This window comes from Gordonia sp. 852002-51296_SCH5728562-b (genome assembly GCF_001665475.1).
In the GTDB taxonomy this organism is placed as follows: domain Bacteria; phylum Actinomycetota; class Actinomycetes; order Mycobacteriales; family Mycobacteriaceae; genus Gordonia; species Gordonia sputi.
The window spans coordinates 1-57445 of the sequence record NZ_LZMI01000041.1 but is presented as its reverse complement, the minus strand read 5'-3'; the positions used below and the strand labels follow the sequence as shown (position 1 = coordinate 57445).

At 65.5% G+C, this 57445-nt stretch carries 53 protein-coding genes (1 of these 53 cut by a window edge); 27 read left to right on the top strand and 26 right to left on the bottom strand.

Annotated elements, in window-relative coordinates:
- The 3 genes in view from A5766_RS07720 to A5766_RS07715 are tightly spaced (each overlapping or abutting the next) and all read right to left on the bottom strand, a layout consistent with a single transcriptional unit that may run on beyond the window.
- On the bottom strand, positions 1–225 hold the start of the coding sequence (locus tag A5766_RS07720) for a TetR/AcrR family transcriptional regulator (protein ID WP_082965474.1). It extends 417 nt beyond the left edge of the window; 225 of the gene's 642 nt are visible here — the first part of the coding sequence; its start codon is at positions 223–225; its stop codon lies beyond the left edge, outside the window.
- The gene (locus tag A5766_RS25295; protein WP_267626316.1) at positions 222–467 is read right to left on the bottom strand and encodes an SDR family oxidoreductase; all 246 of its coding nucleotides are present in this window, start codon (positions 465–467) and stop codon (positions 222–224) included. The genes A5766_RS07720 and A5766_RS25295 overlap by 4 nt, the downstream gene beginning before the upstream one ends.
- Positions 386–1066 (bottom strand): SDR family NAD(P)-dependent oxidoreductase, encoded by a 681-nt coding sequence (locus tag A5766_RS07715; protein WP_267626315.1) that lies wholly within the window; start codon positions 1064–1066, stop codon positions 386–388. Before A5766_RS07715 ends, A5766_RS25295 begins: the two co-directional genes overlap by 82 nt.
- A gap of 210 nt (positions 1067–1276) precedes the next feature.
- Here A5766_RS07715 and A5766_RS07710 point away from each other — a divergent pair, with 210 nt between their 5' ends.
- Positions 1277–2716: a flavin-containing monooxygenase gene (locus tag A5766_RS07710; RefSeq protein WP_005206566.1), complete on the top strand. Its 1440-nt coding sequence runs from the start codon at positions 1277–1279 to the stop codon at positions 2714–2716.
- A complete protein-coding gene (locus A5766_RS07705) occupies positions 2713–3672 on the top strand; it encodes an alpha/beta hydrolase (protein WP_005206567.1) in 960 nt (319 codons plus the stop codon). The genes A5766_RS07710 and A5766_RS07705 overlap by 4 nt, the downstream gene beginning before the upstream one ends.
- Here A5766_RS07705 and A5766_RS07700 read toward each other — a convergent pair.
- Together A5766_RS07700 and A5766_RS07695 are read right to left on the bottom strand one after the other, a co-directional pair.
- Positions 3669–5195 (bottom strand): acetyl-CoA acetyltransferase, encoded by a 1527-nt coding sequence (locus A5766_RS07700; protein ID WP_064904167.1) that lies wholly within the window; start codon positions 5193–5195, stop codon positions 3669–3671. The two genes, A5766_RS07705 and A5766_RS07700, sit on opposite strands and share 4 nt — an antisense overlap.
- Positions 5195–5890 carry a class I SAM-dependent methyltransferase gene (locus tag A5766_RS07695; RefSeq protein ID WP_064904165.1) on the bottom strand — a complete coding sequence of 232 codons (696 nt, stop codon included), beginning with the start codon at positions 5888–5890 and terminating at the stop codon, positions 5195–5197. Before A5766_RS07695 ends, A5766_RS07700 begins: the two co-directional genes overlap by 1 nt.
- A gap of 49 nt (positions 5891–5939) precedes the next feature.
- Between A5766_RS07695 and A5766_RS07690 the strand changes: the two genes are divergently transcribed.
- Together A5766_RS07690 and A5766_RS07685 are read left to right on the top strand one after the other, a co-directional pair.
- A complete protein-coding gene (locus tag A5766_RS07690; protein WP_039855869.1) occupies positions 5940–6908 on the top strand; it encodes an NADPH:quinone oxidoreductase family protein in 969 nt (322 codons plus the stop codon).
- A gap of 407 nt (positions 6909–7315) precedes the next feature.
- Positions 7316–7591 (top strand): DUF2277 domain-containing protein, encoded by a 276-nt coding sequence (locus A5766_RS07685; RefSeq protein ID WP_064904187.1) that lies wholly within the window; start codon positions 7316–7318, stop codon positions 7589–7591.
- A gap of 14 nt (positions 7592–7605) precedes the next feature.
- Here the strand turns inward: A5766_RS07685 and A5766_RS07680 are convergent, their stop codons facing one another.
- The 7 genes from A5766_RS07680 to A5766_RS07650 form a co-directional block, all read right to left on the bottom strand.
- Positions 7606–8556: an amidohydrolase family protein gene (locus A5766_RS07680; RefSeq protein WP_064904163.1), complete on the bottom strand. Its 951-nt coding sequence runs from the start codon at positions 8554–8556 to the stop codon at positions 7606–7608.
- Between the two features lie 33 nt (positions 8557–8589).
- Positions 8590–9210 carry a PaaI family thioesterase gene (locus A5766_RS07675; RefSeq protein WP_064904161.1) on the bottom strand — a complete coding sequence of 207 codons (621 nt, stop codon included), beginning with the start codon at positions 9208–9210 and terminating at the stop codon, positions 8590–8592.
- 63 nt (positions 9211–9273) lie between these two features.
- Positions 9274–10647 (bottom strand): alpha/beta hydrolase domain-containing protein, encoded by a 1374-nt coding sequence (locus A5766_RS07670; RefSeq protein WP_064904158.1) that lies wholly within the window; start codon positions 10645–10647, stop codon positions 9274–9276.
- Between the two features lie 9 nt (positions 10648–10656).
- On the bottom strand, positions 10657–11061 hold the full coding sequence (locus tag A5766_RS07665) for a carboxymuconolactone decarboxylase family protein (protein ID WP_064904156.1): 405 nt from the start codon (positions 11059–11061) through the stop codon (positions 10657–10659).
- Positions 11058–11927 (bottom strand): NAD(P)-dependent oxidoreductase, encoded by an 870-nt coding sequence (locus A5766_RS07660; RefSeq protein ID WP_064904154.1) that lies wholly within the window; start codon positions 11925–11927, stop codon positions 11058–11060. Before A5766_RS07660 ends, A5766_RS07665 begins: the two co-directional genes overlap by 4 nt.
- On the bottom strand, positions 11924–12661 hold the full coding sequence (locus tag A5766_RS07655) for an SDR family oxidoreductase (protein ID WP_064904152.1): 738 nt from the start codon (positions 12659–12661) through the stop codon (positions 11924–11926). Before A5766_RS07655 ends, A5766_RS07660 begins: the two co-directional genes overlap by 4 nt.
- A gap of 180 nt (positions 12662–12841) precedes the next feature.
- A complete protein-coding gene (locus tag A5766_RS07650) occupies positions 12842–14308 on the bottom strand; it encodes an aldehyde dehydrogenase (protein WP_064904150.1) in 1467 nt (488 codons plus the stop codon).
- Between the two features lie 81 nt (positions 14309–14389).
- On the opposite strand from A5766_RS07650, the gene A5766_RS07645 reads away from it, so the two are divergent.
- The 9 genes from A5766_RS07645 to A5766_RS24955 all read left to right on the top strand — a co-directional run bounded on the left by A5766_RS07645 (position 14390) and on the right by A5766_RS24955 (position 21770).
- A complete protein-coding gene (locus A5766_RS07645) occupies positions 14390–14977 on the top strand; it encodes a TetR/AcrR family transcriptional regulator (protein ID WP_005206579.1) in 588 nt (195 codons plus the stop codon).
- Positions 14978–15054: 77 nt separating this feature from the next.
- Positions 15055–16293, top strand: coding sequence for a cytochrome P450 (locus A5766_RS07640; protein WP_064904148.1), 1239 nt, complete (start codon positions 15055–15057; stop codon positions 16291–16293).
- Positions 16293–17123: an SDR family oxidoreductase gene (locus tag A5766_RS07635; protein ID WP_064904146.1), complete on the top strand. Its 831-nt coding sequence runs from the start codon at positions 16293–16295 to the stop codon at positions 17121–17123. Before A5766_RS07640 ends, A5766_RS07635 begins: the two co-directional genes overlap by 1 nt.
- Positions 17120–18481 (top strand): cytochrome P450, encoded by a 1362-nt coding sequence (locus A5766_RS07630; RefSeq protein WP_064864841.1) that lies wholly within the window; start codon positions 17120–17122, stop codon positions 18479–18481. The genes A5766_RS07635 and A5766_RS07630 overlap by 4 nt, the downstream gene beginning before the upstream one ends.
- A gap of 9 nt (positions 18482–18490) precedes the next feature.
- The gene (locus A5766_RS07625) at positions 18491–18691 is read left to right on the top strand and encodes a ferredoxin (protein ID WP_064864838.1); all 201 of its coding nucleotides are present in this window, start codon (positions 18491–18493) and stop codon (positions 18689–18691) included.
- 98 nt (positions 18692–18789) lie between these two features.
- Positions 18790–19332, top strand: coding sequence for a hypothetical protein (locus A5766_RS07620; protein WP_064904144.1), 543 nt, complete (start codon positions 18790–18792; stop codon positions 19330–19332).
- A gap of 8 nt (positions 19333–19340) precedes the next feature.
- The gene (locus A5766_RS07615; RefSeq protein ID WP_064904185.1) at positions 19341–20606 is read left to right on the top strand and encodes a hypothetical protein; all 1266 of its coding nucleotides are present in this window, start codon (positions 19341–19343) and stop codon (positions 20604–20606) included.
- 28 nt (positions 20607–20634) lie between these two features.
- Positions 20635–21522, top strand: a complete 888-nt coding sequence (locus A5766_RS07610) for an SDR family NAD(P)-dependent oxidoreductase (RefSeq protein ID WP_005206586.1) — start codon at positions 20635–20637, stop codon at positions 21520–21522.
- Between the two features lie 68 nt (positions 21523–21590).
- A complete protein-coding gene (locus A5766_RS24955; RefSeq protein WP_156527408.1) occupies positions 21591–21770 on the top strand; it encodes a hypothetical protein in 180 nt (59 codons plus the stop codon).
- A gap of 20 nt (positions 21771–21790) precedes the next feature.
- On the opposite strand, the gene A5766_RS07605 is transcribed toward A5766_RS24955, so the two are convergent.
- From A5766_RS07605 to A5766_RS07585, 5 genes are all read right to left on the bottom strand, one after another.
- Positions 21791–22816: an NAD-dependent epimerase/dehydratase family protein gene (locus tag A5766_RS07605; protein ID WP_064904142.1), complete on the bottom strand. Its 1026-nt coding sequence runs from the start codon at positions 22814–22816 to the stop codon at positions 21791–21793.
- Positions 22813–23904, bottom strand: coding sequence for a phosphotransferase family protein (locus A5766_RS07600; protein ID WP_064904140.1), 1092 nt, complete (start codon positions 23902–23904; stop codon positions 22813–22815). The genes A5766_RS07605 and A5766_RS07600 overlap by 4 nt, the downstream gene beginning before the upstream one ends.
- Entirely contained in the window at positions 23901–25049 is a 1149-nt protein-coding gene (locus A5766_RS07595) for a TIGR03857 family LLM class F420-dependent oxidoreductase (RefSeq protein ID WP_231894580.1), read from the bottom strand. The genes A5766_RS07600 and A5766_RS07595 overlap by 4 nt, the downstream gene beginning before the upstream one ends.
- Before the next feature lie 37 nt (positions 25050–25086).
- On the bottom strand, positions 25087–26676 hold the full coding sequence (fadD1, locus tag A5766_RS07590; protein ID WP_064904138.1) for a fatty-acid--CoA ligase FadD1: 1590 nt from the start codon (positions 26674–26676) through the stop codon (positions 25087–25089).
- A gap of 88 nt (positions 26677–26764) precedes the next feature.
- Positions 26765–27250 (bottom strand): hypothetical protein, encoded by a 486-nt coding sequence (locus A5766_RS07585; RefSeq protein WP_231894579.1) that lies wholly within the window; start codon positions 27248–27250, stop codon positions 26765–26767.
- A 630-nt stretch (positions 27251–27880) separates the two neighbouring features.
- Between A5766_RS07585 and car the strand changes: the two genes are divergently transcribed.
- Positions 27881–31327 (top strand): carboxylic acid reductase, encoded by a 3447-nt coding sequence (gene car, locus A5766_RS07580; protein ID WP_064864559.1) that lies wholly within the window; start codon positions 27881–27883, stop codon positions 31325–31327.
- Positions 31328–31396: 69 nt separating this feature from the next.
- Positions 31397–32326, top strand: coding sequence for a PaaI family thioesterase (locus A5766_RS07575; RefSeq protein WP_064904134.1), 930 nt, complete (start codon positions 31397–31399; stop codon positions 32324–32326).
- A gap of 8 nt (positions 32327–32334) precedes the next feature.
- Here the strand turns inward: A5766_RS07575 and A5766_RS07570 are convergent, their stop codons facing one another.
- Positions 32335–32982: a pentapeptide repeat-containing protein gene (locus tag A5766_RS07570; RefSeq protein ID WP_064904132.1), complete on the bottom strand. Its 648-nt coding sequence runs from the start codon at positions 32980–32982 to the stop codon at positions 32335–32337.
- A 106-nt stretch (positions 32983–33088) separates the two neighbouring features.
- On the opposite strand from A5766_RS07570, the gene A5766_RS07565 reads away from it, so the two are divergent.
- The 8 genes from A5766_RS07565 (at position 33089) to A5766_RS07530 (ending at position 43266) form a co-directional block, all read left to right on the top strand.
- Positions 33089–33895 (top strand): TIGR03084 family metal-binding protein, encoded by an 807-nt coding sequence (locus A5766_RS07565; protein ID WP_064904130.1) that lies wholly within the window; start codon positions 33089–33091, stop codon positions 33893–33895.
- A 53-nt stretch (positions 33896–33948) separates the two neighbouring features.
- Entirely contained in the window at positions 33949–35733 is a 1785-nt protein-coding gene (locus tag A5766_RS07560; RefSeq protein ID WP_064904127.1) for an acyclic terpene utilization AtuA family protein, read from the top strand.
- A gap of 3 nt (positions 35734–35736) precedes the next feature.
- On the top strand, positions 35737–36912 hold the full coding sequence (locus tag A5766_RS07555; RefSeq protein WP_064904120.1) for an acyl-CoA dehydrogenase family protein: 1176 nt from the start codon (positions 35737–35739) through the stop codon (positions 36910–36912).
- A complete protein-coding gene (locus tag A5766_RS07550) occupies positions 36909–38507 on the top strand; it encodes an acyl-CoA carboxylase subunit beta (protein ID WP_005206601.1) in 1599 nt (532 codons plus the stop codon). The genes A5766_RS07555 and A5766_RS07550 overlap by 4 nt, the downstream gene beginning before the upstream one ends.
- An 8-nt stretch (positions 38508–38515) precedes the next feature.
- Complete coding sequence (locus tag A5766_RS07545; RefSeq protein WP_064904118.1) at positions 38516–40561, top strand: acetyl/propionyl/methylcrotonyl-CoA carboxylase subunit alpha; 2046 nt, start codon at positions 38516–38518, stop codon at positions 40559–40561.
- Positions 40558–41715 carry an acyl-CoA dehydrogenase family protein gene (locus A5766_RS07540; protein ID WP_005206603.1) on the top strand — a complete coding sequence of 386 codons (1158 nt, stop codon included), beginning with the start codon at positions 40558–40560 and terminating at the stop codon, positions 41713–41715. The genes A5766_RS07545 and A5766_RS07540 overlap by 4 nt, the downstream gene beginning before the upstream one ends.
- Positions 41716–41809: 94 nt before the next feature.
- Entirely contained in the window at positions 41810–42640 is an 831-nt protein-coding gene (locus tag A5766_RS07535) for an enoyl-CoA hydratase family protein (protein ID WP_064904116.1), read from the top strand.
- Positions 42637–43266 carry a TetR/AcrR family transcriptional regulator gene (locus tag A5766_RS07530; RefSeq protein WP_005206616.1) on the top strand — a complete coding sequence of 210 codons (630 nt, stop codon included), beginning with the start codon at positions 42637–42639 and terminating at the stop codon, positions 43264–43266. Before A5766_RS07535 ends, A5766_RS07530 begins: the two co-directional genes overlap by 4 nt.
- A gap of 2 nt (positions 43267–43268) precedes the next feature.
- Here the strand turns inward: A5766_RS07530 and A5766_RS07525 are convergent, their stop codons facing one another.
- Positions 43269–43898, bottom strand: coding sequence for a Pr6Pr family membrane protein (locus tag A5766_RS07525; protein ID WP_231894578.1), 630 nt, complete (start codon positions 43896–43898; stop codon positions 43269–43271).
- An 84-nt stretch (positions 43899–43982) separates the two neighbouring features.
- A complete protein-coding gene (locus A5766_RS07520; protein WP_064904112.1) occupies positions 43983–44642 on the bottom strand; it encodes a TetR/AcrR family transcriptional regulator in 660 nt (219 codons plus the stop codon).
- A 120-nt stretch (positions 44643–44762) separates the two neighbouring features.
- On the opposite strand from A5766_RS07520, the gene A5766_RS07515 reads away from it, so the two are divergent.
- Positions 44763–46172 carry an MFS transporter gene (locus A5766_RS07515; RefSeq protein ID WP_064863511.1) on the top strand — a complete coding sequence of 470 codons (1410 nt, stop codon included), beginning with the start codon at positions 44763–44765 and terminating at the stop codon, positions 46170–46172.
- A gap of 62 nt (positions 46173–46234) precedes the next feature.
- Here the strand turns inward: A5766_RS07515 and A5766_RS07510 are convergent, their stop codons facing one another.
- From A5766_RS07510 to A5766_RS07495, 4 genes are all read right to left on the bottom strand, one after another.
- Positions 46235–47011 carry an alpha/beta fold hydrolase gene (locus tag A5766_RS07510; RefSeq protein ID WP_064863512.1) on the bottom strand — a complete coding sequence of 259 codons (777 nt, stop codon included), beginning with the start codon at positions 47009–47011 and terminating at the stop codon, positions 46235–46237.
- Between the two features lie 18 nt (positions 47012–47029).
- Positions 47030–47827, bottom strand: coding sequence for a hypothetical protein (locus A5766_RS07505; protein ID WP_064863513.1), 798 nt, complete (start codon positions 47825–47827; stop codon positions 47030–47032).
- A gap of 343 nt (positions 47828–48170) precedes the next feature.
- Entirely contained in the window at positions 48171–49283 is a 1113-nt protein-coding gene (locus tag A5766_RS07500; RefSeq protein WP_064904110.1) for an NDMA-dependent alcohol dehydrogenase, read from the bottom strand.
- Between the two features lie 46 nt (positions 49284–49329).
- Positions 49330–50826: an aldehyde dehydrogenase family protein gene (locus tag A5766_RS07495; RefSeq protein WP_064863515.1), complete on the bottom strand. Its 1497-nt coding sequence runs from the start codon at positions 50824–50826 to the stop codon at positions 49330–49332.
- A gap of 293 nt (positions 50827–51119) precedes the next feature.
- On the opposite strand from A5766_RS07495, the gene A5766_RS07490 reads away from it, so the two are divergent.
- The gene (locus tag A5766_RS07490; protein ID WP_064863516.1) at positions 51120–52028 is read left to right on the top strand and encodes an oxygenase MpaB family protein; all 909 of its coding nucleotides are present in this window, start codon (positions 51120–51122) and stop codon (positions 52026–52028) included.
- Positions 52029–52038: 10 nt separating this feature from the next.
- On the opposite strand, the gene A5766_RS07485 is transcribed toward A5766_RS07490, so the two are convergent.
- Positions 52039–52686 carry a TetR/AcrR family transcriptional regulator gene (locus A5766_RS07485; RefSeq protein WP_064863517.1) on the bottom strand — a complete coding sequence of 216 codons (648 nt, stop codon included), beginning with the start codon at positions 52684–52686 and terminating at the stop codon, positions 52039–52041.
- 57 nt (positions 52687–52743) lie between these two features.
- Positions 52744–54399 carry a sigma-54-dependent Fis family transcriptional regulator gene (locus A5766_RS07480; RefSeq protein WP_064863518.1) on the bottom strand — a complete coding sequence of 552 codons (1656 nt, stop codon included), beginning with the start codon at positions 54397–54399 and terminating at the stop codon, positions 52744–52746.
- A gap of 103 nt (positions 54400–54502) precedes the next feature.
- Between A5766_RS07480 and A5766_RS07475 the strand changes: the two genes are divergently transcribed.
- Together A5766_RS07475 and A5766_RS07470 are read left to right on the top strand one after the other, a co-directional pair.
- On the top strand, positions 54503–55906 hold the full coding sequence (locus A5766_RS07475; RefSeq protein WP_064904108.1) for a carboxylesterase family protein: 1404 nt from the start codon (positions 54503–54505) through the stop codon (positions 55904–55906).
- 43 nt (positions 55907–55949) lie between these two features.
- Positions 55950–56840, top strand: a complete 891-nt coding sequence (locus A5766_RS07470) for an exodeoxyribonuclease III (protein ID WP_039855905.1) — start codon at positions 55950–55952, stop codon at positions 56838–56840.
- The last annotated feature ends 605 nt before the right edge of the window (positions 56841–57445 follow it).

Below are 57445 nucleotides of genomic sequence, written 5' to 3'. Positions count from 1 at the left end.
TCGGACGATGGTTGCGCCGACCATGGTCTGCTTGTCGGGGAAGTGCCGGTACAGCCAGGCGCGGGACACGCCCGCGACATCGGCGACCTGCTGCATGGTGGTGGCGCGGATTCCCTTGTCCGCCAACAAGCTTTCTGCGGCGTCGAGCATGCGGTCGGTGGCGGACGCCTCGACGGCGCGGGGCGCTCCGGTGGTCTCTGCCTGCACGATGCCTCCCTGACTCATGTCAATTGGATGCGGCCGCTGCGTACGCCGGCGACGACACCGCCATCGACCAGGATATCGGTCCCGGTGATGAAGCCGGAGCGCACCGGGTCGAGGAGAAACTCGACGGCCGACGCGATGTCTTCGGCCGTGCCGAACCGGCCCGCGGCGCACTTGTCGATCATGGCCTCGTAACTCGAATGCGCGAACTCGGCGTTGAACTCACGCCATCCCATCTCCGTCGCGGTGACGCCGGGGCACACCGAGTTGATGCGCGCCCCGCGGTCACCCCAGATCGGCGCAGCGGACTGTACTCGAAAACGTTGCCGCGCTTGCTGTATCCGTAGGCTAGACCGCAGGCGAACTCAGGTTGCATGTCGGGAAAAGCGAACATCGGCAACCCGGCCAACTCGCTGGCCGGAAGCGTCGAGAGTGCCGCGCCCTGTTCGGGGGTGACCGCGTCGGCGAAGATGTGTGCTGCGACGCTGGCGATGACGACGCCTGCGCCGCCGTCGGCGATGACCCGCCCGAACTCCTCTATGACGTATGCGGTGCCGACCAGATTGACCTCGACGATCCGCTCCGGAGTGGCCTGTGCCGGTGACACGCCCGCGGTGTGCACCAGAGAGGTGACCTCGCCGAGCGAGGCTGCTCGATCGGCGAGTGCGGCGACCTGATCGCGGTCGGCGACGTCGATCGCCTGCGCGGTGACGTCGAAGCCGCTGCGACGCAGCGCGGACTCGACCTCCGTCAGGTGCTCGGTGTCGTAGTCGGCGATCAGCAGCGGCCGACCCGAGCCGAGGCGACGCGCCACGGCCTCACCCATTCCGCCGACGCCGATGACCGTCAGCACTGATGTCATGGTTTCTCCGCTCGATCGTCGGAACGCGCCGAGGCGCGGGCTCTGCGCCGAACTCTATCAACGAAAGTAGACATTTTTGCCAAAGTGTTCACCGAGTGCGGGCGTGAGGAGTAGACACAATTGTGAATCTGTCAACCAGACCACCTTGTCGACGCGATTTCCGTCGCTTCGTCATCATCGTCGCTTCGTCACCACTACCGAGAGGCAAATATGAGCGCACGTCCACCGCAGACGGCTGTGATCGGCGCGGGCATCAGCGGACTGACCGCGAGCAAGATGCTGGCCGACTACGGCGTGCCGTTCGCCACGTTCGAGTCGTCGGATCGAGTCGGGGGCAACTGGGCCTTCGGCAACCCGAACGGCCACAGCAGCGCGTATCGGTCACTGCACATCGATACGTCCAAGCACCAGTTGTCTTTTCGTGATTTCCCGATGCCCGACGACTACCCGGACTTCCCGCACCACACCCTGATCAAGCAGTACCTCGACGACTACACCGACGCCTTCGGCCTTCGCGAGAAGATCGAATTCGGCAACGGAATCACCCACGCGCAACGCCTCGACGGCGGAGGCTGGGAACTCTCGACGCAGCGGGGCGAGACGCGCTACGCAGACCTTCTCGTCGTCGCCAATGGACACCACTGGGATCCACGACTGCCCGACTTCCCCGGCGACTTCGCGGGTGTCGAGATGCACGCCCACTCCTACATCGATCCGCGTACGCCGCTCGACCTCTACGGCAAGCGCATCCTCGTCGTCGGGCTGGGCAACAGCGCTGCCGACATCGCGGTCGAACTATCCTCGCGCACACTTGAGAACACGGTCACCATCTCGACCCGCTCGAGTGCGTGGATCGTCCCGAAGTACCTGGGCGGCAAGCCTGCCGACAAGTACTACCGCACCTCGCCACACATCCCGTTCGCCTGGCAACGCAAGATCGCCCAGGTCTTCCAACCACTCACCGCGGGCCGTCCCGAGAACTACGGACTCCCCGCGCCCAATCACAAGTTCTTCGAGGCGCATCCGACGCAATCGGTCGAGCTGCCGTTCCGTCTCGGCGCGGGCGACGTCACGGCGAAGGGCGACATATCGCGTCTCGACGGCGACACCGTGCATTTCGTCGACGGGACGTCGGCCGACTTCGACGTGATCATCTACGCGACCGGCTACAACATCACGTTCCCGTTCTTCGATCCCGATTTCATCAGTGCCCCGGGCAATCAGATCGATCTCTACAAGCGAATGATCTACCCGGGTGTCGACGACGCGTTGTTCGTCGGCTTCGCGCAGGCCACACCGACGCTCTTCCCATTCGTCGAATGTCAGGCGCGGCTCGTCGGCGCGTACGCCGTGGGCCAGTATCAGCCACCGCCCGTCGACGAGATGCGCAGGGTCATCGCAGAAGATCAAGAGTTCTACACCGGCCACATGGTGCACAGCGCGCGGCACACCCAGCAGCTCGACTACTTCCTGTACGAACACGACATGCGCACCAAGGAATTACCCGCAGGCCGACGACGCGCCGCCGAGATCGGTGCACCGGGTTGGGCGGGTGTTGCGGAGCGTCTTGCGCACAGTGGTGAGCCCTTGGCGGAATCGGCGCACACCGCAACAGAATTGGTGACCGCAAGCGACGGGGGAGCACGATGAGTCAGAACATCGGAGAAGACGTCACCTTCGACAGCGACGGAACCGACTGCCACGCCTGGTTCTTCCCGCCCGCGGCACCTTCGCCCTTCGCGATGGCCGACGGTGTTCCCGTCGTGGTGATGGCGCACGGTTTCGGCGGCACCAAGGATTCGGGACTCGAACCCTTCGCTCGACGCCTCGCCGACGCAGGGCTCGCGGTGTTCGCCTTCGACTACCGGGGCTTCGGTCTGTCGGGAGGCTCACCCCGCCAACGGGTCTCGATGGCGGGTCAGATCGCCGACTACCACGCCGCGGCCGACGCCGCGGCACGTCAAACCGGTGTGGACGCAGGTCGCGTGGTGCTGTGGGGGCTGTCGCAGTCGGGTGGACACGTCCTCTTGGCCGCCGCGGACCGCACCGACGTGGCCGCGGTGATCTCGGCGGTACCCATGGTCAGTGGCCTGGCCGCCGGGCGTCACCACCTCCCGCATGTCGGCGTGTTCTCGATGCTGCGACAGAGCATCGACGGCATCGCGAGCGCGGCGTCGTCGAAAGTCGGTGGCGCGCCACATATGTTGCCGATCGTTGGTCGGCCGGGTCAGCAGGCGGCTCTCACCAGCTCCGGCTTCTACGAGAGCTACAAGGCTATTGCCGGACCGTCGTGGCTCAACGAGGTCGATGCGTCGGTGTCGCTCGAACTCGGGTCCTACCGGGCGGACAAGTACGTCGATCGGATCGACGCGCCCAAGCTCGTGCAGATCGCCGACTTCGATCGGGGGGCACCTCCGCACGCCGCCGCCAAGGCCGCGTTCAAGGCGCGTGCGGAGGTACGGCACTACCCGTGCGATCATTTCGGCATCTTCGCCGAGGTCGACCCGGCAACCTTCGAACGCGTCGTCGAGCATCAGATTGCCTTCCTGACAAGGCATTTGGCTACTCCGGTCGATCTCCGCGAGCTCGACGCCGCGGTGAGCTAGGCCAGGCGGGCGCTGTTCGCACCCTCGGTCGCCTCGATCGTCAGCTCGGCGCCGAACGGATCACCCGTCTCGAGTAGCTCGAGAAGTGCGTCGTCGGAGGTCAGTGCGGCCACTCGGGTGTGGTCGTCGTGCGTTGTCGCGACGACCACGCCCACCGGCCCGCGCTTGCCGTGATCGACGGTGTAGGTGTCGAGAGTTGCTGAGCCCGTGAAGAACTCGGCGACGGGTAGCGGGGCCGTATCGTCGATACGGGCCTGCAACGCGCGATCTGACCGAGGTGTCCAGGTGGTCGGCGTCGTCGAATAGACGCCGACCGACGTCTTGCTCATGATGCCGCCGTTGGCGACGACGAGGCCGAACGCGTCAGGTTGGCGTCGCAGTCGCTCGACGGTCTCGACGATCGCGTGGCTCGAGTAGTTGTGTCCCGGTCCGCCGAAGAAGGGCAGTCCACCGGTCACCGTCAGGCCGATCGGGGTGTCGACGTCGAATCTCAGTGCGTCGCAAACGTTGAAGACGGGGATGGGAAAGCAACTGTAGAGGTCGACGGTGGCAAGATCGGCGACGCCGACCCCCGCCATCTCGAGCGCTCCGGACGTCGCGATGGCGGCCGCGGGGCTCGTGCCGATATCGGGTCTGGCGAGCAGTGCGTGTTCACGAAGGCCGGTATGCCCGTGGAGAAACACCCATTTTTCGCGTGGTACTCCCATCTCCGTGGCCTTGGCTGCCGAGGTGAGAATGATGGCGGAGCCGACGTTCACCAGATCGCGTGCCACGACGAGGCGCGGATACGGCTGTGCGATAACGCGATTGGCGTCGGTGATCGTCGCCAACTCGTCCGCGCTGCGGATCACGGGCGATGCCGCAAAGGGGTTGGCCGCCGCCACCTCGGTGAACGGAGCAAACAGGCGGCCCATCGCGCGTCGATGATCGTCGACGCCCACACCGAGCCTGTTGCGTCGTGCATTCTCGGCGAGCGCATACGCCACCGGCATCGACGTCAGCCGGTGCCGGACCATCGTCATGTCGATGAAGTCTTCGAAATGTGGTCCGCGATCGTCGAGTTGACCGTCGATCTCTTCGCCGAAGTCGGGTTTGTCGTCGCGGTCGGCGAAGTGCCGAGCCGTCGATGTGGCTTCAGCGCCGACGATGAGCACGCAGTCGGCGCTGCCCTTTGCGATCGCCTCCGCATGTTCGGTGACCAGCGACTGCGGCGACTGCCCGCCGACGACCTCGACGAGAACTCGCTCGGGCGTTAAGCCGACGCGCCGCGCGACCGACCGCGGATAGTTGTTCGAGCGCCCCAGCGGGCTGGGCACATGCGGCATGTTCTCCATCTCGCGAACCGCGGCGATCACGTCGATCGATCCGGCCACGCCTGCGGCAACGCCGGTGTCGGCCAGGGCATTTCGAGTCGCGGCGGCACCGAGATCGATGCTCGACCACGCCTGGTAGTCGGGAGTGTCGATGCGGTCGCCGGACTGCCCGACGCCGATGATGACCGGCGTGGTAGGGTCGATGCGCATCAGCGCGGCAGCATTTTCCCGACGATGCCGGTGTCGCGACGCAGCACGCGCAGCGAGCCCTCTACGCGCACCTCGGTGAACTGGCCCGTCGCGAGTGCCTGACAGTAGATTTCGTACGGCGGCCTTCCACCGTCGGCGGGGTCGGGGAACACGTCGTGGATCAGCAACGCGCCACCGATCCGAACCCACGGCGCCCAACCGTCGAGGTCGTTCTGCGCGGCCTCCATCGAATGACCGCCGTCGATGAACACGAAGTCGGCGGGCGAACCCCAGATGCGTGAGGCGACGGTCGACGGTGCGAGCACACCGATCACCGTCTTCTCCAGATCGGCGTCGAACATTGTGCGACGGAAGCGTGCCGAGGTGTCGAGGGTGCCGGTGTGCGGGTCGACGAGCGTCGTGTCGTGGTACTCCCAGCCGGGTTGGTGTTCTTCGGAACCGCGGTGGTGGTCGACGGTGACGATGGTCGCGCCGAGGGGTTCGGCTGCGGCGCCGAGGAACACCGTCGACTTTCCGCAGTAGGTGCCGATCTCGATGCCGAGTTTTGTCGAATCCGGTTGGGAGAGATACTCTCCGGCGATCTCGAAGAGTGTCTGCGCCTCGTCGAGCGGCATGAAGCCGGGCGCGTCATCTGCGACCTTGCGTCGGATGGCCGAGGGGGCTGACTTCGGCTGCGAGGCCGAGGGTGCACTCATGTCCCAGATCCTAACCGTGCGAGCGTTCGCTCCGCGTAGGGTTGGCTGCATGAAAGCACAGGTGCTCACCGCAGAGTCCGGACCAGACGGTTTGCAGTTGACCGAGGTCGACGATCCGACACCCGGCGCGGGCCAGGTACTCGTCGACATCAAGTCGTGTGGCGTGTGTTTCCCCGACCTCCTGATGAGCCAGGGCAAATATCAGTTGAGGACTCCCGTGCCGTATACCCCGGGGACCGAGGTCGCAGGCGTGGTGCGCGAGGCGCCCGCCGACTCCGAATTCAGCGCGGGCGACCGCGTGCTGGTCGCGTCGATCGTCGGCGGGTTCGCCGAACAGGTCACCGCGGCACCGGAGCAGTTGCTGCGACTGCCCGACGAGCTCTCGTTCGACGAGGGCGCCGCCATGGGTATCAACTTCCAGACCGCGCTGTTCGCGCTGAAACTGCGCGCACAGACTGCGCCGGGTGAGATCGTCGGTGTCCTCGGCGCCGCCGGTGGCGTTGGCGTGGCGTCGATTCTGGTCGCCAAGGCGATGGGCGCGACGGTCGTCGCGATCGTGCATCGCACCGGGGCCGAGCAGATGCTGCGCGATCTGGGCGCCGACCACGTGGTGCAACTGTCCGACGGCTGGGGAGACCGGCTCAAGGAGGTCGCGCCCGAGGGTGTCGACGTCATGATCGATCCGGTCGGCGGCGATGTTTTCGACGAGGCGCTGCGCCAGGTGGCGCCCGACGGTCGGTATGTGGTGATCGGCTTCGCCGCGGGCGGCATCCCGTCCGTCAAGCTCAACCGTGTGCTGTTCCGCAACATCGCCGTCGTCGGTGCCGCCTGGGGCGAGTACGTGCGCACCCATCCCGACGTGCCCGCGCTGCTGCACGACGAGCTGACGGAGATGATCGAGGCGGGGCTCCGGCCGCCGGTGAACGTCCGCTACCCGCTCGCCGACCTCCCACAGGCGTTGACGGATCTCGCGGAGGGGCGGATCCTGGGCAAAGCGGTCGTGCACGTGGCGGACTGAGGTTGCCCCGCTGGTCGAGCCTGGCCCGCGGGAGTGGTTTCGACTCGGGTGCTCGCTGCGCTCGCGCCCGCTCAACCAGCGGGAAGGCCAGGTCGAGTCTTGCCCACCGCTGGTCGAGTTGAACCCGCTGGTCGAGCTTGTCGAGACCACCGCTGGCCGAGCTTTGCCCGCGGGAGTGGTTTCGACTCGGGTGCTCGCTGCGCTCGCGCCCGCTCAACCAGCGGGAAGGCCTGGTCGGTCTTGCCCACCGCTGGTCGAGCTTGTCGAGACCACCAACCAGCGGGAGGCTGGTCGAGTCTTGCCCACCGCTGGTCGAGCTTGTCGAGACCACCAACCAGCGGGAAGGCCTGGTCGAGCCGAACCCGCTGGTCGAGCTTGTCGAGACCACCAACCGAAGAGGAGCCACCATGTGCCGCAACATCACCGAGCTGCGCGGGCTCGAGCCGCCCGCGACCGACGACGAGGTCGAGGCCGCCGCGCGGCAGTACGTCCGCAAGGTCAGCGGAATCCGAAACCCGTCGGCGGCCAACACCGAGGCGTTCGAGGCCGCGGTGGCGGCGGTGACAGCGGCGACCGAAATCCTGCTCGACTCGCTCCCAGAGCGTCGACAACCACCCAAAACTGTGCCACCGCTACGGCGACCCGAGGTGCAAGCGCGCATCGCGGCGTCGCAGTCGCGCTGAGCGTGCCGGTCACCTCACGCGCCGACGCCGAAGAGTGACGCCGCGTTGTCGTAGAACACCCCACGCAACCAGTCGTCGCCGAGGTCGAGTCGTACCAGCGCGTCGAGCGCCTCGGTGTAGCGATACGGGATATTCGGATAGTCGCTGCCGAACAGGATCTTGTCGCCGAGGTCGAGTAGGCGTGGCCGGAGCCCGACCGGAAACGGCGCACCCTCCTCGGAAAAATCGGTGAACGACATCGTCGTGTCGAGCCGGACGTTCTCGTAGGTGTCGGCAAGGTCGAGGAATGCCTCGTACTCCGGCGTGCCCATGTGCGCGACGATCAGCGGAAGCGACGGGAACTGCCGCAGCAGCGCAGCGATCGGTTCGGGTCCGGTGAAACGACCGGGCGTCGGCCCCGAACCGCAATGGATCACCACCGGCACGCGGGAGTCCGCGATCTGCGCCCAGACGCTCGTGAGGCTCGGGTCGAGCGGGGAGTAGTCGCCGACCTGGATGTGCGACTTGAACACTCGCGTCCCGCGCTCGATCGCCTTCGAGACATACGACGCCGCGTCCGGCTCCGGATAAAACGTCGACGTGTGCAGACAGTCGGGGTGGTGCGCGGCGAAATCGGCGCCCCAGCCGTTGAGCCATTCGGCCATGTCGGCCTTGTGCGGGTAGATCATCGACGTGTAGACACGAACTCCGAACGCCTGCAACGCCGAAACGCGCACGTCCTCGTCGGCGCGATAAGTGATGGGCCATTCCCGCCCGATCATCGGCCCGACCGAATCGAAATACGCCCACACCTTGTCCATCACCCGACGTGGCATGAAGTGGGTGTGTACATCGATGATCCCGGGGAGTCCCAGGTCACGCCAGAAGTTTCGCACCTGCGCGGCTTCCGCAGCCGTGAACGGTGCCGGCGGCGTGTCGTGGTTGTGGGCGGCCGTGTCTGCTGTTCCGGTTTCTGGGTCGGTCACAAAATCACCGTACGCCGCGAGCGCCGTCGCGAACTACAGCTCGGGCACGTCCTTCGGAACGATGAAGAGTCCCTCGGCTTCGACGGTGATCCCGCGAGCGTCCGAAAGCGTGCCGCGCACCGTCTTCTTCCGGCCTGCTCGTTCGACGATCTCGGCGCGAGCGACCAACTGTCCCAGCGGAGTCGGTCGCATGTAACGGAATTCGATCGTGCCGGTGTAACTCGCCTTGTTGTCGGCGGCAGCGGCTTCACCGAGGACCTGGTCGAGGACGAGTGCGCACACTCCGCCATGAACGTGCCCCGGTGGCCCCTCGTAGGCGGCACCGAGGGTGAACTCGGCGCGTACGCCGCCTCCGTCGGGCGTCGAATGTACGGGCGGCGCGATCGCGTTGCGCATCCCCATCACTGCGTTGCCCCAGGCCATGCCGACCAGGTTGCTGGTGTAGCGCACGCCGTAGGCGCCGTCGATCTGTTGCGCACGCAGAGCGTCGACGACGTCCGAGACCGTGCGCTGGGCGTCCACGATCACCTCGTCGTCGACCTCGGTACGGATGACGGCGTCGACGAGGTCGCGCACCGACGCGACCAGCGGCTCGAAAACCGCTCGGCGTCGGGCGATCTCGTCGTCGGAGATGTCTTCTAGAGTGAAGTCCACGGGTGGCTCTCTTCGATCGGAAACGACACAGACAGGGACGGTCCGGGTCAGGGTGACGGGGTGTCAGGCTGTGAGGGGTCCGGGTCGGGCGTCGGCCAGCACTTCATCCCGGTCGGCAGGGCTGATCACTCCGCGTGCGATCGCGTCGTCGGTCGATGCCTCATACGTGCGCAGATAGTCGGCGTGTGTCGGATAGCGAGTCGAGAGTTCGTCGTCGGATAGCGGTGTGGTGGAGCCGAAGAGCACGCAGATGCGCGGTACGTCGCCTGTGACGACGCCGCTGAGTACCTCGGTCGGTGCATCGACGCACGGTGTACGCACGCCCCCGAGGACGTTGCCGACGTCGTCGCGCGCATAGCGGGGCGAAGCGGCGGTGACGTCGACGTCGAGCGGCGCGGAAGTCGGTGGCGGCGTTCCGTTCTCGATCCACTCGCGCAGATGCGCCAGCGCTGCGCGCAGCACAAACACCTGCTGGCCACGGTTGACCGGCTGCGGGCATCCGAGGAGATCTTCGTACTCGCCGATCTGTACGAGATCCGCGTGCGACGTCCCGGCGACCTCCCACGCGCGGAAGACGTCCGTATCCGGTTGTCGCGCTTCGATATAGCGAAAATCGGTGAGTACATCGGTCTCCGTCTGTACGACGAACGCCGGGGTTGTGGCGTCGGAGCGGATCGGATGCGGTGGGCCCGCGTAGGCGGGGGAGATGTCGATCGGCTTGCCCCGCTCGCCAAGGGGGAGTTGTCCGAGTGGGCGTGAGTGGATCAGCGCAGCATCGATCGCGCCGTGTTTCTGCGCGATCCGATTCACGTAGGTGGTCAATGCCATTGCGGATTGCGATTCGCCTGCCGCGATGACCCAGCGCACGTCGAGGCCTGCGAGGGGATGGTATTCGGAGTCGTTGTCGCGCAGAGCTTGTGCGATCGACCCGAACATGTCGTAGCTGTACCCGTCGCCCGGATGATGCAGCCCCGCATAGCGCTCCGGGTCCTTCGCCTCCAGCGAATCACCCTGCACGCCGGCTGTTCCCGCGCCCGTCGTCTCGAGGTCGACGGAATCTCGGCCACCCGCGATGCCCGTGTACTGCGCCGAGATGCCGACATACGCTGTTCCTGAGCGCACCAATTCCTTTGCGACGTAGGTGTATTCGGGTGCGGAGTCGGCGCCGCTGCTGACGTTGAACCATTCGACGACGACGTGACCGTTGAACTGCGCGGCGTCGGGTCGACGTACGAGGATGCGTGTGGTGAACGGTGCAGGATCGACACCGTCGAGTTCGCCGTCCGGTCTGTCGACGAAGCGTCGGGCAATCCCGCTGGCGGCGAACTCGAGTTCGGAATATCCATGCCCGGCGAGGTCGGGACCGGGGGACGCAGACATCACGCTGGTCTGTCCCGCCCCGCCGGTCAACTCGCGGAAAGCGATCGTCGCAGTCATTCCTCGAGGCTAGCCCTGCTTACTCTGCGACTTGCGATACTTGCTGATCACCTGGCCGAACATCATGTTCATCTTGGTGCCCAGCGGCCAACCGACGTAGTAGCAGAGGAACAGCGAGATCTCTTCGAGCTGCTCGGGCGTCAGTTCTTCGTTGCTCAGCGCGGCGCCCGCCTGGATCTCGGCAACGTCGACCTGTCCGCTCGCGGCGAGCGCGCCGAGCAGGATGAGCCGTCGATCGCGGATACTCAGCGCCGGTCGTGACCAGACCTCGGCGAAGAGCTGATCGGCAGTGTGCGCGAAGTGCAGGCCGGGGCCGTCTGACATTTCCCACCCGTAGACCTGAGACATCAGATCGAGTCCGCGTTTGCGTTGCTTGGTCTGGGTATCCGGGTCGGGGGTTGCGTCGTCGGTCATTTCTCTCCTTCGCTGTGTGGCACGCCGAGGCCTGTGGCGAGACCGGCGAGTGCTTCTGTCCCCAGGGGCAATTCGACGTCGAGACTCTCACCGAGGGTGAGTGCGAGCGAGAGATCCTTCTCTCCGAGCTCGCGGACGTGAGTGAAGACGCCGTACCAGAAGTCCTCGGGTTCGATCGGTGCCGTGGTGTCGCGCAGCATGATTGCACCCGCACCGCCGGTGATGGCGTCGGTGTGGCGGACCACCTTGCCCAGTTTGGCGACGTCGATGCCCGCCGCCTGTGCCAACCGCGACGCCTCTGCGGTCGCCGCGAACGAGATGAAGTGCAGCAGGTTGCGAGCGAGCTTCATCTTGGTGCCTGCACCCACGTCGTCTCCCGCGTGGACGAGCATGTCAGAGGTCAGCGCGAAGGGTTCCTTCAGGCGTACGTAGGCATCTCGCGGCCCGCCGACCATCACGGCGAGACGTCCCTGCTCAGCGCCGGGTGCACCACCGGAGATGGGGGCGTCGAGCAGCGTCACTTCACGTTCGGCGCAGACGGAGGCGAGGTCGACGGCCGTCTCGGGGCCGATCGTTGAGTGGACCGTGAAAATCGTGCCGGGTGCTGCGCTCTCGAGTAGGCCCGTCACGACCGTGCGGACCTGCGCGTCGTCGCGCACACAGATGCCGATGATGTCCGACGACGCCGCGAGCTCCGACAACGACGACGCCGCGCGTGCGCCCTGATCGACGACTTTGGCGACTGCGTCGGGAGCGAGATCGAAAACTGTCAGTCCGCCAGGCCATTTCGCCAATCGGCCGGCCATCGGGCCTCCGATGTTGCCGAGCCCGACATAGCCGAGACGGGACACCGTGTCGGGAGTCATGACCGGATGACCTGTCCGCCGTCGACGTTGAAGATCTGTCCGGTGACCCAACTGGCCTCGTCGGAGAGCAGAAACAGGCACATGCCGACCAGATCTTCTGGTTGGCCGAAACGCTTGAGCGGCAGACGGTTGACGATGTCGGCGACCATCTCCTTGGGCGTCGTCTCGCGTGTTGCCTCGGTGTCGATCGGTCCGGGAGCGATCGCGTTGACGCGGATGTTCTGGCCACCGAGTTCGGTCGCCAACTGCTGCGTCAGACCGTTGATCCCGACCTTGGCGAGGCCGTAGAAGCCGCTGTAGAGCCATGCGGCGGTGGAGGATTGGTTGACGATGGCCCCGCCGTCGCGCATGTGTCCGTACACCGCGCGGGTGACATTGAGCGCGCCATCGAGGTTGACGCTCATGAACTTCTTGTAGTAGTCCCACGGCACGGTGATGAGGAAGTCGAGCTTCATGCCACCGTAGATTGCCGCGTTGTTGACCAGGCCGTCGACGGAGCCGTAGGCGTCGACGGTTGCGGCGGCGAGGGCCTGCGCGGAGTCGGGGTCGGAAACGTCGGTGTGGACGTACCGTCCGCCGATGTCGGCGGCGACCTTCTCGCCTGCGTCGTCGTTGAGGTCGGCGATCACGACGTTCGCGCCCTCGGCGGCGAGGCCGCGGGCGTACGCCTCACCGATGCCCCCCGCGGCTCCGGTGACGATGTAGGTGCGATCAGTGAATCGTGCGGAAGTCATTGCGCTGCTGTCTCCTTGGATGTGGTGGTTGGTCGCGCTGGTTTCGACGCGGGTGGTGGTTGTCCCGCTGGTTGAGCCGCCGCGAGGGACGAGTGGCGTGTCGAAGCCTGCGGGGCGCTGGTCTCGACGCGGGTGCTCGCTGTGCTCGCGCCCGCTCGAGCAGCGGTGGGCTTGTCGAGATCACGCGGGCTCCGCGATGGCCTTGGTCTCGAGGTACTCCTCGAAGCCCGCGACGCCCATCTCGCGGCCGATGCCCGACTGTTTGTAGCCGCCGAACGGGACTTCGGCCGAGTACCAGATGCCGCCGTTGATCGACATCGTTCCGGTGCGGACGCCGTCGACGACCCTGTTGATGCGGCCGCGGTCGGTTCCCCAGACGGCCCCCGAGAGGCCATACGGGGAGTCGTTGGCGATGCGGATGGCGTCGTCGTCGCCGTCGTGGCCGAGGATGACGAGCACCGGGCCGAAGATCTCCTCCTGTGCCGTGCGTGACGAGTTGTCGAGGCCGGAGATCAGGGTCGGCGACACGAAGAAGCCCTTCTCCTTGTCGGCGGGCCGGGTGCCGCCGATCTCGATCGTGCCGCCTTCGGTCTTTGCGAGCTCGATGTACGACTCCACACGCTCGCGCTGCGTCGCCGAGATCACCGGGCCGCAGATCGTGCCGGGATCGGTGGGGTCGGCCGCTGCGAACCCGGCAAGCGAGTCGCGCGCCAATGCTGTTGCCTCCGCGAGCTTCTCACTTGGGACGACGAGTCGGGTGGTGATCGCGCAGCCCTGACCCGCATGCGTCACGACGGCAAACGCGGCCATTGAGACCGCGGACGCAAGGTCGGCGTCGTCGAGCACGATGAATGCCGACTTGCCGCCCAGCTCGAGGAAGACCTTCTTGAGTGTTTCGGCCGCCGAGGCCATCACCTTCTTGCCGGTGGCCGTCGAGCCGGTGAACGAGACGATGTCGACGCGCGGATCGGTCGACAACTGTGCCCCGAGTGCGTGATCACTCGACGTCACGATGTTGACGACGCCCGGCGGAAAGTCGGTCTCTTCTGCGATCACCTTGCCGACCAGAGCAGCGCACCAGGGTGTATCAGGTGCCGGCTTCAGCACGACGGTGCAGCCCGCTGCCAGCGCCGGTCCGATCTTGGCGAAGTTGATCTGATGCGGGAAGTTCCACGGTGTGATTGCTCCGACGACGCCGACCGCCTCTTTTCGGATCTCGCGGGTGTTCCTGATTCCCATGGGCTTTGCCTCGCCGAGGTCGTGGGTCCACTCGTAGCTCTCCGCCAGATCGGCGAAGTATCCGAGGTCGCGGATCGGCCCCTCCAGCTGCGGTCCGTGAGTGAGGAACACTGGGCAACCGACCTCGGCGACGGTGAGCTCGCGCAGTTCGTCTGTGTGGGCGAGCAGTGCGTCGCGCAGTTGTCGCAGGCAGTGTGCGCGGAATGTGGCGTCGCGCGACCAGTTGGTCGTGTCGAAGGCGTGGCGGGCGGCGGCGATGGCCGAGTCCATATCGTCGAGGGTTGCGTCGGCCGCCTGGCCGATGACCTCCTCGGTTGCCGGATTCACGACGTCGAAGACGCCGCCGCTGCCGGGAATGAGCTTGCCGTCGATCAGTAGATCCGACGCTGATGCTGGACGAAGTGACATGAACTGGGCTCCAACGCTGACTGGAAGACTATCTGGACAGGTGTCTGGACTCGAGTTCAAACCTAGTGTAGCGTCGGTCACATGTCCAGCCCCGTGTCGCAGGAATCCACGCGCCGCCGACTGACCGCACAGCAAGCCGAGACGGTTGCGCGGCTGACAGATGCCGCGGTCGATGTACTCAATTCAGACGGTTTTGACGGCCTGACGGTGAGGGTGGTCGCCAAGCGTGCAGGGGTCGCGCCCGCGACGGCGTACACCTACTTCTCGTCGAAGAGTCACCTTGTGGCAGAGGTCTTTTGGCGTCGGCTGGCCGAGGGAGTGCCAGAGGCCGACGCCTCGCTCTCGCGCGAGGATCGGGTTGCCGAGATCCTGCGCAACGTGTCGCTTGTGGTCGCGGGTGAGGGGCAACTCGGCGGCGCCGTCACGGTCGCACTGCTCGGTACCGACCCCGACGTCGAGCACCTGAGGTTGCGTATCGGTGGCTTCATCCGGACGCGACTCGCGCAGGCGCTCGAGGTCGACGTCGAACATCCCGGTCTGGTTGTCGACGCACTCGAGATGCTCTACGCGGGCGGTCTCGTCCACGCCGGCATGGGACATCTGACCTACGAACAGACGTCCGAGCGGCTCGTCGCCGCAGCACGCCTGATCCTGTCGGCGCAGCCCTAGGTGGGTAACGCCAGGTGCGCGACCCCGCCCCGAAGGCACGCCTTCGACATGCACATACCGTCAATGGAGGTTCATCGATGACCGAGACCGCAATGGTCGCGGGGATGCAGCAACAGATTCCTTTCGACCCCTATGCCTACGACTTCCACGAGGATCCGTACCCGACGTACGCGCGACTGCGCGATCAGGCGCCGGTGTATTACAACTCGGATCTGGATTTCTGGGCGCTCGCCGGTCACGACGATGTGCGAAACGCGTTCCGCGACAGTGTGAATCTGTCGAATGCGTGGGGCGTGTCGATGGACCCGTCGTCGTACGGACCCGACGCACACAAGTCGATGTCGTTTCTCGCCATGGACGATCCCAAGCACATGAGAATCCGCAAGCTCGTCTCGAAGGGCTTCACTCCGCGTCGGGTCAACGACCTCGCCGGTCGGATCACCGCACTGACACACCATCATTGGAGTTCGTGCCTCGATAAAGGCGAGTTCGATTACGTCGCCGACTTCGCCGGCCTGCTCCCGATGGACGTCGTATCGGAAATGCTCGGTGTGCCCGAATCCGACCGCGCGTATCTGCGGAAGCAGTCGGACCTGTTGCTGCACCGCGAGGAGGGTGTTCTCGACATCCCCGGGGCAGCCGTCTACGCCTACCTCGAACTGCACAAGTACTACTCCGCACTCATCGACGAACGCCGTAGCAACCTCGGCGACGACCTCGTATCCGCACTCATCACCGCGGAAATCGACGACGACGAGACGGGCGAGAAGACCACACTGACCGAGGACGAGATCGTCGGATTCATGGTCCTCATGGTGGTCGCCGGCAACGAGACGACCACCAAACTGCTTGCCAACGCGCTGTATTGGGGCTGGCGCAATCCCGATGAGCTCGCCAAGGTGCTCGCCGATCCCGAAGCGGTGCCGCAGTGGACCGAAGAGACGCTGCGCTACGACAATTCGACACAGATGGTGCTGCGCAGAGTGGCCGGAGACGTCACCTACGGTGAGCAGGTCATTCCGGAAGGTCACCGGGTACTACTCCTCGTCGGCTCGGCGAACCGCGACGAGAATGTATTCGACGACGCGTCGTCGTATCGCATCGGTCGCGACTGCAGCCAGGCATTGATGAGTTTCGGTATGGGAGCACACTTCTGCCTCGGCGCGCATCTCGCGCGGCTCGAGGCGAACATCGGTCTCGCCGAGGTGGTTCGGTCGATTCGCTCAGTCGACATCGACATCGCCAACGCAGAACGGGTGCACTCGGTGAACGTGCGCGGATTCGCGTCACTCCCGGTGAAGGTGACGGTGCGCTGATGGCATACATACCTCATCCGGAGCGTCGGCCCGTACTGGTTGCGGGAGCGTCCTCGGGAATCGGAGCCGCGACGGCCGAATACCTCGCCGCCGCAGGCTATCCCGTCGCACTGGCCGCCCGACGTGTCGACAAGCTACAGGAGCTCGCCGACAAGATCGCTGGTGCTGGAGGCGAGGCGGTCGCCGTCCCACTCGATGTCACCGACGACGCGTCGGTGCGTGACTGCGTCGCGAAAGCCCAAGCCGCGCTGGGGCCAATCGAGATCGCGGTTGCCGGAGCCGGCGACCTCGACGTCGGGCTCTCCTATGAGATGAGCGAAACGGATTTCGCGTCTCAGGTCGACATCCACCTCGTGGGTGCACATCGGCTCTACCGCAACATCGTCCCCGGGATGATCGACCGCGGTCGTGGCGATTTCGTGTTCATCGGGTCCGACGTCGCGGTGCGTCCACGACCATGGTCGTCGGCCTATGTCGCGGCGAAGACGGGCGTCGACGGCTTGGTTGCCACAGCGCAACTCGAACTCGAGGGCACGGGCGTCCGCGCCAGCATCGTCCGTCCGGGCCAGACCATCACCGGCATGGGTTTCAACCTCGCACCCGAGGTGATGGAGAAGATGCTCAACTCGTGGATCACCCACGGACTTGCCAGACACGGCAATTTCCTTGCACCAGAACATATTGCCCAGGCGATCTCGGCGATCGTCGGCATGCCACGCGGTGCGCACATGCGCGTCGTCGAGGTCGAGGCCGAGGGCGCCATCCCACGCGACAAGAGCGGTGGGGGAGCAGACATGACCGGAGACGAGATGACCGGAGGCACGAAATGAGCACACTGACGACGCCGAAACGAGTGTCCGGTGGCGACGGAGAGCACGGACACCTCGACGAACTGGCAGCCGACCCGATCGGACTGTTCTGGCGCGTGCGCGACGAGTGTGGAGACGTCGGGCAGTTCCAGCTCGCCGACCGGGAGGTGGTGCTGGTGTCGGGTGCCGCGGCCAACGAGGACTTCTTCCGCGCACCGGAGGAGGATCTTGACCAAGCGGCGGCATATCCCTTCATGACACCGGTTTTCGGTGAGGGAGTCGTCTTCGACGCGAGTCCGGAGGAGCGATCGAAGGCGATCCACAACGCCGCGCTCAAGGGGCCGCACATGAAGCAGCACGCGGTAACGATTCCCAACGAGGTCGAACGCATCATCGCCCGGTGGGGTGACGAAGGCGAGATCGACCTCCTCGAATTCTTCGGTGAACTGACGCTCTACACCTCGTCGGCGTGTCTGATCGGCCGCAAGTTCCGTGAACAACTCGACAAGCGGGTTTCCGAGTTGTTCCACGACCTCGAGAAGGGCACCGACCCGATCGCCTACGTCGACATGCACGCCGACATCGAGAGCTTCCGCAAGCGCGACTCCGCGCGGGCGGAGCTCGTCGACTTCATCCAGGGCATCATGAACGAGCGCATTGCGCGCCGCGATGACGGTTCCGATGAGGACAAGGATGATCGCGACCTGATGGACGTGCTCATCCAGGTGGGCTTCGACGCCGACACCATCACCGGGATGTTCATTTCGATGATGTTCGCGGGTCACCACACCACACAGGGCACAGCCGCTTGGACCCTGATCGAACTGCTGCGCAACCCCGACTACATGCAGCGCGTCTACGACGAACTCGACGAGATCTACGGCGACACACCGGCGGGCGAGCGTCCGGAGTACACCTTCGCTCACACCAGGCAGATGCCGCAGCTCGAGAACGCACTCAAGGAGTCGCTTCGCCTGCACCCGCCGCTGATCATTCTGATGCGCCTGGTGCAGCAGGACTTTCAGGTCGACGATTTCGAAGTTCGTGCGGGGCAGACGATTGCGGTATCGCCCGCGGTATCGAATCGGTTGCCCGACGATTTTCCCGAGCCCGACGCCTTCGACCCCGACCGTTATGTGAAGCCGCGCCAAGAAGATCTCGCCAACCGCTGGACGTGGATACCCTTCGGTGCCGGTCGACACCGTTGCGTGGGGGCACAATTCGCGATCATGCAACTCAAGGCGATCTTCTCGGTGCTGTTTCAGAACTACGAGTTCGAGATGTCCCAGCCGTCGGATTCCTACCGCAACGACCACTCGAAGATGGTGGTGCAACTCGCACAGCCGTGCCGGGTGCGCTACCGCAGACGGCGGAAGTAGGAGGGCGATATGCGAATCGAGGTCGATCTCGACATCTGCCAGGGGCACGGCATGTGTCAGATGGAGGCACCGGACGTGTTCGAGGCCCAGGTCGATCATGTCGACATCCTCGAACCGCAGCCCGACGAGAGCAAACGCGCCGAGGTGGAGGCCGCCGTGCAGTACTGCCCCACCCAGGCCCTGCGGATCGTCGAAGACAGCAGGGCGTGAGAAGCGCAGCAGAGCTTGAGAACGCAGCGCAACCTGACAACACACACCGACCCGAGAACACAGAAGTGCCTGAAGAACAGCGAACGAGAGGTGACGGCATGGCATTCGATCGTGCAGAACTAGAGGAGATGAAGGAGCGGTGGCTCGAGGCGAACATCGTCGCCGAGCGGGCCGGTGACTGGAAGCCGCTGGCCGACTTCTACACCGAGGACGCCACATACGGCTGGAACTACGGTCCGGACAAGGACTTCATGGCCGTCGGCCGCGATGAGATCCGCGAGATCGCGCTCGGTCAGGAGATGGAGGGTCTCGAGGGGTGGACCTATCCGTATCAGGAATGGGTGATCGACGACCGCACCGGTTCGATGATCGGCCTGTGGAAGCAGGTGTACGAGCGCAAGCGTGACGACGGGACCCCGTACGCTCTCGAAGGTATTCAGGGAAGCTGGTTCAAGTACGGTGGCAACTTCCAATTCCGTTGGCAGCGTGACTTCTTCGACTACGGCAACGTTTCGGCACTGTTCATCGAACTGCTGAAGGACAATGCGATGAGCGACGGGATGCTCAAGCGGATCGAAAAGGCCACCGGCGACCAGCCCGGCTGGTATCCGTTCGGCAAGGCGCCCGTCGAGTTCTGGTGATTCACGAGATGCCCACAGCCCGGACGTACTCGGATCTCACCGGTCGTCAACTCGCGACGATCGTGCCTGAACTACTGCTGTCGGGTCAGTTGATCGATCGCAGCGGGATGGCCCACCTCATCAGCGCTTTCGGCCGGGAGACGATGGCGCAGATAGCCATCGAGGAGTGGATGGCCGCGAGCCCCGTCTACACCCACCGGATGCGCGACGCGCTCGGCGTCGACGGCGACGGTGTGGCCGACATGTTCAAATGCCTGCAACTCGATATCGGGGCACCACCGCAGTTCATGGACTTCCGCTACGAGATCGATGACGAGTACCACGGCTCCTTCGTGCTCAATCACTGTGGGGCACTGATGGATGTAGAGCCGCTCGGGGACGACTACGTGACCGCGATGTGCCACGACATCGAGGACCCGACCTTCGACGCCACCGCCATCGCGACGAATCGGCGAGCGCGCATCAGACCCATTCACCGGCCGCCCCGCAGACCAACCGACCAACACCCGCACTGCGCATGGACCGTGACGATCGAACCCGACCGCGACGAGCTACCACTGCCGCCCGACGCCGAGGAGATGTTCACCAGACACGCGGCATCGGTCCAGTTGAGCACGATCGACACGACCGCGACGGACGGGCGCGTCGACTATCGCGGAGACCTGTGTGACGACCTCCAGTTCCGCGAATGGTCGCACACCGCACTCGTCCGGATCGCGGAAGAGGTTGCGCTGCAGCATCAGTTGCTCGCCCTCGGCTTCCTCGTGTCACTGCGACGCCATGCCGACAGCCCCGAACAGGTTGACGAGATCTATCGCAAACAGTTGATCGGTATCGCGGGCCTTGCGGCAGATCGACTGCGCAGCGCGTTGGCGCTCGCCCCCGACGCGCAGGGATTGGCCACCGTGATATCGCTGATCCCCGTACTCGGGCCCGTGCAGTACACCGGCGTGACGGCGGGAGTCGTCGAGGATGGCGTCGTGCTGGCTATTCCGCACAGCTCCGATGCACGATCCGACGGTGGTTGGCTCACACTGTTCGACGCCGAGCACGTCGAACCGTTGCAGGCGATCGCCACAGGTGTCGACGCGCACTGGAACGTCGAGACGGTCACCGACACCGGCGAAGCCCTCGAGGTCACGTTCGCGCTCACCGACGTCGAGAGGTCGGAGTCCGGCGAGGTCGCTATCGCACGATTCAGTTCCGGTGCCGCATGGGAGTTCGTCGATCGTGGGCGATCGCTACCCATCACGCCGATCGGCAGTCCGGTCTGATGGTCGCGCACTGCGCTGTCGAGATCTGATGGCGGCCGACGTCCCGATCGACGCGCACCTGTCCGGGCGCGTCGCGATCATCGCGGGGTCGACGCGGGGGATCGGTCTGAACGTCGCGTATGCCCTCGCCGGACACGGGGTCTCGCTCGTGGTCAATGGCCGTGACGCGAGGGCCGTCGACGACACGGTCGCCGAGATCACAGGCGGCGGTGGCTACGCGGTGGGCGTCTGCGGGTCGGCGGGCGACGAGGGCGTCGCCGAGAAAATGGTCATGACTGCGCTCGACACGTTCGGCGCACTCGACGTCGCCGTGAACTGTGCCGGAATAGCCGAACCCCCTGGGTCGACGGTCCTGACAATCACGCCCGCCGAATTCCGCGAGCAACTCGACGCACATCTGATGAGCGCCTTCTTCCTCACCCAGTCCGCTGCGAGGGTTTTCGTCGGACAGCGGTCGGGCTCGATCGTGTTGACAGGGTCGGCCGCGTCGTTGGGAACGTTCGGTGGGAGTGGCTATCCCGCGGCGAAGGGCGGGGTGAACGCTCTCGCGCTCGCCGCGTCGGGCGATCTGAAGAGTTCCGGGGTGCGCGTCAATGTCGTGATGCCCGGCGCGAAGTCGAGGCTGTCGTCGGGGCCGGACTACGTCAGACACATCGAAAGCCTGCATGCGAGAGGGATACTGGACGACTTCACCCGCGACGCGGCGCTCGCTCCCGCACCGCCCGAATACGTTGCCCAGCTCTACACATTCCTTGCGAGCGATGCCGCCGCCAGGATCACCGGCCAGATCTTCACGGCGTCGGGGGGTTTCATCGGTCGATACGATCCGCACCAACCGACGTTCGTGGCCTACCGCGACCATAAAGACACGGAGCCATACAGTTTGGCGGAGTTGGCAGGGCTGCTCTCAGAGTGAGTTGTCGAGAAGATCGGTATGGGGTTTGCACGTGATTGCGGCACAAACCCCATACCAAATCGGCATCTATGAGATCAGTTCGCGGAGCCGCCCAGCGGCGGTTCGGTCGCGGTGGGACCGTGCGTGTGCGGATCGTCGTGTGTCCTGCGTGGGCGACGCAGACACACCACGACCGCGAGGACGAGAAGAATGAGTCCGACGGTCTCCGTCGCGGACTCGTCGAGGCGATCGTCGCGTACCTGTGCTGAGCGTCGATGACACTCGGCGCTCAGCCCGACCGCTGGGAGGGTGTGTTGGCGCGGCGTCGGCGCTGCTCTGCCCGCTCGACCCAGTACCGTGCGCCGTCAGCTATCGCCTCGGTGACCGGCCTTGGCTGCCATCCGAGTTCGCGAACAGCTTTGTCGTGACTCATCTCTGGAATGCAGTGCATCAGACGCACCGTACCGATGCGTAGCTTGCCCGGTGTATGGGTAAGTGTCGACTTCGCTGAACCGACCGCGCCGGCGGCATAGAGCGCGGCACGGCCCAGCACGGGTCTGGGTGCTGCACGGCCAGCGGTTGCGGCGGCGGTGCGGATGACTTCGCCGAGATCGATGGACCGTTCCGAGATGATGTAGCGTTCACCATTGCGTCCGCGCTCCGCGGCGAGGACGAGCGCATCTGCGGCGTCGTCGATACCGACTGATTCGCAACGCATTCCGCGCACGCCGAAGGGCAGTTTGCCGAGCGCGGCACCCGCGACGAACGACCCGTGCGGAGTGGGTACCGCATCTCCGGCGCCGTAGGTATTCGAGACACACATCGCAACGAGCGGTACAGCGTGCTCGCGTGCGTAGCCGAGCGCGAGTCGTTCCGCTGCGACCCGCGATCGCACATAGTCTGTTGCCCGGCGGTCCCAGTTGAACTCGGTGTCTTCGTCTGCGAGACCCGACTTCGGTATGCCGATCGTCGCCATTGTGCTGGTGAAGACAAAGCGCCGCAGTGGAATACGTGCAGCAACCTCCAGTACGGAGCGTAGAAGCTCGACGTTGGTCTCGTACAACGGTGCGGGGTCAAGGAGCCACGCCCGCGTGTCAACGGCACAGTGGTAGACATCGGTACAGCCCGACATCGCGTCGGCGAGTGTGTCCGCGTGATTCAACTCACCGACGTGCCGGTCGACGTCGAGGTCGTCGATCGTGCGCGTATCGCTGGTGGGGCGCACCAGGATTCGTACGTCTTCGCCCGAGTCGACAAGTCGACGAGTCAGCGTTGAACCGAGGAATCCGCTCGCCCCGATCACCAGGCTGGTCATCTCAGGCGCTCCGGGGCGAGATCGGCCACTGCCGCAGCCGTACGCTCGAGCATCACGCTGAACATCGCGTCACCTCTCTTGGTGGGTTGTGCAGCCGCGGCGCCGAAGACGATGATCAGCGGAGCCTGGATGAGGTTGTCGATGTAGTCGCGCCAGCAGTCGTCGAAGGTGTAATCGAGGACGCTCGACGGTGCGCCGGGTGTCGACAGCGCAGCGCCCCATGCGCGCACCGCGTGGTGGTAGTCGGTGACAATACTTTTCTCATGCATCCTGCGGGCGTCTGGGGTGAGACTCGTCGCGAGCAGAAACGCTATGTCACGCATGGGGTTCCCGGTGGTGATCGTCTGCCAGTCGAGTATGGACAGCGAGCCGTCGTCACGAAACACGACGTTGTCGGCGCGAAGGTCGCCGTGGATGAGGGCGAAGTGCTCGGCAGGTGTCCGTATCCACGGGCCTGCGCCGCGGATCAACCAGTCGACGACGGCCGACTGCGCGTCGCTCAATGCGAGACGCGCACGAAACACCTCGGCCATCGGGTCGAGCAGTGACTCCAACACGTCGCAATCGCTCGGCGTCGGGAGAGGGAAATCGTCGAGGAGTGTGGTGTCGTCCCACCGTGGGCCGTGCAGTCCCGCGGCCGCAACCGCGACCGAACGCACCTGTGCAGGACTACACGCGGCGATCTGATCGCCTTGGCGGCCGTCGGCGATGTCTTCGAGGAGCAGCACGAACTCGCTCCCCGAATCGGAACTGACGGCAGCGAACATCGCGGGTGTCGGTACCCGGAGGGTCACGGCGAGTTCCCGGTAGAAGCGGACCTCGTTTCGAAAAGCGCCTGAGCCGAACTCGCGCTGGGCGGCAGGGCCGGTTGCGAGCTTGGCCACCATCGTGTCGGGAAGACGGCACGGGGTTGCGTGGCGCAGCGCAAGCCGATAAGAACTCGCCATCTGGCCGGTCCCGACGGGCGTTGCGTCGACTTCGACGACGTGTGCCTCGTCGAAGCCGCTTGCGCGGAGGAGATCGGTGAGCCAGTCAGGTGTGACATCGCTGATCTTCGTGGGTATTTCGGCGCGTGGTTGAGTGGTCACAAGCTGGCTCCTCGCGGTGTCATGGGCTCGGCTCCTCGCGGTGTCATCAGCCCCGGATTCGCGGGCAGATCGCGTACGGCAGGGGAGCGCTTCGCGCGGTACGCGTCGATCACCGGCGCCAGCTCAGTCGGAGTCGCGCCGTGCAGGATGACAGAGTCGACGCCGAGATCGAATTGCCTCGCCACCGCGGTGGCGCAGTCGGATGCCGAACCGACGGCGCTGTCGGCGACCCAGTGTTGCGGAATCGCCTGTGCGAGTTCGTCGAGTTGTTCGGCCGTTGCGGTGGCGTCGATGGGGCCGGTGGCCTCGGAGAATGCAGACGTTGCGCGAACACGATCGAGATCGGCTGTGCTCCAGCGGTTCGCACGCATGAGTGCATCTGGGTAGCCCTGCAGGTAGGTCGCGAGACGGCCGTAGAGTCTGCGTTGGCGATCCTGGTCCGCGAGCTCGTCGCCGACGGTTGCCAGCACCGACCAGATCCGAATCATTTCCGGATCACGGCCCGCGCGGAGGGCTGAATCCCGCACGGTGGCAACCTCCTTCGACGTCGCCGCGTCGTCGAGGAAGGTGTGGAGGACGACGCCGTCCGCGATTCGTCCCGCCAGTTCCAGGGTTCTTTCACTCATGGTCACCAGCAGAATGGGCACGGGTGCAACGGCCACACCGAGATTCAGCAGTGGATACGAGCCCGCGGGGCCGTCGTGGCCGCCGATCATCTCACCGCGCCACAGTCGACGCAGCACGTCGCTGATGTCGGCCAACTGTGCACTGGTCACATCGTCGATCCCGAGGATCTGCCACTGTGCGGAGATACCCCTGCCCAAGCCGAGCGCGAACCGGTCGTTCGTCAGCTCCGCGAGGGTTGCCGTCATCGTGGCGGTGACGATGGGATGCCTGGTGTTGTGATTGGTTGCGGCAGTCGCGATTCCCATGCGGCTCGTCGCAGCACCGAGTGCTCCGCTGAGCACGGCTGCGTCTTTGATGTTGAACCGTTCGGACACGAATGCTGTGCCGAGACCGATGCGCTCGGCCAACTTCGCCTCGTCGACGAGATCGGCGGGGCATACCGGATGCCGTGAGAGTGCGTAGTAGCCGAGCTCGGGGAGCATCGATTCTCCCGAGTGCGACGATTTCACTGTGTGCATCGATTCCACCGCGTTCATCGGTGTCACCGTCGAGATGTCACACGCTCGCGGGCGACGCCGCGCGGTACTCGGTGCCGCGCGGTTCGCGTACCCAGAGGGTATCGTCGCCCGCGCTCACGCCCTCGTGTTTGAGCTGACGTTTGACGATCTTGTTTGTCGCCGTCGTCGGCAGGTCGTCGGCGATGCGGACGTACCGTGGCCATGCTTTCGGTGACAGATCTGGCTGCGCCGCAAGGAATTGCGCGAACTCGCCTGGGGTCAAGGAACTGTCGTCGGTGAGGATGACGGCCGCCATGACCGCGTCGCCAACCTGATCGTCGGGAACCGCGTAGACGGCGACCTGACTGATGTCGCGTAGGCGCAACAGGATTCGCTCGATGGGGCCTGCTGTCATGTTCTCGCCGTCGACACGCATCCAGTCGCCGGTGCGGCCGGCGAGGTAGAGCCAACCGTCGGCGTCCTTGTAGGCGAGGTCACCCGACCAGTACATGCCGTCGCGCAGCCTTTCCGACGTGGTCGCGGGGTCGTTGTAGTAGCCGGTGAACATGCCCGCGCCGAAGGTGTTGACGATCTCACCGATCGCGTCGTCGGCGTTGAGGAGTGCGCCGGTGTCGTCGAATTGTGCTGGTGGACACTCGGTCCCGGTTGCCGGGTTGTAGACGGCGACGCCGGGAAACCCCTTCCCGACGGAGCCGCGTGGAGTTCCTGGTTCGCGGGTGATGATGATCGCCAACTCGGTGGAGCCGAAGCCGTCCCAGACCTGGCAGTCGAAACGTCGTGCGAAGTCGTCGATGTCGCGGTCGGTGGCTTCGTTGCCGAATGCGGCGCGCAGTGTGTTGTCTGCGTCGTCGGGTTGCTCGGGAGTCGCGAGGATGTAGGCGAGAGGCTTGCCGACGTAGTTCATGTAGGTGACGCCGTAGCGCCGAACGTCGTCGAGGAATCGGGAAGCAGAGAATCTGGCGGGCACCATTGCCGCGCCGGAAACGGCTGCGACGCAATACCCTCCGAGGAGCGCCGCGGAGTGGAAGAGCGGCATCGAGAGATAGCAGATGTCGTCGGAGGTGATGCCGAAGCGTTCGGCAAGGGGCGGCCCGGCGAACGGAACGAGCATGTGCGCCAACTGAACCGGCTTCGGGTTGCCGCTCGTGCCCGAGGTGAAGATCAGCATGAAGGGGTCGGTAGCGTTCGGTACCGAGTGCGGGGTCAGCTCCTCCGCGTCGGCGAGAAGCCGGGGCCACTCGGCGGACGATGTGTCGATGACCTCGACTCCGGGAAGCTCGAGGCCGTCGAGGAGTGGAAGGTGCTCGGCGTCGGTGAGCAGGATCTGGCAGTCGCCGCGCACGATGTCGTTGGCGAGAGCCTCGCCGCGTCGAGTGTTGTTGATCCCGACCGTCACGTACCCGCCGAGCGCGCCTGCGGCGAGCGCGATGAGCATCGCGGGACTGTTGTCGAGCAGGACGCCGATGTGCATCGGGCGCTTGGTGTCGGCGCGGCCGAGGACGGTGGCCGCGGTGCGCCGCGCGTCGTCGAGATATTCGCGCCATGTCCAGCGACTGTCGTCGTACAGAATCGCCAGGGAGTCGTCGTTGTCACGGTCGATCAGGAGTTCGGTCACGGTCTGCGCCATGCGCCAAATCTAGAACCTGTTCTACGGCGGGGTATACAGATTCGAGAAATTGTCTACCAACGCTTGGCGATGCCGCTCGACGTGGCGGTCAGCGCGAGATGGTGCCGCTTCCGGGACTCAGGGTGAACGTCGCGCCACCGCGTCCGACGACGCTCGTGGTGAACGAGATCGGCCCCGGCCCGGTCTGCAGTGCGGGGCTGAGCGCGGGCTTGCCCTCCTTGCATGCCGCGAAGGTGGTGGTCCCGGACTTCTTGGTGGCGGTGTTGTGCCACTCGAACCCGACGACCGCCGAGCGCAGCGCCGCGGCGCAGGCGTTGCCCGGCATCGGCTCGAGCCACACCCGCAGTGTGTTCGGGTCGGGCGACGCCGCCGCGATCGGAGCGACGAACGCAGCAAAGGGGATGTCGCCGCTGGTCGCGATGCCTGCATTCGGAGTCTGCGAGATCGACGACGCAGGGATCTGCGGGTCGGCGGCCGGCGCGGCGTGCGCGGACCCGGCCGTCGCCAGGAGCGTCGACGTGGCCGTCAGTCCGATAGCAGCCCCGAGCGCAGCGCGCTGAAGTGTTCGTCCCACTGGTATCACCAGCCCCTTCTGTCACAGTTGGATTTAACGGTACCAGCGCGCGTGCGGGCGCGCTCGGGTCGCTGGGGTGAGGCTGGGGCGGGGCGCAGGAAGTAGGGAAAACCTTTCCGCGGGTTTCGTACCCTTTCTCGAGAAGTTGCGCGGGGAGGGTTCGGGGAGTGGCGGAAGTGTTCGACGGCGCGCGGGGAGCGTCGGGGAGGGTGGTGCTGGCGCCGTCGGGTCGGTCGGCGGGGGGTGCAGAAACTAGGGGAAAGAACCTTTCCGCGGGTTTCGTACCCTTTCTCGAGAAGTTGCGCGGGGAAACGTCGACAACTCGAGGAAACAATCCCTCCCCTACTTTCGGCTGCGTGGGGTGAGGCTGTCGGCGAAGTTCGATGAGGAACGACGCCGAGCGCGGCGGCCGTGTTATCGGGCCCGGAAGGCGGCGCGCGGCCGCCCACCCCGAACCGATCGCCGCGAAAAGAACGCGTGGCGCACGCGCATACGGCGCAGAAGTGTCGGGTTCGCCGCATCTGCGGGTGAGATGGCTCACCGATCGTGGCGCAGCGGCGATTCAGGGGAGAACAGTGGAGATGTATTACTTCGCATCCCTAATAATCGTCTATTGTTCGGAGGTTGTTGATGTCCACCCATCTTTCCACCGATCCTGCTGCCGCGGTGTCCGCGCGGCGCCCCGACTCCGACGTTGCTGCCCGCCTCCGGGAAGAAACGTCGGTGGAGGGTGCACTTCGAGTTCTCTTCGAGGGGTACGCCGACCGTCCTGCGCTCGGTTTCCGCGATGCCGAGCACGAATCACTTTGGTCCACAGTCAGTTTCCGTGAACTCGGTAGTCGGGTCGCGGCCGTCGCATCGCTCCTGCGCGACGCGGCGGACGTCGGGCCCGGCGATCGGGTCGCCACTCTGGGGTTCACCAGCGCCGACTACACGGCAGTGAGCCTCGCAATTCTCGGTCCCCTTCACGCGGTTGAGGTGCCGCTGCAGTCAGGGGGTGCGGATTCCGTGTTGGCCGACATCTTCGGCGAGACGGAGGCCAAAGTCCTTGCGGTGTCGACGAACTCGTTGTCCAGGGTCACCGCACTGTTCGAGAACGGGACGCGCGCCGACCTTGCGCACCTCGTCGTCTTCGACGTCTCCGAAGCCACACTCGACGCCGTCGAACGTGCGCGCGCTCTGTTGGAACCGCTCGGAATCACGGTCCACTATGTGCACTTCGACGCCGAGTCGTCGATCACCGACGTCGTCGAAGAGGCGCTGCAAGCCGGCGCCGACGCGCAACCCGACGACCTCGCGCTGCTGATCTACACCTCCGGCAGCACCGGCGCCCCGAAGGGTGCGATGTACACCCAGGACGCAGTGCTTCGGTTGATCCGACAGGGATTCGGACTCGAAACAGACCGTGCCACAGTGGAAGACGATGCGAGCGAAGACCACGCCTGGGTCACCCTGAACTTCCTGCCGATGAGTCACGTGATGGGCAGAGCGACGCTCATGCGAACGCTCGGCAACGGCGGTACCGCCTACTTCACCGCGCGGCCAGACCTGTCGGAACTCCTCGACGACCTCGCGGCCGTCGCGCCGACCGAACTGCATTTCGTGCCGCGCATCTGGGAGATGCTGCACCAGCAGTATCTGTCCGAAATCGAGGGCGCCGAGACGGATTCGCACGCCGACGTCCTCGCCGCGATGCGGCGCAGCTACTTCGAACGTGCACAACTCGCCGTGACCGGCTCGGCGCCGATCTCGCCCGAGGTCGTCGACTTCGTCGAGAGCATGCTCGACGCCCCGCTTGTCGAGGGCTACGGATCTACCGAGGCGGGTGGCGTCATCCGCAACGGGGCCGTGATCCGGCCACCCGTCATCGACTACAAGCTCGTCGACGTCCCCGAACTCGGCTATCGCACAACCGATACCCCGCACCCGCGCGGCGAGCTGCTCGTCAAGACCACCGACATCTTCGCCGGTTACTATCGGCGACCGGAACTCACCGCGGAGATGTTCGACGACGAGGGCTTTTACAGAACCGGCGACGTCATGGCCGAAACCGGGCCCGATCAGCTCGTCTACCTCGACCGTCGAAACAACGTGTTGAAGTTGTCGCAGGGCGAGTTCGTGACGGTTGCGCGCGTCGAGAGCGCGCTGACCTCACCGCCGATCCGTCAGATCTACGTGTACGGCAACAGTTCACGCCCGTACCTGCTGGCGGTCGTGGTGCCAACCGATGACGCCGTCGACGCGTCTTCCGACGACGAGGAACTACACGCGACGCTGCTGCGAGCCGTCCGCGACATCGGCGAGCGCAACGGCCTTGCGCCGGTGGAGATACCGCGTGACATCATCGTCGAACGCACCGCGTTCTCTGAGGCCAACGGCTTGTTGACCGGGATTCGCAAGCTCGCGCGGCCTCGTCTCAAGGAGGCGTACGGTCCCGCTCTCGAAGACCTGTACCTACACCTCGCGAATGCCCGCGCCGATCGACTTCGCGATGCTCGGGCATCCGCAGCGGGTCGGCCGACGCTCGACGTACTGATCGACATCGTCTCGGCCACACTCGATCTCGCCGGGAATGAGGTGACTGCGCACTCGAGGTTCACCGATCTCGGTGGCGACTCGCTGACCGCCGTCACCCTTGGGAACACACTCCGCGACGTCTTCGACGCACAGGTCTCGGTGGGTGTGCTGACGAGTCCGTCCTCGGACCTCGCAGCCATCGCCGACTACATCGACGGACGGGAGGGCGAGGCACGCCCCACGGCGGACATCGTGCATGCCGACCAGCAGTATCTGCGTGCCGACGAGCTCACTGTCGACGCCTTTCTCGACGAGGCAACGCTGGCGGGTGCGTCGACCGTGCCGCCCGCCGATAAGAATGTGCGTGAGGTATTGCTCACCGGAGCAACGGGATTCCTCGGTCGATACCTCGCCGTCGAATGGTTACGGCGCGTTGCCCGCGTCGACGGCCACGTCACCTGTCTGGTCCGAGCGTCCGATGACGAGACCGCCCGGCGACGCCTCGACGCGATCTTCGATGTCGGCGACGGTCCGCTGCGCGCCGACTACTTGCGGCTGGCACCAGATCACCTCACGGTGCTCGCGGGTGACAAGGACTCGCCGAGTCTCGGACTCGACGACGCGGTGTGGAACCGGCTCGCCGCCGAAGTCGACCTCATCGTCGACCCCGCGGCACTGGTCAATCATCTGCTGCCCTATCGGGAGTTGTTCGGCCCGAACGTCTCTGGAACAGCGGAACTGATCCGCCTCGCGCTGACGACGACCCGCAAGCCCTACGTCTACATCTCGACCGTCGGAGTGGCTGACCAGGTCGGCTCCGCGGAACTGGTGGAGGACACAGACATTCGTGAGCTCAGCGCGACGCGAGAGGTACACGAGGGCTACGCGAACGGCTACGGCAACAGCAAGTGGGCGGGGGAGGTGCTGCTGGCAGACGCCCACGACCGTTTCGGGCTGCCCGTCAGCGTGTTCCGATGCGACATGATCGTGGCCGACGACAGCGACCTCGGTCAGCTCAACTTGCCGGATATGTTCACGCGCCTGCTGATGAGCGTCCTGGCGACAGGCCTCGCGCCACAGTCGTTCTATCGACTCGACGCCGACGGTGGTCGCGCAAGAGCGCACTACGACGCGCTTCCCGTCGACTTCCTGGCCGCGGCCATCTCGACGCTCGCGGTCAGCGACGGTCACGTCACGTACAACGCGGTCAATCCACACTCCGACGGTATCGACCTCGACACATTTGTCGGCTGGCTCATCGAGTCCGGCGAAGAGATCGCATTCGTCGACGACTACGACCGCTGGTACCGACTCTTCTCCGACGCCCTCGCCGATCTGCCGGAGAAGCAACGTCGACACTCATTGATCCCGCTGCTGCACAATTACGTGCGCGCTGTCGAACCTCTCGACGCCGGCGTGGTGAACGCACCGCTCTTCGCCGAGGCGGTTCGTTCGGGGAATGTGGCCACAGCGACGGCCGAGTACGCCGATATTCCACACATCACCTCGCAGGTAATCGCCAACTACGCGCGTGGGCTGCGAACTCTCGGGGTTATCTGAGTGTGATCGGTCTCCCTGCGTCCCGGGGGCGGAATCTCGCCCCGGGACGCAGGGTGATGAAGTGAACCCATGAACGACAACAACCACGACGACTCCGGTGCCGCGCCGACGACAGGTGTGGTGCGCGATCCGGTCGCGGCGTTCGGCGTCGGATCGCTGCGTATCGACGACGGCGTGGTCGTCGCGGAGCAGCAACTCGGCCCGCGATTCGCCGATCATCGCGGACTCATCGACCTCCCCGCGTATGCGGTCCTTTTCGACCACATCGGTGGCATCCCGTATCACCGCGCCACTGACTCGCCGTGCATGCAGGCTCGCCTGGCGTTGTCGACCGTCGGGCGGGCAGGACTCACCGACCACCTCACCGGCACGGCGCAATTGCTGATGCACGACGCCAAGGTCGGTGTCACCGAGATTCGCGTCGGCAACGGAACCGAGGAGTTCTGCGTCGGCACCGCGCGCAACGTCGCCGTGGGACGGGCGGTTCCGGACGATTTCGACAATGCAGAGTCGGCGCACGACATCCCCGACGCCGCATCGCTCGATGCTGTTCTTGCGCAAGCGATTCCGGATGATCTCGATGGAGAGACCATCGTTGCGCAGATCGCTCGCGGAGAGCGCGACCGTGGTCCGCTCGCCGAGTTGCTCAACGCCACCATCGACGCCGACGGCGCGCCGTCGAACGCCCTGCGACTCGTCGTCGACACGGAGGCATGGATGGGCAACATGTTCGGGACCATGCACGGTGGAGTGATCGGCACCATCGTCGGTGTGGCGTGCTCACTTGCGGGGCAGCAGAAGGCTCGTGCTGGCCAGGAGTACCGCGTCGGTGATCTCTCGGTGGCGTACTTCCGCTCACCGCCAGTTGACGGTAGTCGCGTGATCGTCGACGTCGAGCCGTTGAAGGTGGGGCGTCGGATTGCGACGTTCTCGACGCGCATGACGGGCCCCGACGGCACGCTGCTCGCCGACGGCGCCGCGGATATCCACTTCCGCTGAAAACAGCGCTATTCGACGGCGATACCGAGGTGGGCGGCGAACTGCTCGGCAAGCCCGACGGCCTGATGGGCGGTGATCGTCGCGCCCGCAAGCCCTCCGAGATTGCGGACGCTGTTCACACGCAGGTCGCGGAGGTCGACGTCGGTCAGCGTGGCGCGGTGGACGTCGAGTGAGGCGACGGTGGTGTCGTCGAAGGAGACACGCGTCAACGCGGCCTCCGAGACGTCGAGTTCGTCGATGACGCACGATCGGAAGATCACGTCGCGGGCCTCGTTGCCGCTGAGGTTGACCAGACCGAGCTTGCAGTCGGAGATGATCACCGAACGCATCTTTCCGCCGAAGAGGTCGAGCGCGCCGATTCGGCTGTTCTCGATGCGCACGTTGTGCAGCATCGAGCGCGGCGCGAACACGCGTGCGCTGCTCACCTCGTCGAATCTGCTGTCGACGACTCGGACGCCGGTGAGGTCGGCGTCGTCGAGCGACGTGCGCACCACCGAGCACGTCGTGAGTGAGACGTCGCCGAAGTCGACGCCCCCGAGGTCGGTGTCGGCGATCAGGGAAGCCTCGATCACGTCGCCGGCGACGACGTGTTGCGCGTCGAACGGTTCGAGGTGGGGAGTTGGCAGCCGACTGATGCGGGGCGGTCGAATACTCATCGTCGACAAGCCTACGTAGTGCATACGATGGGCCTCTGAACTGGCCGGGGGATAAAAACAAGCAAGCGTGATTGCTTTTTACGGTCGACTGTGTGACGCTGCTTACATGTCGATCGTGAGTGATCTCGTGGCTGATCTCGCCGCCGCAGGAGATGAACTGGACGCGCTGGTGTCGTCGCTCGACGACGCTGCGTGGCACACCGATACTCCGGCGCCGGGGTGGACGGTCGCGCACCAGATCGCGCATCTGTACTGGACGGACAAGGTGGCGCTCCTCGCGGCCACCGACTCCGAAGCCTTCGCCGAGGTCGTCGCAGAGGCGATGCGCAACATCGACGGCTTCACCGATGTGACCGCCGAAGAAGGCGCCGCACGCCCGAAGGGCGAGTTGCTCGACGACTGGCGCGCCGCGCGCGCCGCACTGGGGCAGGCACTCGTCGGCGTTTCGGACGGCGCGAAGATCCCGTGGTTCGGGCCGCCGATGTCTGCGGCGTCGATGGCCACCGCACGGATGATGGAGACCTGGGCGCACGGACTCGACATCGCCGACGCGCTCGGCGTCGAACTCGAACCGGCCGGCAGCATCCGGCACGTCGCTCACATCGGTGTCCGCACGCGCGATTTCGCGTATTCGGTCAACGGGATGACACCGCCGCAGCGGCCCTTCCGGATCGAACTGGTCGCTCCGTCAGGCGAGCTGTGGACGTGGGGACCCGATGATCCCGACGCCGTCGACGGCACAGTGCGCGGGCCCGCTGTCGACTTCTGTCAGCTCGTCACCCAGCGACGTGCGCTCGAAGACCTCGACCTGCAACTCGACGGCGAGCGCGCCCGCGAATGGGCCGCAATCGCACAGTGCTTCGCCGGTCCTCCCGGAGCGGGCCGTGCCCCGCGCAACGCCGCAACCTTCTGAATGTCCGAGCACAAGAACTGTGCGCACCGTCGACCATCCGAATCGGAGTAGCGATGACGTCAACCACAAGTCGTACCAACACCGGCCGATCGAACCGCCCCGTCCGAATCGGCAACGCCTCAGGCTTCTACGGCGATCGCTTCAGCGCGATGCGCGAGATGCTCGAGGGTGGTGAACTCGACTATCTGACAGGCGATTATCTCGCCGAGCTGACCATGCTCATCCTCGGCCGCGATCGCTTGAAGGACCCGAAAACGGGTTACGCCAAGACATTTCTGCGCCAGATGGAGGAGTGCCTCGGGCTCGCCGTCGACAAGGGCGTGCGGATCGTGAGCAACGCCGGCGGCCTCAACCCGCACGGCCTCGCGGTTGCGCTGCGCGAACTGGCGGACAAGCTCGGCGTCGACGCATCGATCGCTTTCGTCGACGGCGACGACATCCTAGACCGCGCAGACGATCTCGGACTCGGCACACCGCTGACGGCAAACGCATACCTCGGCGCGTTCGGCATCAAGTCGGCGCTCGATTCGGGTGCCGACGTCGTCGTCACCGGGCGGATCACCGATGCCTCGTTGACCGTTGGGCCCGCTGCGAGCGCATTCGATTGGGAATACGGCGATCTCGACGCTCTCGCGGGTGCCGTCGTCGCGGGTCACGTGATCGAATGCGGCGCGCAGGCGACAGGCGGAAACTTCTCGTTCTTCACGGAGCTGCCCCGGATGGGACACCTCGGATTCCCTATCGCGGAGATCGCCTCCGACGGTACGTCGGTGATCACCAAACATCCCGACACCGGCGGTGCGGTGACCGTGGGAACCGTGACGGCACAACTGCTTTACGAGGTCGGTGGTCCTCGCTACCTCGGCCCGGACGTGACCACCCGGCTCGACACCATCACGCTGCGTTCCGACGGTGAGGATCGGGTTGCCATCAGTGGTGTCAAGGGCGAGGCGCCGCCCGAGACGGTGAAGGTCTCGCTCAACCATCTCGCAGGCTTCCGCAACGAGATCACCGTCGCGATCACCGGACTCGACATCGAGGACAAGGCCGAACTGTTCCGCGATCAGTTCCGCGCGGAACTGTCGTCGGTGCCCGAGCAGATGACGTGGGAGTTGGCACGACTCGATCGACCCGACGCGCAGACCGAGGAACAGGCGACGGCGCTGCTGCGCTGCGTTGCCCGAGACACCGACCCCGAGAAGGTCGGCCGTGCATTCAGCAACACCGCGGTTGAACTGGCGCTGGCGACCTTTCCCGGGTTCACGATGCTCGCACCACCCGGGAAGGGAGCTCCCTTCGGCGTTTTCGAGCCGGGATACGTCGACGCGAAGCTCGTCGATCATCGTGTGTCATTCGCAGACGGCGTGAGCGAGAGCATCGAACCGAGTCCACTGCGTACCCAGGTTCCCGCTGACGCGTCCGAACCGCGCAGCGTCGTCGACGTCGACGATCCCGGGCCCACGGCGGCGTCGCCACTCGGTCTGGTGGCGGGAGCGCGCAGCGGCGACAAGGGAGGCAGCGCCAATATCGGTGTGTGGGTGCGCAATCCGGAACACTTCGACTGGCTCGACGCGACACTCGACGTCGAGCTGATCAAGAAGCTCCTGCCGGAGATCACCGACCTCGAGGTCAAGCGCTTCCGGCTGCCCAACCTGTCGGCGCTGAACTTCGTCATCGAGGGAGTGCTCGGGCGCGGGGTCGCCGACAATGTGCGCTTCGATCCGCAGGCCAAGGGGATGGGCGAGTGGCTGCGTTCGCGACCTGTGCCCATACCGCTGAGCTTCGTCGCCGAGACGACCTCTGCCGCGCCATCATCCGAGTCCTCGGAAAGGAACTGAGCTGTGCCACTTGTAGATCCGCAGTGGGAAACGCCGGAACGACGCGCCCTGCGTGACGCGGTTCGCGGATTCGTCGAACGTCATGTGCTGCCTGCACAGGACGAGTGGGAACGCGACGGCCTGATTCCCCGCGAGTTGCATTCCGAGGCAGCCAAACTCGGTCTCTTCGGACTGGGCATCGACGAGTCCGTCGGTGGCAGTGGCGGCGACCTCATCGATGCGTCGATTCTCGGGGAGGAGTTCCACTACGCGGGTGGTGCCGCGGGCGTCTTCGCGTCGCTGTTCACGCACGGGATCGCGTTGCCGCACTTGATCGCCGCAGGCGATCCCGACCAGATCGACCGATGGGTGAGGCCGACGCTCGCAGGCGAGAAGATCGGCAGCCTTGCGATCACCGAGCCGGGCGGCGGAAGCGACGTCGGGCATCTGACGACGCGGGCACAGCGCGATGGCGACGACTTCATCGTCAACGGCGCCAAAACCTACATCACCTCCGCGGTGCGCGCCGACTTCGTCGTCACCGCGGTACGTAAAGGCGGACCGGGAGCGTCCGGGGTCTCGCTTCTCGTGATCGAGAAGGACACACCGGGTTTCACGGTGACGCGCAAGCTCGACAAGATGGGGTGGCGCAGTTCGGACACCGCGGAGTTGGCCTTTGTCGACGTACGCGTTCCGGCGACGAACCTCGTCGGCGCCGAGAACAGCGGATTCGCCCAGATCGCCGCGGCGTTCGTGACCGAACGGTCCGGACTCGCCGTGCAGGCCTACGCCAGTGCGCAACGCTGCCTCGACCTCACTCTCGACTGGACCCGCGAACGCGAGACCTTCGGCAAGCCGCTCGCCGCCCGACAGTCGGTGCAGGACACGCTGACCGAGATGGCTCGACGCATCGACGTTGCGCGGACCTACGCGCGTGGGGTCGTCAACCGCAAGGTGACGTCCGACGACGACCTGATCGCCGAGGTGTGTTTCGCGAAGAACACCGCGGTGCAGACCGGGGAGTGGGTGGCCGACAAGGCTGTTCAGCTCTTCGGTGGCCTCGGCTACATGACGGGCACCGAGGTCGAGCGTCAGTATCGGGACATGCGAATCCTGGGGATCGGTGGGGGAACCACCGAGATCCTGAGCGGGCTCGCGGCAAAACGACTCGGCTACATCGCACAGGGGAGCACACGATGACCGCATTGCGTTCGACGATCGACTCGACGAGTGACGACTTCACCGCCGCACGCGATTCGATGCTGGAGAAGCTCGACCAGATACACGGTGAACTCGACAAGGCCCTCGCGGGTGGCGGTGACAAGTACGTCGAGCGGCATCGCAAGCGCGGCAAGATGACCGCGCGTGAGCGCATCGAGATGCTGCTCGACGAGGATTCGGACTTTCTCGAACTGTGCCCGCTCGCGGCGTATGGGTCGGACTTCCACGTCGGAGCGTCGGTCGTCGTGGGGATCGGCGTCGTCGAGGGGGTCGAATGTCTCGTCGTTGCCAGTGACCCGACGGTCAAGGGCGGGACGTCGAATCCGTGGACGCTGCGTAAGACACTGCGCGCCAACGATATCGCCATGCAGAACAGACTCCCGGTGATCTCGCTCGTCGAGTCGGGTGGTGCCGATCTGCCGACGCAGAAGGAGGTGTTCGTCCCCGGCGGGCGGATGTTCCGCGATCTGACGCGGCTGTCGGCGGCGGGTATCCCGACCATCGCATTGGTCTTCGGTAACTCGACGGCCGGCGGAGCGTACATCCCGGGCATGAGCGATCACGTCGTGATGATCGACGGACGCTCCAAGGTGTTCCTCGGCGGACCGCCGCTGGTGAAGATGGCCACCGGCGAGGAAAGCGACGACGAGTCCCTTGGCGGCGCTCAGATGCACGCGCGCACGTCGGGTCTTGCCGACTACTACGCCGCCGACGAACAGGATGCGATCCGGATCGGGCGTCGGATCGTGTCGCGGCTCAACTGGACCAAGGCGGGCGGACAACCGCGCGCGCAGGTGCGGGAACCGCGCTACGACCCCGAGGAACTCCTCGGCATCGTCCCGCCAGATCTCAAGATCCCGTTCAACCCGCGCGACGTGATCGCGCGCGTCGTCGACGACAGCGATTTCGACGAGTTCAAGCCCGAGTACGGCAACTCGCTGTGCACGGGATGGGCCGACATCCACGGCTATCCCGTCGGCATCCTGGCCAACGCGCAAGGTGTGTTGTTCAGCCAGGAGGCGCAGAAGGCCACGCAGTTCATCGAGCTCGCCAATCGCTCCAACACGCCGCTGCTGTTCCTGCACAACACAACCGGTTACATGGTCGGTAAGGAGTACGAACAGAACGGCATCATCAAGCACGGCGCGATGATGATCAACGCGGTGTCGAATTCGAAGGTGCCGCACCTGTCGGTGCTGATGGGTGCCAGCTACGGCGCGGGTCACTACGGAATGTGCGGGCGGGCATACGATCCGCGATTCTTGTTCGCCTGGCCGAGCGCGAAGTCGGCGGTGATGGGAGCCGCGCAACTGGCAGGCGTCATCTCGATCGTCTCGCGCGCGGCGACCGAGGCTCGTGGCGGCACTGTCGACGAGGCGGCAGACGCGGGGATGCGGCAGATGATCGAGGCGCAGATCGAGGCCGAATCGGTGCCCGCGTTCTTGTCGGGCATGCTCTACGACGACGGTGTGATCGACCCGCGTGACACGAGAACCGTTCTGGGGCTGTGCTTGTCGGCGATCCATAACGGTCCGGTCGAGGGGACGTCGAGTTTCGGCGTCTTCCGGATGTGAGGTGTGAGATGACAGAACAACATTCAACGATCACCTCGGTGCTTGTCGCCAATCGCGGCGAGATCGCGCGACGTGTGTTCGTGACCTGTCGTCAGATGGGCCTCGGGACCGTTGCGGTCTACTCCGATCCGGACGCCGATGCGCCGCACGTCGCCGCAGCCGATGTCGCTGTGGCACTTCCCGGCTCGACGTCGGCAGAGACCTATCTGCGCGGTGACAAGATCATCGAGGCCGCCAAGCTCGCGGGCGCGGATGCGATTCATCCCGGCTACGGATTCCTCTCGGAAAACGCGGAGTTCGCGCAATCGGTGATAGACGCGGGACTGACGTGGATCGGGCCCCCACCCGGGGCGATCGACGCGATGGGGTCAAAGGTCAACGCCAAGAAGCTGATGGCCGACGCAGGCGTACCCGTCCTGGGCGACATCGACCCTGCCGGAGTCACCGAGAGCGACCTCCCACTGCTGATCAAGGCGTCTGCGGGCGGCGGTGGACGCGGCATGCGGATCGTGCGGTCGGTCGACGAGTTGGCCGAGCAGGTTGCCGCTGCCGAACGCGAAGCGGCGTCGGCCTTCGGTGATCCGACGGTCTTCTGCGAGCCGTATGTCGAACGGGGACAACACATTGAGGTGCAGGTGCTCGCCGACGAGCACGGCGCCGTCTGGGCCGTCGGAGAGCGTGAATGCTCGATCCAGCGTCGTCACCAGAAGGTGATCGAGGAGGCCCCTGCGCCTCTCGTCGAACGGATCGGCGGAGATCTCCGTGAACGCCTCTACGACGCCGCCAGGAAGGCCGTGTCGGCGATCGGCTACACGGGTGCGGGAACCGTGGAATTCCTCGCCGACGAGACCGGTCGCTTCTACTTCCTGGAGACCAATACGCGTCTGCAGGTGGAACATCCGGTCACGGAACTCACGACGGGGACCGACCTCGTTGCCTGGCAACTGCGTGTCGCGATGGGCGAGCACCTCGACGTCGAGGAGCCCGGTACTCGCGGCCACGCGATCGAGGTCCGCCTCTACGCCGAGGATCCGTCTGCGGGATGGCAACCGCAGTCGGGAACCATGCACCGCATCGAGATCGACGCGCAGACGCATTTCGGTCCGCTCGACCGTCCGGGCGTGCGTGTGGACGCGGGTATCGAATCAGGCTCGGAGATCTCGACGTTCTACGATCCGATGTTGGCCAAGGTCATCAGTTGGGCGCCGACACGTGCTCGTGCCGCTGCGATTCTCGCCAGAGCGCTGTCCGACGCGGCGCTCCACGGCCCGACAACCAACCGCGACATGCTGGTGAACACGCTGCGGGAGCCGACGTTCCTCAGCGGCGATACCGACACCGGATATCTCGACCAGATCGGCCTCGACGTCTTGTCGGCGCCGCTGGCCGACGAGTCGACGGTGACACTCGCCGCCGTTGCCGCAACGCTGGCGGAGGTGGCCGTCAACCGGGAACGCGCTCGCGTCCAGCGAAGTCTGCCCGCAGGCTGGCGGAACATGCCGTCGCAGTACTCGCACAAGACGTTCCGTACCGACGACGACGTCGAACACGAGGTTCGATACCGGTGCACCCGAGGCGGGAGCGTCGAGCTTCCCGACGTCGCCGACACCAAGGTCGTATCCACGACGACAGAGCAGGTCGTACTCTCCCACAACGGCATTCGACGGACCTTCGACGTCGCGCGATACTGCGACGACGTCTACGTCGACACCGCAGGCGCGTCGGTGCACTTCCGTCGGCCGCCGCGATTCGTCGATCCCAGTGCCGTTGCGCGACCGGGTTCGCTCCTCGCGCCGATGCCGGGTTCGGTGATCCGCGTTGCGGTTTCCGAAGGCGACCGTGTGACCGCCGGTCAGCCGTTGATCTGGCTCGAGGCGATGAAGATGGAGCACACCGTCGCGGCTCCCGCCGACGGTGTGGTCAGCACGCTCGCCGTCGAAGCGGGACGCCAACTCGCCGTCGGCGATGTGCTTGCGATCATCACCGATGAGGCCGACAACGACAGCGAGACAGAGCATTCCGACGCACCAACACCTCAGGAGACATCCGCATGAGCTTCGTCGAAACGGCTGAACGGGCCGATCTGCGTGCATCGGTGGCCGCGCTGGCCACCAAGTACGGGCAGGACTACTTCCGCGAATGCGCCCGTGAGGGTCGCAAGACCGACGAATTGTGGTCGGAGGCGGGCAAACTGGGCTTCATCGGGGTGAATCTTCCCGAGGAGTACGGCGGTGGCGGCGCAGGAATGTACGAGTTGTCGATCGTGATGGAGGAGATCGCGGCGGCGGGCACCGGCCTGCTGATGCTCGTTGTCTCGCCGGCCATCTGCGGCAACATCATTGCGCGCTTCGGCACCGACGAGCAGCGCGACCGGTGGCTGCCAGGGCTTGCGGACGGATCGATCACCATGGCCTTCGGTATCACCGAACCCGACGCCGGATCGAATTCGCATCAGATCACCACCACGGCATCGCGCGACGGATCGGACTGGGTCCTCAACGGGCGCAAGGTGTACATCTCCGGTGTCGATCAGGCCGATGCCGTTCTCATCGTGGGTCGGAGCGAGGATGCGAAGACCGGCAAGTTGCGGCCCGCGCTGTTCATCGTGCCCACGGACGCACCGGGGTTCGAATACAAGATGATCGACATGGAATTGGTGAACCCGGAAAAGCAGTTCGGGCTCTACCTCGACGATGTGCGCCTGCCTGCTGACGCACTCGTCGGCTCCCCGGACGCGGCACTGAGCCAACTCTTCGCCGGTCTGAATCCAGAACGCATCATGGCTGCGGCGTCGGCGGTGGGGATGGGTCGTTTCGCGCTGGGCAAAGCCGTCGACTACGTGAAGGAGCGCACGGTCTGGAAGACCCCGATCGGAGCGCACCAGGCCATCGCACATCCGCTGGCGCAGGGCAAGATCGAACTCGAGATGGCCAAGCTCATGATGCAGAAGGCCGCCACCCTCTACGACGCGGGAGACGACTGGGGCGCTGCCGAACCGGCGAACATGGCGAAGTATGCGGCCGCCGAGGCGTGCGTCAAGATCGTCGACCAAGCCGTTCAGTCCATGGGTGGCAACGGACTGACAACCGAATACGGTGTGGCGCCGCTGCTTTCGCTCGCTCGAATTGCGCGTGTGGCACCGGTCAGCCGCGAGATGGTGCTGAACTTCGTCGCGCAGACCAGTCTTGGACTGCCGAAGTCGTACTGATTCGTCCCGGCACCGCCGTTTCCGATTCGCCATTCATCCCAGACCAACCACAGCAGACCAACTCTGACCGAGGACCACAGGAAGGCGCAGGTCGATGACCACCACAGACAGCGAAGTCGTACACGTCGGGATCGACGCCGGGGTCATGACGCTCACACTCGACTCGCCGGGCAACCGCAATGCGTTGAGTCGCGCGCTGGTGACCCAACTGTCGTCGGGACTGACGAGGGCGGCGACCGATGAGAGCGTGCGGGCCGTCGTGCTGACACATGCGGGCGGAACCTTCTGTGCGGGTGCCGATCTCGGCGAGGCGCTCAAGCGGGGCGCCTCTGCCGAGGAGGCGTCTGCCGAAGCGACGTCGTCGATGGTCGAGTTAATGCGCACGATCCTCGAGCTGCCCAAACCGGTGATCGCACACGTCGACGGGCATGTCAGGGCAGGAGGTTTCGGCCTGCTCGGTGCCACCGATATCGCACTTGCCGGACCGAAGAGCACCTTCGCGCTGACCGAGGCCCGGCTCGGCCTTGCACCATCGGTGATCTCGCTCGTGCTGGTGCCGAAGATGACGGCGCGAGGTGCTGGTCGATACTTCCTGACCGGTGAGAAGTTCGACGCGTCGGTTGCGGCGTCGATCGGAGTCATCACGCAAGCGTGTGACAGCACGGAGGCTCTCACGCAGTCGTTGGGGGAGATCCTCGACGGCATCCGACGTGCGTCGCCGGTCGGCCTCGCCGCGTCGAAGGAACTCACCACCGCGTCGGTGCGCGACGAGTTCGAGCGGTTGGCGCAGCGTCGTGCACTGGAATCGGCGACATTGTTCGCTGGCGACGACGCACGCGCGGGGATGGAAGCGTTTCTGTCCAAGGGGCGGCCGCCGTGGGATCTGACCGCAACGCAAGCCGACACCGGAGCTACGAGAACATGACGTCTCCGCGTACGACGACAAACCGTGAACCACAGCAGGAACGGTCCCGCCAGACGCGGGAACGGTTGCTGCGCTCGGCCATTCAGGTTCTGGCTCACGAGGGATGGGCGTCGGCAACGGTGGCCGCGGTCGCCCAACGCGCGGGGGTGTCCAGAGGCGCTGCGCAACACCACTTTCCCACACGCGAGGCATTGATCTCGGCGACGCTCGAGCAGATCTTCGACGACCTCACCCTCAACGCCGACACGTTGATTCGCCCCGACGCGGACGAGTCACGGCGCGTGCGGATAGCGGTCGAGCAGGCCGTGAGTATCTACACCGGGACCGAATTCAAGGCGTCGCTGCAGATCTGGGCGGCGGCAGCGTCGGATTCGGCGCTACGCGAACTGATTCTGCCGATGGAGGCCAAGTTCGCGCGAGCGGCACATCGGGTGACTGTTGCCGCACTGGACCCCGACGGCACGAACCCTCGGGCACACCGCGTCGCACAGGTGACACTCGACCTCGCACGCGGTCTCGGACTGGCGGACACACTGTCGGACGATGCACGACGCCGCGCGCAGGTGGTCGACACCTGGGTGGAGATGGTCACCGATGCGCTCGACGTCGACTCTCCGGACAGGTGAGATCAGCTGGCGGTGGGCTCAGCATGCGGTCGGCTACGCGCGCCGCGTGTGCCGAGCCAGTACACGCCCGCTGACAGCGCGGTCATCCCGATGAAGACGACCACCACACCGAGCGTCATCGACAGGTACCCCTGACTTCGCGGATCGATGAACGGGTACGGGTACCAGTCGACGATGGGGCCTCGCGTCAATGTGTAGACGCCATAGACGAGTGGGAACGCCAGCCAGGTCAACCAGGAGAGGGCAGGCAGAACCCTAGGTCGGAAGACTGCCCAGTCGATGAGCAGAACGAGCGGGATGAGGCGGTGCAGCACGGTGTTGGTCCACTCGCCGGAGAGATTGACGTCGATGTGCGACAACAGAAGTGCGTAGACGATCGCGGTGATCAGCATCGCGGTGGTCGCTGCGCCGCGAAACCACTGCCACCACAGCCCTATTGGCGCCAACAGTGCACCGCCGAGCAGCACGATGGCCGCTCCGACGTTGCTCAGGATGGTGAAGTAGCTGAAGTAATTGGCGAAACCGAAACCCTCGGACGCGGTGACCGGGACGTACGCGATCGCAGCGATGCCGACGACTGCGGCGACGAAGCGAAGGACACGCACCCACAACTGACCGTCACCTCTGCTCACGCCTCGCATTGTGCCAGTCGCGCCGCACGTGTTTGACCCCACCGTGGACCACAGTGTGCAGGTCGCCCGCGTGCGGTTCGAGATCTAGTCGTCTGGCGTCGATGCGCGACGCGTCGTGCTGTGCTGTGCGAGCGCGCCGTCGACCTGTGCGGTGATCACGTCGCGGATGTCGAAGTCGGCGGAATGGCCGGCCCAATCGGGTAGAAGTCGGCTGACCGTCGGAAACTCGGTCAGGTCGCTGTCGTCGATGGATTGGTGCCATGACACCTCGTCGGCTGACCGCCTGGAAAGTGTGTCCTGCCACTGTAATTCCGAGGCAACGAGGTACCAGACGGCTCGCCAGGTGTCCAGCGCTGCGCCGTCGTCGAGTCCGAGTTCGGATGCGGCAGAGAGGAACGCGTCGGCGAGGGCAAGCGCGGGCGTGCCGACGATCATGCCGTCGCGGAGGATCGGCACGACCCACCCGATGCTGCGCATCTTCTCGTACATGTCGACACCGATGGCGATCATGCGGTCACGAGGAGCGCCCGTGGGTTCGGCCCACGGGATACGTGCCGCGACGTCGTTGAGTGCCAGGCCGAGCAGCGCTGCCTTGTTCGGAACGTAGTTGTAGAGCGTCATCGGCTTGGTGCCCATGTCGGCGGCGAGACGACGCATGCTCAGCGACTGCGGTCCGTCCTGCTCGAGGATGCGGATCGCCGCGTCGACGATCTCGTCGAGTTGGAGGGATCGGGCTGCGGGCATCGTCCCATCATCCCATCGCCGTGCCCTTGGCGAGGCGACGCTCAGCCGCTAAGGTCACGTACTAGTACGTAAACGTACGCGTACGTGAACGCAGATCGAGTGACGGGCAGAGGAGAATCGATGGCAGATCAGGGGACGGCCCGGGTTGATGGTCGCGTCGGGCGCGGGCACGGTGCGCTCATGGCAACCGTGTTCCTGCTGCAATTCCTTGTGGCAATGGACATGTCGCTTGTCAACATCGCGTTGCCCGCCATGCGTGCCGATCTCGGATTCACGGACGCGAGCTTGCAGTGGGTGGTCACCGCGTATCTGTTGACCTTCGCCGGGTTCATGCTTCTCGGTGGGAGGATCGGCGATCTGTGGGGGCGTCGAACATCGGTTCTCGTCGGGCTGGGTGTCTTCGCGGCGGCGAGCATCGTCGGCGGATGTGCCGCTAGCGCAGGAGTTCTCGTCGCCGCTCGGGCCGTACAGGGTGTTGCGGGAGCACTGTTGGCTCCGGCGTCGTTGGCACTTGTGGCCACCATCGGCGACCCGGCCGTTCGGGCACGGGCGATGGGTCTGTGGGGCGGTGCCGGTGCGGCCGGAGGTGCGCTGGGCGTGGTGCTCAGTGGTGTGCTCACGCAGTGGTGGTCGTGGCGAGCGGTCCTTCTCGTCAACGTGCCGATCATCGCGATCGCGGTATTCGCGGCGCTGCGCGGAGTTCCACGTCGTGACGTCGCACGCACTGCGCGACTGGATGTTCCCGGCGCGGTCGCCGTGACCCTCGGCGTGGCTGCCCTTGTGTATGCGGTCAGCGCCGGCGGCGATCACGGGTGGGGATCGTGGCAGGCAGTCGGCGGATTCGTCACCGCCGCAGTGCTACTGGGGATCTTCGCGGTGATCGAGCGGTCGGCGTCGCATCCGTTGATGCCGCCGAGCCTCGTGCGTGAGCGAAGTGTGCTGGGCGCCAACGTGTTCGGATTCATGATTGCCGCGGGACAACTTGCCGCCTTCTACTTCTGCTCCCTCTACATCCAAACCGTGTGGGGTGTCGAGAGTGCGGTGACGGGAGTGCTCTTTCTGCCGTTCTGCCTCTTCGTCGTCGTCGGAATAGCGGTGGCACACCGACTTTCCGCGCGGATCGGAGCGCGAATGACGATCGTGGTCTTGGGGGTGATTGCCGCTATCGGTCTCGGGCTGTTCGCGACGATGCCCGCACACTTCGACTTCTGGCTCGGAATCCTGCTGCCGTCGGCCGTCACGGCTGTTGGGATCGGCGGCTCGATGGTGCTGATCGGAGCGGTCGCAACCGAAGGGGTGTCTCCCGACGACGTCGGCGTGGCCTCGGGCGTGGTGAACAGTTCGCGGCAGCTCGGGGGCACCATTGGATTGGCGGTCTTGGTGGCCGTGGCCAGCGGGTACGCGGTGCCGCGCGAGGGGTTTCAGGCGGGGTTCCTGCTCGGCGCGGTCCTGCTGGTGGTCGGGAGCGTCGCGGCGTGGCTCATCCTGCCGCGGCGTCGGAGCGTCGAGGTAGCGGGGGCGTCGGCGTAGGTGCCCGGTCGACGCACTCGGGCGCACGTTCGACGCTGTAAGGCGCCACGTCGATCTGGGTCTCAGTTCTTCCGCTCGGCGATGACCCGGGCGGTGGCGGCAGGGTCGGGGCGGTGTCCCGCGGATTCGGGAACGCGCACGAGTTCTGCCGCGGTGATCGCTTCGGCCAGGCGCGGCGCGGCCGCTTCGAGGAGCGGGAAGGTGTCGGAGCCGAGGAGAACCGTGACTGGCATCGTGACGGTGAGCATCTGCGGGGTCGGTTGCGAGAAGTCGTGCGCGATCGTCGCGTCGTAGACCACCGACTGTGCGATGGCCAGCAGGTCGTCGAAGATGGGACTCCTCCGGATCTGCTCGACGATCGCACGTGGGAGGCCGACACCTTCGAGTTGGAACGTCGTCACGGCGTCGGCGCGCTGGCCGTCGTCGACCATCTGTTGGAGCCTGTCGGGGAGGTCGGTTGCGGGGTTGTCCTCGCCGAAGCGAAACGGAGGTTCCGAGAGGAAGAGGTGGTCGATCGGTACGCCCCGCGACGCGGCGAACAGTGCGAGGATCGCCCCCGACGAGTGCCCGAGCACAGCGGCCGCGCCGCCGGTTGCGGAGATGACGGCGGCCAGGTCCTCGGCCTCGCGATCCGGCGAGTACGGCCGGGTGTCGCCACTGTCTCCACGGGCGCGTCGATCGAAGACGACGCCTGTGAAGCCCGCGTCGGCCAGTGCCTGCGCGAGGGGCGCGGCGTCGGAGGCTTTCGACATCGCCCCGTTGACGACGACGACCACGGGGCCGGTGCCAACCGTGTCGTACGCGATGGGTGTGCCGTCTGCGGATGTGACCTGGGACATATCACCATTCAAGCAAAGTCAGCCCTGGTCGGCGTCGAGGAGGAAGTCGCGGAGACGATCGCGGTGCCTGCTCACCCACCAGACGCCGAATCGGTGTGCGCTGTACCAGATCGCTGCGGTGACCAGGACAGCCAGCAGTGCGCACAGCGCGAACTCGGTGTCGGTCTGTGCGGTGTCCCATCCCTGGCGGTTCGTGAGCTTCCAGATGGCAACCGGAGCGACGACGATCAGGGCGAACGCGAGCGGGAAGATGAGATTCGGCATGGCGATCAACAGCCCCCAGCGGATGATCACCTGACGGAACCGCCGCCTGTTCCGCCATCGCCACCGGAGGGAATGTTGATGGTAGGGATACATGAGGCCGACCAGGCCGCTCACCGCGAGCGCGCCGAACGGCACCACCGCGACCGCGAGTATGACCTCGACGGCGAACCTCCAGTGCGTGTGATGCGTCATCGCGATCGCCACCGCGATGACGGTGCACAGCGGGCCGATGATCAACCAGACCGCCACGACCTTCGCGCGTAGCAGTGCGGTGAGTTCTGCGGGATCATCGATAGCTGCCAGAGCTCGTTGGGGGTCGCTGGTCAGCACATTGGTGACGAACGCATCGGTGTACATCCATCCCGCAAGCGCATACGGGAGGCCCTCCGGACCGGTGAAGGTGAAGAACCACGAGCGGGGAACCACGTACCAGAGAAACAGCACGATCGCTGCGCTCGACGCCACGGACAACAGGAGATCGCCGGGATGCCGCACGATATGCGTTACTTCGGCTCGGATCGCGGCACGCGTGGTGGGTGTGACCGCCTGCATGCGGTGAGAATAGTTGGTCGAGCTGCGAATTTCCGGCAGCTGTCTCAGGTTCCGTCGGCCGCGGGAGTGCCCACATCACTAAGCGCAGCGACGACTACGAGGGCAACGATGCCGAGTACGCACCAACTCATCACCCCGATACGACGCAGATTCAGTGTCGCCCTCGGACCGGGATTCGCAGTAGCTGACGTGGCCGATGGCTCATTCACCTCAGCAGGCCAACGGCAGCGCGCAGAATCGGCGCCTCACATGGAACGGCCCGGCCGCGGCGGGGTGTCCGTCGCGGCCGGGCCGGGTAAGGGACGGTGTCACGGAGTGGGCGAGCCGTGACACCGAGGGGCGATCAGTCGTCGTGGATGATCACGCCACGAATGTTCTTGCCGTCACGAAGATCTTGATAGCCCTCGTTGACCTGCTCGAGGGTGTAGGTCTGGGTGACAAGCTCGTCGAGCTTGAGCTGGCCGGCATCGTAGAGGCGGAGCAGACGGATGATGTCGTACTGCGGATTGGCCGAACCGAACAACGAGCCCTTGATGGTCTTCTCGTTGAGGGTGAGGTCGATGCCGGGCCAGTGCACCGTGAACTTCGCGGGACTCGAGAGTCCGACGATCACGACCTGGCCACCCTTGCCGATGGACCCGATCGCCGCGGACACCACGTCTTCGTCGACGGTGCCGACAGTGACGATCGCGGCATCTGCGCCCTGGCCCCAGGACAGTTCGGTGATCTTCTCCTGAGCTTCGGCCGCAGACGCGAAAGCGTGTGTGGCGCCGAACTTCACTGCGGTGTCACGTTTGAACGCGACCGGGTCGACGACGACGACGTACTTCGCTCCGGCGTGCACAGCGCCCTGCACCGCGTTGATGCCGATGCCGCCGATGCCGTAGATGACCACGATGTCGCCCGCGCGGACGTTGCCGGCGTAGACCGCCGAACCCCACCCGGTCGGCACACCGCAGCCGACGAGGACGGCCTTGTCCAGCGGCAGCCAGTCGTCGACCTTGACCACGGAGTGCTCGCTGATCGTCGCCCACTCACTGAACGTCCCCAGCATGCACATGCCGCCGAAGTCCTGGCCGCCACCGTGGAAGCGGAACGTGCCGTCGGGCAGCATGCCCTCGAGGATCGTTGCGCCCATGTCGCACAACGACTGTCGGCCCGTCGAGCAGTAGCGGCACGTGCCGCAACTCGGTACGAACGAGCAGACCACGTGATCGCCCGGCTTGACCTTGGTGACGCCCGGCCCGATCTCCTCGATGATGCCCGACCCCTCGTGGCCGCCGACCATCGGATAGCGCGGTGGCAGGTCACCATCGGTGAGGTGTAGGTCGGAGTGGCACAGGCCCGCGGCGGTGTACTTGATCAGCACCTCGCCTTCCTTCGGGCCGTCGAGGTCGAGCTCCATGATCTCGAACGGCTTGCCTTCGCCCATCAGTACGGCGGCTTTGGTCTTCACGGTGTTGTTCTCCTGTCAGAGAGTGATTGTCGGTGGGTGGTGGTGCTCAGAGTGCGACGTTGACTGCCTTGGTCTGGGTGTAGAGATCGATGGCCGACGAGCCGAGTTCGCGACCCCAACCCGACTGCTTGTAGCCCCCGAACGGCATTGCGGTGTCGAAGCCGTTGTACTGGTTGACCCACACCGAACCCGCTTTGAGCTGGCGAGCGGTCTTGTGCGCCTTTGACAGGTCGGTCGTCCAGATGCCCGCGGCCAGCCCGTAGATCGAATCATTGGCTGCCGCAGCGACTCCCGCCTCGGCGTCGAATGGCATGGCCGCGACGACGGGGCCGAAGATCTCCTCGCGGACGATGGAGAAATCGGGCTCGACGTCGACGAACACAGTCGGCTCGATGAAGAAACCTTCGTCGCCCCAACGCTTTCCGCCGGTGAGTGCGCGAGCGCCGTCGGCGAGGCCCGCCGCGAGGTAGCCCGAGACGCGGTCGAATTGCTCCTGGCTGACAAGCGGTCCGAGTTCGGTTGTCGGATCGAGGCCGGGCCCGATCTTGGCCTTCGACGCCGCTTCTGCGACAGCCGCGGTGAAGTCGTCGAAGATGGGTCGTTCGACGAACAGCCGTGTTCCGGCGACGCAGCACTGGCCGTGGTTGAACATCCATGCCGCAACCGAACCCGCGACCGCCTGCTCGAAGTCGGCGTCGGCGAAGACGATGTTGGGGCTCTTGCCGCCGAGCTCGAGCGAGACCTTCTTGAGGTTGCCCTTCGACGCCTCGACGATCTTCTTGCCCACCTCGGTGGAGCCGGTGAAAGCGATCTTGTCGACGTCGTCGTGTGCGGCGAGTGCGGCGCCTGCGTCGCCGAAGCCGGTGACGATGTTGACGACGCCGGGCGGGAAGCCCGCTTCGGTGAACACTTCGCCGAGCAGCAGAGCTGTCAGCGGGGTCTGCTCGGCCGGCTTGAGGATCACGGTGTTGCCCGCCGCGAGTGCCGGGGCCAGCTTGAATGAGGCCATCAGGAGCGGGAAGTTCCACGGGACGATCAACCCGCAGACGCCGACGGGCTCGCGCAGCGTGTAGGCGTGGAACTCGCCACCCGGGACGAACGGCATCGAGACGTCGACGGTGCTGCCGGTGATCTTGGTGGCCAGACCGGCGTTGTAGCGGAAGATGTCAGCCGACCACGCGGTGTCGACGGCGGTCGCGATGGTGGCGGCCTTGCCGTTGTCGAGAGCTTCGAGCTGGCCGAAGTCTTCGGCGCGCTCGTTGAGGATGTCGCCGACGCGCCAGAGCAGACGCTCACGCTCGTTGGGCTTCATGCGCGACCACGGGCCGTCGTCGAATGCCTTGCGCGCGGCGCGGACAGCGCGGTCGATGTCGGTGGCGTCGCCGCGGACGACCGATGTCAGCGTGCGTCCGTTGGCAGGATCGATGGTCTCGAAGGTCTCACCGGACGCGGCGGTGACCCACTCACCACCGATCAGCATCGGTCGATCGGTCGAGATGAAATCCCGAACCTTGGTTGCCAGTTCGGGTGCGACAGCGGTCATGTGTCCTCCTGCTCGAGCGTGCAGATCGTGATCTGCGTCATAGATGCGGATCTGTCTATAGTTCTGCCACTGCTCGGACGGGACGAAGTGTCCAGAATCTGAACACTGCGATGTACACACGTCGCGACAGTGACTGCGAGGTGATTCGCGAAGGGGAGTCCGGCGCGGTGTGGCCTAGACGCGATAGTTAGCGATCGCTAAGCTAGTGGTGTCAGTCCCAGTTCCAAGTGAGTTCGTCGATCAAAGTAAGTTCCTCGATAAAAGTAAGTTCGTCGATCAATGGAGAGGCAGCGATGAAGCGCTTTGCTCTGCGCACCCGAACCGATCAGCTGGATCCGGTTGCCGACCATGAAGAGATCGCCAGGATTCTCACCACCCAGGAGTTTCCGTGGGACATCAACCAGGCGCTGAGCTTTGCCCTGTTCCGCACGTACGGGGTGCCGTCGATCGGCCGTCTTCTCTTTCGCACCGGAGAGTTCACCGAACGTGTGCAGAAGCGCTACGACGACACGGGGTTGATCCTCGACGCAATCCTGGAGCACGGCTTCGGCTCGGCGGAGGGTCGGTCCGCGATTCGTCGGATGAACCAGATGCACGGTTCGTACTCGATTTCGAACGACGACATGCGTTATGTACTGGCCACTTTCGTTGTCACACCGATGCGCTGGATCGGTCAGTACGGCTGGCGTGCCCTGACTGCAACAGAGGTCGAGGGATGGACCAACTACTATCGCGCGCTCGGAAAATACATGGGTATCAAGGAGATTCCCGTGACGTACGATGCGTTCGATCGATTCATGGACACCTATGAACGCCTGAACTTCGCCTTCGACAGTGGGGCACGTGCCGTCGCCGACTCCACGCTGGAGCTGTTGTGCACGTTTCCGCCGAACAGCTACGCCCCGCGCTTCCTGATCAGGCAGTTCGCGTGGTCGCTCATGGACGATCCATTGCTGGACGCTTTCGGCTACCGCCACCCGCATCGCCTTGTGCGCCTGGTGTCACGTACCGCGCTGCGGCTGCGTGGTCGGGTTGTGCGCCGGATGCCTGCGCGAAACACCCCGAAGTTTGCACGCGAGCTCCCGAATATTCGGAGCTACCCGGACGGCTACCAGATCGATCAGCTGGGGACCTTTCCGCGCACGTGTCCGATTCAGCACGGTTCCGCGCTCAACCCGCATCCAGTGGCGGCAGATCGATGAGCTGATCGGTCTAATCGGATTCGGCCCGCGGCAGGCTGCCCACCGTGTGGAGCGCGATGTCGACGTACTTGTCTGCCACCATCTGAGGAGTCAGCGGCCCGTCGTCGTGAAACCACCGCGGGATCGACTGACACATGGCAAGGACCGCTCTGGTGGTTTCGGCGACATCGCTTACGTGCATGACGCCTATGGTCGTCCCTGTCTGCACGATGTCGAGGACCAAGTCTTCGATCCCTTTACGAAACACTCGATACCGCAACCGGTTCTCGGTGCCCGCATACCGGATCTCTCCTTCGACTGCCGCCAACCGAACTCGACTTGTCATCACCAAGACGATTGATTCGATGACGTTCGCCAACTCCGCGACCGGGTCTCCCGCTGCGGCAGCCCGTGCGGCGTGGGCGCGCGCGAGCACGTCGCCGGTCGAGTACTCGAGAAGCGCCAGCAGGATGCCCTCTTTGCTCTTGTGATGGTAGTAGAGGGCTGGGACCGTGACACCGACCTTCGCGGCGATCTGCCGCACGGAGGTGCCGTGAAATCCGTTGTCGTAGAACGCCTCGAGAGCTGCCTGGAGAATGGGCGACAACTTCGGAGGGTCGACGCGGCGCCACCCGGACGGCGTCGTCTCAGCATCCGCTCCCGCGGTTGACGCTGGCATGAGGACCCTAACTATCGCTCGATAAGTTCGAGTTCATCGTAGCGCGAGAGGGGGTCGTCAGATCCCCAGTGCGCGAATGCGCGCGTACAGGGTGGTGCGGCTGATGCCCAGGTCACGGGCGGCATGCACCTTGTTGCCGGTGTGTCGGTCGAGTGCCTCGAGAATGGCTGCGCGCTCGGCCTGTTCGCGTCCGGAGAGGTGGGCGGCCCGGCTCGTCGTGCGATGGTCGGCAGGCAGATCGGCCGGTTCGATCGCACGCGCGCCACGGGCCTCGCACGAGCGCACAGCGCGTCGCAGCACCGAGAACAATTCGACGAGATTCCCGGGCCACTCCTGGCAGACGAGGGCCTCGAGCGTCGGCGCGCTGACCGAACGTACTGGGCGTGAACCAGATGCTGGGCCCGGAGTGATGTCGACGAGCATCTCGTCGATGATGTCGGCGAGGTCGGAGGTGCGGTTGCGCAGCGCGGGGACGTCGAGACGCGCGGCGCACCTGGCCGTCAGTGCTGCGACGGTGGTTCGCGCCTGATCCGGCGGTCCGGCGACCAGGACGAGCGGCGCTGCCGTGTCGGCCGTGCGGCACGCGGCCGCCAGGATGGTGAGCGACCTGTCGTCGAGCAGGTCGACGCCGTCGACGATCAGCGCGCGTGAGCGGCGTCGTGAATCGCCGATCAGGGCGCCGATATCCGGCTGATCGCCGGTGATCAACAGCTCGGCGACGTCGACGGTCGTGGCGTCGGGTCCGGCCATCGAGCGGGCCTTGGTGCTGCGTCCGGTTCCGGGCTCTCCGGTGATCGCGATGGTGGCCTGCCGCGTCGACGGCATGTCGGTGCAGGCCATCGTCCGTGCGGGCGATGTGCTGGGCCGCAGACCGAACAGGGCAGCCCCGCGGGCGCCCACGACAGGCGTGGCGAGCACCTCGACGCCGACTCCGGACGCAAGGACCAGTTGCAGGGTGGTCTCCCGGAGGGCAGGGTCGGCGGCGATTGCACGCAATGCGACAATGTCTGTCGGCGAGAGCAGTTCTGCTGCACGCGAATTGGTGAGCTGTAGGTCTTCGCTGATCGCTGCGACCGCGACGTCGCGACGGGGTGCCGCGCGCTGGAATGCGTCGAGAACCCGACGCTGCTGTGCGCGCGAACGGTCGAGGAGACGGTCGGCGATGTCGCCGACGATGCCGGTCACGAGGGGCACTGACAGGGGGTTCATGCGGTCGGCGATCTCCGTCATGCACAGGATTCCTGCGAGGCGACGGGTGGCCGGATGGATGATGGGCGCGCCGAAACAGCTGAGCGACTTGAACTGCTCCAGGTAGTGCTCGCGCCCGTTGACTGCCAACCCTCGACGTATCTCCGCGGGCGTGCCAAGAGCCGTGGTCCCGACGGTCTCCTCGCCGAGGTCGACGCCGGGTGTCGCGCCGACTCTGTCGAGTGCGCGATCAACGGTGGTGCCGAGGCAGACGCGGGAGACCATCCGGCACTCGTGATCGACGAGCAGCAGTGAGGTGCCCGTGTCTGCGAGCCGTGCGGCGGCGTCGTCGAGGACCGGGCGCGCGGCGTCGAGAAGGACATCCGAGCGTGACGCGTCGTCGACGAGTTCGGGTAGCGGGCTGTCGGGTTGTACCCCGGACAGCGCGGAGCGGCGCCACGACTGCGCGATCACTGCGCGTTGCGGCGCACTCTCCGATGAGGCGAACGATGTGTCGATGGTCACAACATGGCACAGAATCGCCGCGAAGGAAAGGTTGCGTGCCCGGCTGGGTGCTGGATGCGCACACTGACCCGTTCGGGGCCGAACTGTTCACTACGGTGGGGGAATGGCAACTCCGGCACCTGACGACGTCGAATCCACCAAAGACGTCGAATCCACCAAAGACGTCGAGTCCACCGATATTGCAACCTTCGACCCGCCCTGTGGTCGGGTCGTTGGCACCGTTGACGGTCCGGTTGTTCGCGCGCGCGCCATCCCGTACGCCCGTGCCAATCGGTTTGCGGCGCCGGAGCCGGTCGCGCCGCGGACGCTTCCGCACCGCAGTGGCGTCCCCGCGGCTGCGTGCCCGCAGGTGTCGAGTCCGCTCGTGACGATGATGCTCGGCGGTCCGGCGACGAGCATGGTCGCCGACGAGGACTGCCAGCGGTTGACCATCACGCGGCCCAGTCGAGACTTCGACGCCCCGCTGCCCGTGATGGTGTGGGTGCACGGCGGATCGTACGTGCTCGGTGCGGGCGACGAACCCCACCACGATCCAACGCCGCTTGTCGCCGAGCAGAACGTGATCATCGTGGCCGTGACCTTCCGGCTCGGCGTACTCGGGTTCCTCGGCGACGGCTCGCAGGAGCGCCCGGCCAACCTGGGGCTGCTCGACCTCATCGCAGCGCTGGAATGGGTGCACGAGAACATCGCGGCGTTCGGCGGCGACCCCGATCAGGTCACCTGCGCCGGGCAATCGGCAGGCGCCGACGCAGTGGCGCACCTGATGACCGTGCCGCGTGCCGCCCGGCGCTTCCGGCGGGCGATCCTGCAGAGCGCACCCTTCGGCATCCGCTGGAACCGCAGCGACATGGTCCGCGACATATTTGCGCGCACAAGCGAGTTCGACGCCGAGACGCCGATCGGCGCCATTCTCTCGACACAGCAGAAACTGATCGTCGACGGACCGCGGTACGGGCTGACGGGGGCGATGCCGTTCGGCGTGCAGTACGGGATGGAACCGCTCCCTGCGGAGCCAGACGTCGAGGATGCGTGGGCGGCGTCGGCTCCAGACATCGACCTGCTCGTCGGCTGCACCCGCGACGAGATCGAGTTCTTCGTCCCTGGCGTCCCGATCGCCGAGACGGCGTCGCACTTCCCGGTGTTGGGCAGACCGATTCGACGAATCGCCACCTCGCTGATCACGCGCAAGGTCTACACCGCCCCGACCGCCGACTTTGCACGCAAGCACGCGGCGGCGGGCGGCAGCGTCGTCGACTATCGGTTGCATTGGCACGCACCGGGAAACGCGCTCGGAGCCGCGCACTGCGTCGATCTGCCGCTGCTCTTCGGCGTCGAGGAACAGTGGGCGGGTGCGCAGTTGCTCGAGGGTGCGACGTGGCCGCAGGTCGAGGAGGCCGGGCGGGTACTGCGCGCCATCTGGGGTCGCTTCATCCGTGGTGAGGATCTCGGCGAGCGTCAACCCGACGACGCGCGATCGGTGCTGCGGTATCGGCGGGCGTCGGCGTAGGTCGGCGGCGTCTGGGCACCACGACCTGACTAGCGTGGTGTGCATGCGCGTGGCGACCTGGAACGTGAACTCAGTCAAACAACGTATCCCGCGATTGCTGCCGTGGCTCGACGAACGCTCACCCGACGTGGTCTGCCTGCAGGAGACCAAGCTTTCCAACGACGTGTTCGACACCGTCCTCGGCCCCGAATTCGCCGAGCGCGGTTACCAATTCGCGCATGTGGGCCAGGGGCAGTGGAACGGGGTCGCGATCTTGTCGAAGGTCGGACTCGACGACGTCGTCGCCAACTTCGACGGTGCGCCCGGCTTCCCTGACCCCGCGTCGGCGCCGGAGGCCCGCGCGGTGTCGGCGGTGTGCGGGGGAGTGCGCATCTACTCGCTGTACGTACCCAACGGCCGCGAACCCGACTCGGATCACTACCACTACAAGCTGTCGTGGCTGGAGCGGTTGCGCGAGGTCGTCGCGGCCGGGACGAGCGTCGACGCGCCGTCGAACACGATGCTGTGCGGCGACATGAACATCGCGCCCGCCAACGCTGACGTCTACGACCCCGCTGCCTTCGCCGGCCACACGCACGTGACGGTGGCCGAACGGTCGGCGCTCGAGGACATCGAGGGACTCGGCCTGCACGACGTCGTGCGCGACCGCTGGCCCGACGAGCGGGTGTTCAGCTACTGGGACTATCGGGCGGGCATGTTCCACAAGGACCTCGGCATGCGGATCGACCTGATCCTCGCCGGCGCCGACGTGGCCGCCCGGGCGAAGGCCGCGTGGGTCGACCGCGCCGCCCGCAAGGGCACCAAACCCAGCGATCACGCCCCCGTCGTCGTCGACCTCGACACCGCTCCCGACGGCGACATCGGCCCGATGGTGCCCCCGCCGTCGAACCCCGCCCGCAAGGGCGCCACCGCCCGCCTGCCGCAAGCGAAGTAGGCGCCCGGGGCCCACCCATAACGCCAAATGTGTGTCGTATCGAAAGATGTGGGTGCTGCAGCACACAGATCCTTCGGTTCGACACACATCTAGCCCGGCCGTGATGCTGCCGTGCATGCGGGTCGCAAGGTCTGGCTCGAGCCGGGGTGCGTACACAATCGTGACGTCAGCGGGGCGCCGAGGAGATTATTGTCTCGGCGTCGCGCTGACGACCGAGTTGTGTACGCGCGCTGCGGAGTTGGCGGTCTGGCGGGCGTCGGGCAAGGTGTCGCGCGGGCCCCGACCAGCGGCCGGGCGCCCCGCTGGTCGAGCGGGCGCGAGCGCAGCGAGCACCCAGGTCGAGACCACTGCGCGCGGCGGGTGATCTCGACAGGCTCGATCGGCGGGCCGGGCCCGACTGCGAAACAGCAGCCACGCTGGTCGAGCGGGCGCGAGCGCAGCGAGCACCCGAGTCGAGACCACTGCGCGCGGCGGGTGATCTCGACAGGCTCGATCGGCGGGCCGGGCCCGACTGCGAAACAGCAGCCACGCTGGTCGAGCGGGCGCGAGCGCAGCGAGCACCCAGGTCGAGACCACTGCGCCCGGCGGGTGATCTCGACAGGCTC

Bases quoted from the DNA above. Each gene is read 5' to 3' on its own strand.
- A5766_RS07545 (WP_064904118.1), top strand. From the start codon at position 38,516: ATGACAGAACAACATTCAACGATCACCTCGGTGCTTGTCGCCAATCGC.
- A5766_RS07560 (WP_064904127.1), top strand. From the start codon at position 33,949: ATGACGTCAACCACAAGTCGTACCAACACCGGCCGATCGAACCGCCCC.
- A5766_RS07605 (WP_064904142.1), bottom strand. From the start codon at position 22,816: ATGACCAGCCTGGTGATCGGGGCGAGCGGATTCCTCGGTTCAACGCTG.
- A5766_RS07660 (WP_064904154.1), bottom strand. From the start codon at position 11,927: ATGACTCCCGACACGGTGTCCCGTCTCGGCTATGTCGGGCTCGGCAAC.
- A5766_RS07665 (WP_064904156.1), bottom strand. From the start codon at position 11,061: ATGACCGACGACGCAACCCCCGACCCGGATACCCAGACCAAGCAACGC.
- A5766_RS07670 (WP_064904158.1), bottom strand. From the start codon at position 10,647: ATGACTGCGACGATCGCTTTCCGCGAGTTGACCGGCGGGGCGGGACAG.
- A5766_RS07650 (WP_064904150.1), bottom strand. From the start codon at position 14,308: ATGTCACTTCGTCCAGCATCAGCGTCGGATCTACTGATCGACGGCAAG.
- A5766_RS07615 (WP_064904185.1), top strand. From the start codon at position 19,341: ATGCCCACAGCCCGGACGTACTCGGATCTCACCGGTCGTCAACTCGCG.
- A5766_RS07685 (WP_064904187.1), top strand. From the start codon at position 7,316: ATGTGCCGCAACATCACCGAGCTGCGCGGGCTCGAGCCGCCCGCGACC.
- fadD1 (WP_064904138.1), bottom strand. From the start codon at position 26,676: ATGGCGCAGACCGTGACCGAACTCCTGATCGACCGTGACAACGACGAC.
- A5766_RS07550 (WP_005206601.1), top strand. From the start codon at position 36,909: ATGACCGCATTGCGTTCGACGATCGACTCGACGAGTGACGACTTCACC.
- A5766_RS07635 (WP_064904146.1), top strand. From the start codon at position 16,293: ATGGCATACATACCTCATCCGGAGCGTCGGCCCGTACTGGTTGCGGGA.
- A5766_RS07495 (WP_064863515.1), bottom strand. From the start codon at position 50,826: ATGACCGCTGTCGCACCCGAACTGGCAACCAAGGTTCGGGATTTCATC.
- A5766_RS07610 (WP_005206586.1), top strand. From the start codon at position 20,635: ATGGCGGCCGACGTCCCGATCGACGCGCACCTGTCCGGGCGCGTCGCG.
- A5766_RS07510 (WP_064863512.1), bottom strand. From the start codon at position 47,011: ATGTCCCAGGTCACATCCGCAGACGGCACACCCATCGCGTACGACACG.
- A5766_RS07700 (WP_064904167.1), bottom strand. From the start codon at position 5,195: ATGCGCATCGACCCTACCACGCCGGTCATCATCGGCGTCGGGCAGTCC.
- A5766_RS07620 (WP_064904144.1), top strand. From the start codon at position 18,790: ATGGCATTCGATCGTGCAGAACTAGAGGAGATGAAGGAGCGGTGGCTC.
- A5766_RS07625 (WP_064864838.1), top strand. From the start codon at position 18,491: ATGCGAATCGAGGTCGATCTCGACATCTGCCAGGGGCACGGCATGTGT.
- A5766_RS07505 (WP_064863513.1), bottom strand. From the start codon at position 47,827: ATGCAGGCGGTCACACCCACCACGCGTGCCGCGATCCGAGCCGAAGTA.
- A5766_RS07535 (WP_064904116.1), top strand. From the start codon at position 41,810: ATGACCACCACAGACAGCGAAGTCGTACACGTCGGGATCGACGCCGGG.
- A5766_RS07470 (WP_039855905.1), top strand. From the start codon at position 55,950: ATGCGCGTGGCGACCTGGAACGTGAACTCAGTCAAACAACGTATCCCG.
- A5766_RS07565 (WP_064904130.1), top strand. From the start codon at position 33,089: ATGTCGATCGTGAGTGATCTCGTGGCTGATCTCGCCGCCGCAGGAGAT.
- A5766_RS07695 (WP_064904165.1), bottom strand. From the start codon at position 5,890: ATGAGTGCACCCTCGGCCTCGCAGCCGAAGTCAGCCCCCTCGGCCATC.
- A5766_RS07655 (WP_064904152.1), bottom strand. From the start codon at position 12,661: ATGACTTCCGCACGATTCACTGATCGCACCTACATCGTCACCGGAGCC.
- A5766_RS07485 (WP_064863517.1), bottom strand. From the start codon at position 52,686: ATGCCAGCGTCAACCGCGGGAGCGGATGCTGAGACGACGCCGTCCGGG.
- A5766_RS07540 (WP_005206603.1), top strand. From the start codon at position 40,558: ATGAGCTTCGTCGAAACGGCTGAACGGGCCGATCTGCGTGCATCGGTG.
- A5766_RS07575 (WP_064904134.1), top strand. From the start codon at position 31,397: ATGAACGACAACAACCACGACGACTCCGGTGCCGCGCCGACGACAGGT.
- A5766_RS07530 (WP_005206616.1), top strand. From the start codon at position 42,637: ATGACGTCTCCGCGTACGACGACAAACCGTGAACCACAGCAGGAACGG.
- A5766_RS24955 (WP_156527408.1), top strand. From the start codon at position 21,591: ATGAGATCAGTTCGCGGAGCCGCCCAGCGGCGGTTCGGTCGCGGTGGG.
- A5766_RS07630 (WP_064864841.1), top strand. From the start codon at position 17,120: ATGAGCACACTGACGACGCCGAAACGAGTGTCCGGTGGCGACGGAGAG.
- A5766_RS07710 (WP_005206566.1), top strand. From the start codon at position 1,277: ATGAGCGCACGTCCACCGCAGACGGCTGTGATCGGCGCGGGCATCAGC.
- car (WP_064864559.1), top strand. From the start codon at position 27,881: ATGTCCACCCATCTTTCCACCGATCCTGCTGCCGCGGTGTCCGCGCGG.
- A5766_RS07570 (WP_064904132.1), bottom strand. From the start codon at position 32,982: ATGAGTATTCGACCGCCCCGCATCAGTCGGCTGCCAACTCCCCACCTC.
- A5766_RS07690 (WP_039855869.1), top strand. From the start codon at position 5,940: ATGAAAGCACAGGTGCTCACCGCAGAGTCCGGACCAGACGGTTTGCAG.
- A5766_RS07515 (WP_064863511.1), top strand. From the start codon at position 44,763: ATGGCAGATCAGGGGACGGCCCGGGTTGATGGTCGCGTCGGGCGCGGG.
- A5766_RS07520 (WP_064904112.1), bottom strand. From the start codon at position 44,642: ATGCCCGCAGCCCGATCCCTCCAACTCGACGAGATCGTCGACGCGGCG.
- A5766_RS07640 (WP_064904148.1), top strand. From the start codon at position 15,055: ATGACCGAGACCGCAATGGTCGCGGGGATGCAGCAACAGATTCCTTTC.
- A5766_RS07715 (WP_267626315.1), bottom strand. From the start codon at position 1,066: ATGACATCAGTGCTGACGGTCATCGGCGTCGGCGGAATGGGTGAGGCC.
- A5766_RS07705 (WP_005206567.1), top strand. From the start codon at position 2,713: ATGAGTCAGAACATCGGAGAAGACGTCACCTTCGACAGCGACGGAACC.
- A5766_RS07645 (WP_005206579.1), top strand. From the start codon at position 14,390: ATGTCCAGCCCCGTGTCGCAGGAATCCACGCGCCGCCGACTGACCGCA.
- A5766_RS07490 (WP_064863516.1), top strand. From the start codon at position 51,120: ATGAAGCGCTTTGCTCTGCGCACCCGAACCGATCAGCTGGATCCGGTT.
- A5766_RS07595 (WP_231894580.1), bottom strand. From the start codon at position 25,049: ATGCACACAGTGAAATCGTCGCACTCGGGAGAATCGATGCTCCCCGAG.
- A5766_RS07475 (WP_064904108.1), top strand. From the start codon at position 54,503: ATGGCAACTCCGGCACCTGACGACGTCGAATCCACCAAAGACGTCGAA.